The sequence below is a fragment of the Candidatus Angelobacter sp. genome (assembly GCA_035607015.1).
In the GTDB taxonomy this organism is placed as follows: domain Bacteria; phylum Verrucomicrobiota; class Verrucomicrobiia; order Limisphaerales; family AV2; genus AV2.
Map to the genome: position 1 here is coordinate 1 of DATNDF010000497.1, position 44,557 is coordinate 44,557.

General features: G+C 56.0%; 31 protein-coding genes. 26 read left to right on the forward strand and 5 right to left on the reverse strand.

Going from position 1 to position 44,557, the window contains the following annotated elements; genetic code table 11:
- Positions 1–166 precede the first annotated feature (166 nt).
- From VN887_19870 to VN887_19900, 7 genes are all read left to right on the forward strand, one after another.
- Positions 167–394, forward strand: coding sequence for a helix-turn-helix transcriptional regulator (locus VN887_19870; GenBank protein HXT42276.1), 228 nt, complete (start codon positions 167–169; stop codon positions 392–394).
- A gap of 119 nt (positions 395–513) precedes the next feature.
- Positions 514–1,398 (forward strand): hypothetical protein, encoded by an 885-nt coding sequence (locus tag VN887_19875; protein HXT42277.1) that lies wholly within the window; start codon positions 514–516, stop codon positions 1,396–1,398.
- Positions 1,341–1,883 carry a MauE/DoxX family redox-associated membrane protein gene (locus VN887_19880; protein ID HXT42278.1) on the forward strand — a complete coding sequence of 181 codons (543 nt, stop codon included), beginning with the start codon at positions 1,341–1,343 and terminating at the stop codon, positions 1,881–1,883. Before VN887_19875 ends, VN887_19880 begins: the two co-directional genes overlap by 58 nt.
- Entirely contained in the window at positions 1,880–2,743 is an 864-nt protein-coding gene (locus VN887_19885; protein ID HXT42279.1) for a type II secretion system protein, read from the forward strand. Before VN887_19880 ends, VN887_19885 begins: the two co-directional genes overlap by 4 nt.
- Before the next feature lie 563 nt (positions 2,744–3,306).
- Positions 3,307–4,338: a glycosyltransferase gene (locus VN887_19890; protein ID HXT42280.1), complete on the forward strand. Its 1,032-nt coding sequence runs from the start codon at positions 3,307–3,309 to the stop codon at positions 4,336–4,338.
- Between the two features lie 63 nt (positions 4,339–4,401).
- Positions 4,402–5,172, forward strand: coding sequence for a hypothetical protein (locus VN887_19895; protein HXT42281.1), 771 nt, complete (start codon positions 4,402–4,404; stop codon positions 5,170–5,172).
- A 176-nt stretch (positions 5,173–5,348) separates the two neighbouring features.
- Positions 5,349–6,224 carry an FKBP-type peptidyl-prolyl cis-trans isomerase gene (locus VN887_19900; protein ID HXT42282.1) on the forward strand — a complete coding sequence of 292 codons (876 nt, stop codon included), beginning with the start codon at positions 5,349–5,351 and terminating at the stop codon, positions 6,222–6,224.
- An 89-nt stretch (positions 6,225–6,313) separates the two neighbouring features.
- On the opposite strand, the gene VN887_19905 is transcribed toward VN887_19900, so the two are convergent.
- From VN887_19905 to VN887_19925, 5 genes are all read right to left on the reverse strand, one after another.
- Positions 6,314–10,021, reverse strand: coding sequence for a c-type cytochrome domain-containing protein (locus VN887_19905; protein HXT42283.1), 3,708 nt, complete (start codon positions 10,019–10,021; stop codon positions 6,314–6,316).
- The gene (locus VN887_19910; GenBank protein ID HXT42284.1) at positions 10,018–10,797 is read right to left on the reverse strand and encodes a PIG-L deacetylase family protein; all 780 of its coding nucleotides are present in this window, start codon (positions 10,795–10,797) and stop codon (positions 10,018–10,020) included. Before VN887_19910 ends, VN887_19905 begins: the two co-directional genes overlap by 4 nt.
- Positions 10,798–10,833: 36 nt before the next feature.
- Positions 10,834–11,289: a hypothetical protein gene (locus VN887_19915; GenBank protein ID HXT42285.1), complete on the reverse strand. Its 456-nt coding sequence runs from the start codon at positions 11,287–11,289 to the stop codon at positions 10,834–10,836.
- Positions 11,290–11,299: 10 nt separating this feature from the next.
- The gene (locus tag VN887_19920) at positions 11,300–13,522 is read right to left on the reverse strand and encodes a DUF1549 domain-containing protein (GenBank protein HXT42286.1); all 2,223 of its coding nucleotides are present in this window, start codon (positions 13,520–13,522) and stop codon (positions 11,300–11,302) included.
- A gap of 80 nt (positions 13,523–13,602) precedes the next feature.
- Positions 13,603–14,979, reverse strand: a complete 1,377-nt coding sequence (locus tag VN887_19925; GenBank protein HXT42287.1) for a DUF1501 domain-containing protein — start codon at positions 14,977–14,979, stop codon at positions 13,603–13,605.
- A 299-nt stretch (positions 14,980–15,278) separates the two neighbouring features.
- On the opposite strand from VN887_19925, the gene VN887_19930 reads away from it, so the two are divergent.
- The 19 genes from VN887_19930 to VN887_20020 form a co-directional block, all read left to right on the forward strand.
- Positions 15,279–15,944 carry a polysaccharide biosynthesis/export family protein gene (locus tag VN887_19930; GenBank protein ID HXT42288.1) on the forward strand — a complete coding sequence of 222 codons (666 nt, stop codon included), beginning with the start codon at positions 15,279–15,281 and terminating at the stop codon, positions 15,942–15,944.
- A gap of 446 nt (positions 15,945–16,390) precedes the next feature.
- A complete protein-coding gene (locus VN887_19935; protein ID HXT42289.1) occupies positions 16,391–17,107 on the forward strand; it encodes a sugar transferase in 717 nt (238 codons plus the stop codon).
- Between the two features lies 1 nt (position 17,108).
- The gene (locus VN887_19940) at positions 17,109–18,203 is read left to right on the forward strand and encodes a Gfo/Idh/MocA family oxidoreductase (protein ID HXT42290.1); all 1,095 of its coding nucleotides are present in this window, start codon (positions 17,109–17,111) and stop codon (positions 18,201–18,203) included.
- The gene (locus VN887_19945) at positions 18,200–18,709 is read left to right on the forward strand and encodes an acyltransferase (GenBank protein ID HXT42291.1); all 510 of its coding nucleotides are present in this window, start codon (positions 18,200–18,202) and stop codon (positions 18,707–18,709) included. The genes VN887_19940 and VN887_19945 overlap by 4 nt, the downstream gene beginning before the upstream one ends.
- A gap of 1 nt (position 18,710) precedes the next feature.
- On the forward strand, positions 18,711–19,844 hold the full coding sequence (locus tag VN887_19950) for a DegT/DnrJ/EryC1/StrS family aminotransferase (protein HXT42292.1): 1,134 nt from the start codon (positions 18,711–18,713) through the stop codon (positions 19,842–19,844).
- A 318-nt stretch (positions 19,845–20,162) separates the two neighbouring features.
- Positions 20,163–22,457: a hypothetical protein gene (locus tag VN887_19955; GenBank protein HXT42293.1), complete on the forward strand. Its 2,295-nt coding sequence runs from the start codon at positions 20,163–20,165 to the stop codon at positions 22,455–22,457.
- A gap of 489 nt (positions 22,458–22,946) precedes the next feature.
- Positions 22,947–24,077, forward strand: a complete 1,131-nt coding sequence (locus VN887_19960; protein ID HXT42294.1) for a DUF354 domain-containing protein — start codon at positions 22,947–22,949, stop codon at positions 24,075–24,077.
- A gap of 33 nt (positions 24,078–24,110) precedes the next feature.
- Positions 24,111–25,250 (forward strand): UDP-N-acetylglucosamine 2-epimerase (non-hydrolyzing), encoded by a 1,140-nt coding sequence (gene wecB, locus VN887_19965; protein HXT42295.1) that lies wholly within the window; start codon positions 24,111–24,113, stop codon positions 25,248–25,250.
- 180 nt (positions 25,251–25,430) lie between these two features.
- Positions 25,431–26,309, forward strand: a complete 879-nt coding sequence (locus VN887_19970) for a glycosyltransferase (GenBank protein ID HXT42296.1) — start codon at positions 25,431–25,433, stop codon at positions 26,307–26,309.
- A gap of 60 nt (positions 26,310–26,369) precedes the next feature.
- On the forward strand, positions 26,370–28,256 hold the full coding sequence (gene asnB, locus VN887_19975; protein HXT42297.1) for an asparagine synthase (glutamine-hydrolyzing): 1,887 nt from the start codon (positions 26,370–26,372) through the stop codon (positions 28,254–28,256).
- A gap of 95 nt (positions 28,257–28,351) precedes the next feature.
- Positions 28,352–29,671 carry an O-antigen ligase family protein gene (locus VN887_19980; GenBank protein ID HXT42298.1) on the forward strand — a complete coding sequence of 440 codons (1,320 nt, stop codon included), beginning with the start codon at positions 28,352–28,354 and terminating at the stop codon, positions 29,669–29,671.
- Complete coding sequence (locus VN887_19985; protein ID HXT42299.1) at positions 29,643–30,581, forward strand: glycosyltransferase family 2 protein; 939 nt, start codon at positions 29,643–29,645, stop codon at positions 30,579–30,581. The genes VN887_19980 and VN887_19985 overlap by 29 nt, the downstream gene beginning before the upstream one ends.
- Before the next feature lie 74 nt (positions 30,582–30,655).
- On the forward strand, positions 30,656–32,260 hold the full coding sequence (locus VN887_19990) for a hypothetical protein (protein ID HXT42300.1): 1,605 nt from the start codon (positions 30,656–30,658) through the stop codon (positions 32,258–32,260).
- A gap of 315 nt (positions 32,261–32,575) precedes the next feature.
- Positions 32,576–34,978, forward strand: coding sequence for a hypothetical protein (locus tag VN887_19995; GenBank protein ID HXT42301.1), 2,403 nt, complete (start codon positions 32,576–32,578; stop codon positions 34,976–34,978).
- 726 nt (positions 34,979–35,704) lie between these two features.
- Positions 35,705–37,138: a class I SAM-dependent methyltransferase gene (locus VN887_20000; protein HXT42302.1), complete on the forward strand. Its 1,434-nt coding sequence runs from the start codon at positions 35,705–35,707 to the stop codon at positions 37,136–37,138.
- Between the two features lie 102 nt (positions 37,139–37,240).
- On the forward strand, positions 37,241–37,816 hold the full coding sequence (locus VN887_20005) for an acyltransferase (GenBank protein HXT42303.1): 576 nt from the start codon (positions 37,241–37,243) through the stop codon (positions 37,814–37,816).
- Positions 37,817–37,879: 63 nt separating this feature from the next.
- Positions 37,880–39,400, forward strand: a complete 1,521-nt coding sequence (locus tag VN887_20010) for an O-antigen translocase (GenBank protein ID HXT42304.1) — start codon at positions 37,880–37,882, stop codon at positions 39,398–39,400.
- Between the two features lie 61 nt (positions 39,401–39,461).
- Complete coding sequence (locus tag VN887_20015) at positions 39,462–40,688, forward strand: glycosyltransferase family 4 protein (GenBank protein ID HXT42305.1); 1,227 nt, start codon at positions 39,462–39,464, stop codon at positions 40,686–40,688.
- A 539-nt stretch (positions 40,689–41,227) separates the two neighbouring features.
- Positions 41,228–44,557: Ig-like domain-containing protein (locus VN887_20020; protein ID HXT42306.1), on the forward strand; the 3,330-nt coding region annotated here is incomplete at its 3' end.

Below are 44,557 nucleotides of genomic sequence, written 5' to 3' on the forward strand. Positions count from 1 at the left end.
GGGGGGGGGGGCGTTTACTTTTGCCGAGGGTCAGGTTGTGGGGCCGCGTTTATGAGAAGCCGCGAGACAGGCTTCATGCTTGCGGGGAGTCGTGTCCGTTCCAAAACGACCGACGACGCGGTTTATCCTGACTCGAAGAGTAAACGCGGCATTCATGGAGGTCGCGATGAATTCATCGAATGAGCCGGACCGGAAATTAACCAGGCGGGAGACGGAGATTCTGGAGCTTCTGGCCGCGGGCCTTCCCGCCAAGGAACTGGCGGATAAACTCGGAATCGCGGTGAGTACGGCCAACCGGCATTTGCATCATATCTATCACAAGCTCCACGCCAAAAACCGGGTTGATGCCGCCCGCTTTTACGACCAGTGGATTCGCCCCCGGCGTGAAAACTGAAGTGGCCCGGTCCGGAGAAAGGCTGCTGGCCGTCCGCAGATTGGAAAACCGGCGTACCTACTTTTTGGTACTTTGCACGGCGACATTTTCTGTTAGCATGCTCGCTTAGGAAAAAGGCCATGAATTGGAAAAGATCGTTTCTGTTCATGTCGTCCAGTGAACGTCTGGCAGCCGTATTCGTGTTGATTCAGCGCGTTTTGCGGAGACTGCGTTGCCACATGCTGGTTCTCGGCTTGGGCGTTGGGATAACGCTTACCGTGCGTGCGGTGCTTAGGGAGCAGTATTCGCAAGAGAGACGCCAAATTGAAGCTCAAGCGCGGGAAAATCGAGTCCGACAAGTGGCCGCCGTGTGGAATGCCTTTCAATATACCGACATCTCGACGAAAGACCTCTCGGAAAATGTTCTTGCCAAACCCGCCTTGCAAGGGCTGCTGCTCACACGGATACAAAGGGAGCGACTGAGAATTCGTTTGCCCGACATTCTTAGCTACCTCGGAAATCCCACTTGCGATGCATATATGCGTCTGAAAACAAATGAACTGCATTACAAATTCGTCCTGACTACCGATACCGAGCAGTTCTTACAGAATGGTAATCCGCCAGTAGCTTCGGAAGCGGAGACTGTCACGCGGGCCTTATGGCATAAAGTGACGAACCCGCACGGTGATGCCGGTCCCGGGCTTACGGGGATTTGTTTGGAGCGTATTCGAGCTGCGGTTACTCACACGAACTCACCCGGCTCCTTCTTCAGCGGCGCGGTGGCGCAGGGCTTCACGATGGCAAAGGCGGCGATTGATCCGGGCTTTCGATATGGTATGCAGACCACTGGCGGAGGGAGCAGCGACGAGGGTCCATTCTTACTTCTGAGTTTTTTTGCTCACGCGAATGCGTCAACTAATGCGGCTCCGGTTTATCTGAGTTTGTACTGGTCTGATGAGGACCAGCAGTGGGCACCTTCACGGTTATTCACGGATGTGCTGCTGAACATCAACCTGCTATTCTAACCATGTGCCGTCCGTTTTACCGCCACGGTCCCCTGCTTTTGGGTGCCTTGTTTATTCTGGCAGCCATTAGCAAGCTGCTGCATCCGGGTCCGGCCACGGTGGCGCTGGAATCACTCCGCGTGCCGACCATCTGGGCTAAAGCCATCGTCGCTACGGTAACGTCCTTGGAACTCTACTTGGGAGCTGTTTTGATGCTTAAAGTGGATTTAAGGTATGCGCTGATCTTCTCCACCTTCGTCTTGTTCGTCTTCACTGCTTACCTGTTTTATCTCTCGACGTTGGCCCATCCACCCTCATGCGGGTGCTTGGGCCTGATGGGGATTTTCCAGAACAGCCGACAAGAGGCGCTCCTCGGACTTGCGCGAAACTGCGCCCTATTATGGGCTATCAAGTGGACCTACGACCGACATTTCCCGAACGGTGCGAGTTCCAGCGGAACGCATACAGATACGGACAGGGTTCAGAGTCTAATCGCGAGTCCATGAGAATATCGACGAACATTCTTGCGGGCAACCGGCAGCGCGGCTTCACCCTCATCGAACTGCTCGTGGTCATCGGGATGATTGCGATCCTCGCGGCGCTGCTGTTGCCGGCGTTGTCGCGGGCCAAGGAAAACGCTCGGCGCATTGCCTGCGTCAGCAACGAACGCCAGATTACTCTGAGCTATCGCTTGGCGCTGGACGAAGAACTCAACGAGGATCGGCTGGGTAAACATTCCGTGGGCGAATGGTGGCAGCGCACGGTTGGCTATCAGGCCCAAGGCTGGATTTGTCCCGACGCGCCTTTGCCAAGCCCCAACCGGTTAAAGGCGGACGGAGACGACGGCTCGGTCAACACCGCTTGGTATGGACACGGGGGATGGCAGACTGGCTTCGTCGGTTTCAAGGATTTCACCGATCCCGACCCCAAGGAGTTACGGGCCGGGAGCTATGCGTTGAACTTCTGGATCCAGTTGTCTCCACCACTCTGGACTCAGGATGTCTATCGTTATCCTGAGTATTTCGTAACCGAAGTAAACATTACCCAGCCAGCGCTGGTGCCGACACTTTCGGATGGCATCACCATTGACACGACTCCCATGGCGACAGACCGCCCACCGCTGAGGCCGAGCGGGGTCAATGCCCAGGATGGTCACACGGGACAAGGAATGCATAATATTCTCATCGCCCGGCATGGAAGTCACCCGACCAAGTTGACGGGTGTCTGGCCGCCAACGCAACGTCTGCCGGGTGCGATCAACGTGTCATTTTTCGACGGTCACGTGGAAATGGTTCCCTTGGAGAATCTGTGGCAACTCTACTGGCACAAGGGTTACGTACCGCCGACGAAACGGCCTGGATCATAATAGACAATGAATCCCACATTTCATAGCCCGATTCGAGAGCGTGCGACCACTCCCCTTGGAGACCGGCCGAGCGGCGCTTGAGGAGTTCGGGCATGAAGAAGAGAAAGAAAAGCCATGAACAAACTCAAAAAGCTGTTTAGTCCAAGCAATCTTTCGGCAACTATAGCCACAGGAATGTTGTTGTGTGGAACTATGAAGGTTCTGGCGGACTATGAAGTAAGCGCGTGTGTAGTACCTGGCACCCCTTACCAGTGCCCGACATGTACCCCTTCCTGCCACACACGAATTGCCGAATACGACTTCTATTGGTGCTGCAGCTCTGGGGACCAATGCGGTAGCTATGACGGAGGGTGCGGCGCCCAATGGGGCTGTGGGACGTGTTTACATCAGGATTAAGTAGCTAAATGTCTTCGGTGGCTAGTCCTCGTTCGGAATGATGCTTGTGAGGCAATAGCCCTCAGACGCTCGGCTGTAAAACTGCGCGGGTGCCAATTTTACAGCCGGGCGCAGGACTGTGCTTGACACATGCGCACGTCGGCGGGTCAGTTGGTTAGATATTAAATATGGTGGGTGACGGATCCGGGAATTTACCATGCCTGTATCTGTTTGGCGTACCGGGCAGAATTGGCGGCGCTGCCACTAAGATCGCCCATTTGATCAAGCTCCTGCAACAAGACTTCAACATTACTCTTGTCCTTCCGAATATCGCTTGGTGCAAAGATAAAGATGTCAAGCAACTGACAGAGCCGCACGGTGTTCACTGTTTTCTGCTGAAAAATCTGTCGAAAACACTCGAAGGCGTTGCGCTGGCAATGTGCGAGAAGGAGTTTTTTTCTTCCGGCACCGCAAGCGAAGCAAAGGCGCGCGGACTGAAGCTTGTATGGTCGAACGAAATGATGTGGGCGTTCAAAGGCGAAGCGGAAGCGGTGAAGGAAGGTTTGATTGACCGCGTGCTGTTCGTCTCGGAATTTCAGGCGAACGTTTTTGCTGACATGTATCGCGACGTGCCTTCGTTCATGAGCGGCAACTACATTGATCCCGACGATTACGCCTGGCGTGAAAGGTGCAATTCGTCCTTCACTTTAGGCAGGCTGTCGCGAGCCGACCCCAAGAAGTATCCGCTCGATTTTCCGGTGTTCTACGAAGAACTCGGACTCAAGGAGGCGCGCTATCGCGTGATGGCGTGGAGCCAGGATTTGCAGAAGCAATATCGCTGGCATCGGTTCGGCCCGGAGTGGGAACTGCTTCCGGTGAACAAGGAGTCCGCGCTCAAGTTTCTGTACAGCCTCGACGTGTTTCTTTACCCGCTCGGCCATCGCATCAAGGAATCGTGGGGCCGGTCAGTTGTCGAGGCGATGTTGACCGGCTGTGTACCGGTGGTTCCCGCCGGGCATCAGTTCCACAAATTGATGGTGCATGGTGAAAGCGGGTTCATCTGCGGAGAATATGCCGAGTTCAAAGCGACGGCGCGTGAGCTTTGCGAGAATTATCCGTTGCGGATGAAACTGAGCCGCCAATGCTCGGAATATGCGCGCGAGCACTTGTGCAATCCGGACGAGCATCGGCGAAGGTGGGTTGAGGCTTTGAGTTTTTGAATCACGCTCCCTTTTCCATAACCCGGCGCGCAAGGGCATGCGGCCTGGATTGGTGGTGTCAGCATGAGACCAAAATACTGCTATTGGTCGGTCTGCGACGGCGTTTACGGCGCGATGATGGAACGCTGCGTGCGCACGGCGCGGCAGGCGGGCGTCTTCAGAGAGTTTCATGTCCTGACCGACAGGCCGCTCGAAGGGTGCGGGTGCTACGACGCCTTCCAGTTCGAGAAGGAGCACGGGCTGTTCAAATTGCATTACCTCAAGGTGGGCATGGACCGCTTGAACTTTGAGTATTTCATCTGGCTTGATGCGGACACGGTGTTCGTCCGGAACCCCGTTGACGTGCTCGGCCCGCTGGGCAAGTCGCCCATTCATGTGCCGCTGGAATTGAACCTTTCACGTTTGAACGAGGATCGCGTCTGGAAAGGAGCATCCACGCATCGGTTGCGTGAGTTGATGTGTGAGCAGGGAATTGTCAATCAGGCTTATCTATTCTCAAGCGCATTCTGGATTGTGCATCACGACGCCATTGATGCGGTTTACGATCTGGCGCTGGGTTTTTGGCACAAGGCGAAAGAGGCAGGGCTGATGGCCGATGTATCCGCCGCGTTGGGCTACGCGATGCAGATTCTGTGCGCTGATCCCGAAGCGCACTTGCTCGCCAAACATCCTGACGTCTGGGCGGGTGACGACGGGGGAGTTTTTCGAGAAACCCCGCGCGATGTAACGGCGTGGAAGTGGCAGCATCCGCTCGGCGGCGCGGCCGTCGAAGTCCGTCCTGCGATCATTCACTTGCCGCACAGCAAGGGTCTTTTATCGGCTCCCCAGGACTGAGCGAGCTGGTTGTTTTGGTTCAGAGTCTTCGTTCACGGCGGATTCGCCTCGCCCGCATCAGACCTGTCTCCATTTTGTCCGGCCTGTGTTCGGGGTTGTCGCCGGCACGGTGCGCACAATTCCATTGAAAATCCGGCGGCTTGCCCTGAATATTCGCCGTGATGAAAGACACAAACATGAACAGAAGATTGATAACATTTTTGGCGTTCGGACTCCTTGTCAACGTCGTTCGCGCGGCTGACGACAAACCTGCCCTAAAAGTCGGCAAGGAAAGGAACAGCTACGCCATCGGAGCGAACCTGGGCAACAGTTTGAAACGGCAGGAGATCAACGTGGATCTGGAGCTGTTGATCAAAGGACTGCGAGAGGCCTTTGACGGCCATTCGGGGCTTTCCGACGAAGAGCTGAAGCAGTGTATGATGGCGCTGAACCAGGAAATCCGCGCCCACCAGCAGGAAAAAAGAAAGGAGCTGGGGGAAAAAAATAAACAGGAAGGCGAAAAATTCCTCGCAGAGAACAAGACGAAACCGGGCGTGATCACGTTGCCCGACGGTCTTCAATACAAGGTCCTGACCGAAGGCAAGGGCGAATCGCCCAAATCCAATGACGTGGTGACCGCCAATTATCGCGGCTCGTTTCTCGACGGAACCGAGTTCGACAGTTCCTACAAGCACGGCAAGCCGTACACGACGCCGGCCAATCGCGTCATCAAAGGGTGGTCCGAAGCCCTGCAACTGATGAATCCCGGCGCCAAATGGCAGTTGTTCATCCCGTCCGACCTCGCCTACGGCGAGCGCGGATACGGTCCGCAGATCGGTCCCAACGCCACCCTGGTGTTCGAAGTCGAATTGATATCGTTCACCCAGCCGGCTCCCCCGGCCACCCCTCCCACCGCGGCGACGCCCGTGCCAGCGCAGCAGGTGACCAGCGATATCATCAAGGTGCCGTCAAAGGAAGAACTGGAGAAGGGCGCCAAAATCGAAGTGATCAAGGCGGCTGACCTGGAAAAGCTTCAAAAGGAGCAGCAGCAAAAACAGGCGGAAAAAAAATAAACCCTGCGATCCATTTTGTCAGGCGGCCGCGGCAAATTCAGCGCGGCCGCTTTTCTTTTCCCCTCTGCGCGACGCACGAAGCCCGCGGATCATTTGCCGTTCCCCGCCAGCTTCGCGGGTTGCTGCCGGACACGGAGCAGGACGGGCGGTGAAGTCTGGCGCCCGGCCTGGTTCTCGATGGCATAACAGAGACGATCCTGCTCCGGCACCCATTTCGCGGCGGTCAGGACAATTTCCCGCTCGCTTTCGCCCTTTGGGATCAGGACACCGTTCAGGCCGATGTTATCAACGATGACCCCGTGCGGCAGGTCTTCGACGGTGAACGTCACGAGATCATCATAGCCGTTGCGCCTGATCTTCAACCGGGCGCGGGCGGACTCGCCGGGAGCGATGGTGATTTCCATCGGCGTTGCGGATGGCGGATCGGGTTCGGGCGTTGTCGCCTGGATCCGCGAATCAGGCTCGAACGAAACGTAGAGTTTCGGTTTCTCACCCAGCGTGATTCTGCCGAGATTGTTCACTTCCCTGGTTACAATCCGGCCGCTGATCGTCGCGGTCGCGATCACACGGGACGCTGCCGCGTTTGTCCCGTCCGGTTTCGTTGCATTGGCCGCGGCGTTGAGCGTGCCTTTCGCCTCGTTGTGTCCGGCCTGAATCAGCAGCGGCGTTGAAACCGAAAAGCCGGCCGGAAGGTTGGTGATTTCGAGCCTGATGTCGCCATCGAACCCGTCAACGCGCTCGGCCGTCACGGAGAATTCCCTGCCGCTGCCCGCGCTCACGGTGGGATTCGCGCCGTTCAGTGTCAGTTTGAAGTCGGGTTTCGGTTCGCGAATTATGAGACGATAGACGTATCGGTCGCCGGAGTAACCGCGTGAATCGCGGACTCGAATGAGATAAACTCCATCCGTCGGTGCCGCGAAGAACAGCCTCGAGTCCGCCCCCAGCTTCCGTTCGCCGTCGTCGTCGTTGGCGTAGTTGACATGGAAGACGGGCAGGCCGCTTGCCGGCAGCTTTGTGCCGGGCGGGCGGGCTTCGACAATGTAGCCCTGTTCGTCCAGCGCATGGGCCGTCGCGGTCGTATCGAAATACGCCCGGCGCTTGCCGTTCGACGCATAAAAAAGCATGTCCGAGTCGGGACCCTGCGGCATCCGGAAAACCCGGATGACATCGCCCTTGAGATAAACGAACTGGTTCAGCTCCATCTCCTCCCAGTTGTCGAGTCTCATTCCCGAATTGTTGGAATCAACCCCGCGAAAATTGATGGCCGTGTCGCGCATCGCCTGCAGGACCATCCGCTCAACCGGGCGGCCGTCGGCGTGCAATACTTCGATCTTCGTATCCACCGGCGAACCGCGTTGCGCCGCCTGAGTCTCGATGATCCATTGCTGGCCGGCCTTTGCTTCGAACCGAAAAAGGTCCGTGTCGCTGCCTCCTTTCGGCGTCCAGATGCGTCCATTGACTGCGCCCGGAGCGGTGATTTTCGTTGCTTGTTCAGGCGAATCATTCGGTTCGACCTCTGTCAGTTCTGTTCCGTCGCCGACGATCAGCTTGAACACGCGCCGGCTGCGGAATTTTTCCAGATCAACCGGCACATCCATTTCACCCGGAACGCCGGCCTTGATCCTGACCGTTCGCTCCGCCGACAGATTGTAGCCGACCAGTTCCAAATCCGACTCTGCGTTCGCCGGAATACTGAGTGGATAACAGCCGGTCACGTAGGCGAACCCGCCGATTGACAGCCGGTAAAAATGCTCCGGCGAACCCGCGGGCATTTGTTCGCTCACCTGCACACGGTATTCGCCGTCCGATTCGAACGCGTAAGCCAATAGCGGGTCAGCGCTGCCATCGAAACCACCGTTGCTCGCCAGCACCTTGCCCGACGCGTCGAGCAACGTCAGGATCGTGTCGGCCTTCGAGCCGATGCTCTTCGCCGCGACATCGAACACGATGGTCTGGCCCGCTTTCGCCGCAAATCCGATTTCGTCCGAGTCACCGGGCTTTTCGTGCGCGCCCCAGAAAGTCGATGGCAAAGATTCCGCCTGATTCGTTCCGGTCAACTCGATCTGCGGAAGGTCATCCACATACAGCTTGATCCGGCCGCTTTCGTCGCTGCCGCTGACGACCGACAGCTCATAAGCGCCGCGCGCCAGATCGCCGGCCGCGGCCACCTTGATCCACGCGGCGTCGTTCGCGCCCGCGTCACCGGCCAGTTCCGCCTTCAGCTTCGGTTCGTGAGATTTCACGCCGGTCACGCCGGCAAGGTTTTTCCCGACGAGCCGGACTTTGACTTCCTTGCCGCGCTGGATGCCGCGCGGCTCGGCGCGCGTCAACTCGGGTTTCGGTGCGGACACGACTTTGCCATTGGCCGCGTCGTAAAACTGAAGCGACCCGTCCATGCGCCCGACGGCGACCGCTTGGTTGTCGAGCACGAACACGACCGCGGACGCCCAATCGGGCTGCTTCTCGAGGGAGAGTTTTTCCTTCCACTCGGCCGCGTCCCAGATTTTCACCGTGCGATCGTCGGCGGATGACGCGAGCGATTTTCCGTCGGAGGAAAACGCGAGATTGAGGATGGTGCCTTCGTGGGCGAAGCGCGATTCGAGGATCGGGTTGGTCGTTTCCGCGGCGGTCTCGCTGATCTGCCAGACGCGGATTCGGTTGTCCACGCCGCCAGCCACGAGCCGCTTGCCATCGGGGCTGAACGCGACCGTGTATTGTTCCTTCACGGGCTGCGAAAGCGTGTCGCGCCGTTCGCCGCTCGTCACGTCCCACAGTTTGATCGTGCGATCCGCGCTGGCGCTGGCGAGAATTTTCCCGTCGGGCCGGAACGCGAGGCCGAACACCGCGCCGTTGTGGCCGGAGAGAGTCTTGATTTCCTCGCCGGTGGCGACGTTCCACAACTTGATCTTCTGATCGTAACCGCCGGTCGCCAACGTCCGGCCGTCAGGTGAAACGGCGACGGAATAAACCGCGTCCCTGTGTCCTTCGAAGACGTAAAACAAATGATCATCAGCCAGGTCCCACTGCCGGACTTCGCCGAGCCAGCCGGCCTCGCCGCCGCCCGCGAATAGAAACCTGCCGTCGGGTGAGAACGCGATGGCATTGACGTTGCCGCGGTGCCCTTCGAGCGCCTGCACGACGGCGTGCGTCTCGGCGGAGCGCAGTTCGACCTCGCCGTAACGCGCGGCGGCGACCAGTTTGCGGGCGGGCGAATAGGCGATGGCGTTGACCGGATTGCGCGGCGGAACTTTGGGTTCGATTCTCGGCACGACCAGTTCCTTCGGTTTGAATTCGGCCGGCGGTTTGGCGCCGGCGTCAATCCACGCGCGGATGAGCGCGATCTCCTCGGGCTTGAGTTTCTCGCGTTTTTTCCCCGGCGGCATGATCAGTTTCTTGCCGTCCTTTTCGACGCGGCCCTCGATCATGCGCACGAGCAGGCTTTCGTCGCTTTTTCCCGGCACAATCACCGCGCCGCCCTCGCCTCCCTTCATCAGCAGTTCGTGCGTCTCCATGATCAGCTTCGCCTCCGGCTCGGTCGAGCCGTGGCAATCGAGACAGTGCTGCGTGAAGATGGCTTCGACCGCGGAATAATCCACAGGCTCCGCGACAAGCAACCTTGCGGTAATCGAGGTGAAGCAAACGCAGGCACCCGCCAGAAGCGACAGAACCCTCGCCGGGCTCGCGTGTTGAAGCGGGCTGAATCCCGCGCTCTGCGGCGCGGCGCTTACGCCGCTCGGCGCGCGGCGGTGATGCGCAAGCGACGGGCGTGGTCCGCAACATTCCACGGGTGGCATCATACTCCGGGCAACCGGGTGCTCTTGTTGTCGCGGTTCAAATGAGAGAACGCCTCGGCGGCGGCGACGCCGGCTTCGCGCCCGCGCCATTGGGCGATGAATTCGTGGTGCTGTTTCCAGATGCCCTGGCCGTCCTGGCTCGCGTGCGCGAACAGCGCGGACTTTTTCTTTTCGAGCACTGGCGTGATGTCCACGTAGGTGTTGGGCGCGAAGCCCTGGGTCTGGCTGCCGCTGTTCACCTCGAAGAAATAAAGATGCGGTTTTCGAGGCAGCGCCATGCACGCGCGGATCGCGCACATGCTGGCAACCTGATGGTCCATGTGCGTGTCCACCGGCCAATGCGTGAAAACCAGGTCCGGCGCTTCAGCAGCGAGAAGCTTTTGAAGTTCGTCCACGCGCGTTCGCGTGAAGTCCGCCGTGCCATCAATCTGGCCGGCAAAAACCGCTTTGGCGCCGATGATTTTGCAGGCCGCTTCGCATTCGGCTGTCCGGATTTTTGCGGCTTCGTCCAGCGACTTGCCCTGAATCCCGCGCTCGCCGCGCGTGAGGTAAATGACGGAGACGGCGTGGCCCTGTTCCGAGTAACGCGCCAACGTCCCGGCGCAACCCGATTCGGGATCGTCCGGATGCCCGCCGACACAAACGACCTTGAGCTTGCGCGCCACGCCTGAATCAAATTCGGCTGCGCCGAGTGGAAGCGCGGCGGCCAGCAATGTCGGCGTGGCGAGAACCACTGACTGTTTTACAAAATCGCGCCGAGGGAAAACTGGAATGTTCATCGAGGCCATTCAGGAAAATGCGCCAATTGATACAAATCAAGTTACAGGTTCATAGCGGATAACTTTTCCCAGCCATTCCGGCATCCCGGTCGTCCTAGGGAGTTTTACAACCCCGTAGCTGGTTTTAAGCGGCTTCACGGGGTCAAAGAAATGTAGAAAAAAGACCATGCGCAAAAAATTTCCTGCAGGACGGACGTACTCCGAAATAATTGAAGTGCCATCGGCTGACAGATACCTTTCTTCATAGGCGGCTTGATCGGAATCGGGTTGTTCGAAGTCGCCGACGGAGTAGTTCTCATCCGCATTTTCGATTGTCAGCTCAATGAGCACAGCCGAGGACAACTCTTTGAACACTACTGGCTCCGCTCTGCGTCGAGCTTGAGCACTGTATGAATCAATCGGATACTTCAAGTCTAAAGCTTCTTTCACCAGCGCGGGATCGACGTTCAGCTTATAAATCCCGACCACATGAACTTTGGGCTGTGAGTTCATCTTCAAATCTTCAATGATTAAACAAAAACTCTTTGCTGCTGAGCAGCGCCCAATACATGTCCTCGACCAGCGGACGTTGTTCGGAATTCTTCGCATCCGCGAGGGTCTTCAGTATTGCCGCCTTCTCCTCTTTCGTCGGGTAACGCGACAGGACGCCGAGGTAGGCTTCTTCGATCAGTTTCTCCGATGACGATTTTTCGCCCAGTTCTTTCGCGATCGCGTTGTCCTTCGCCATCAGTTTCTCGTTGATTGAGTCGCCGTTGGCGATGTGCAGCACCTGCGCGACGTTCGGTTCGGCGGTGCGTTCGCAGGCGCACGTCTTCTCGCGATCAGGACGGCCGAACGTCTTCAGGAAGTAGGAAGCGATCTTCGTGTCCGGAAGCTGGATGGCGCGCAAGCCGACCGGATACTTCTCGCCGAGGCCGCGGTTCTCGTTGCGCAGGTCGGTGCGAAACTCGGTCGGCACGCCGGTCACCTGCGAATAGGCGTCGAGCAACACCTCGGCCATGAGGCGGCGCGGGTAATAGCGCGAGTAGAAGCGGGTGTCGGCCTTGTTCTCGGGCAACGATTCGCTGCTGCGTTGATACGTTTCCGATTGAAGGATCGCGCGCATCAGCGCCTTGAGGTCGAACTTCCCGTCGGCGAGATAATTCGCGGCGGCAGTCAGTAGTTTTTCATTGCTGGCCGGGTTGGTCACGCGCAGGTCGTCCACGGGATCAATCACACCGACGCCGAAAAAGTTCGCCCAGATCCGGTTCGCGATCGAGCGGGCGAAGTAAGGATTGTCCCGCGAAGTGAGCCAGTCGGCGAGCGCTTCACGGCGGTCGCGCGGATCGTCGAGTGGCAGCGGCTTGCCGTCGAGCGGCGTGGGCGGCTGCGCCTTGCCGGTGAGGGGTTGCACGATGTCGCCGTGGTCCGCGACGAAGATGATTTCGTCGTCGTCCTTGCCGGTCTTGGCGCGGACGCGGGCGAACAGGTTGGCGAAGCGGTAATATTGTTCGTTGGTCCACTTCTCCATCGGATGATTGTGGCACTTCGCGCAGGCGACGGACATGCCGAGGAACGCCTGAGTGGTCGTCTCAGCCATGGAGCGCGGGTCCTCGTGAAGCACGAAGAAATTGCCGGCGCCGTTTTCGAGCGTGCTGCCCTGGGCGGTGACGATCCTGCGGACAAACACGTCCCACGGCGTGTTGGCGGCGACGTTGTTTCGGATGAACCGGTAGTAACTCCACATCGCCGCCGGCTTCAGGCGTTTGCTGGAGACCAGCAGCAGATCGGACCATTTGTAGGTCCAGTAATCGACGAACTCGGGCCGCTGAAGCAACGAGTCGATGAGCCGGTCGCGTTTGTCTTTCGATTTCCCGTCGAGAAACGCGCGGACTTCCTCCGCAGTCGGCAGCGTTCCAATCGTGTCGAGGAACGCGCGGCGGATGAACTCCGCGTCGTTGCAACGGGGCGACGGCGGCAGGTTCAATTCGCGCAACTTCTCCAGCGCGAGATCATCAATGAAGTTGCGCTTCGGCGCTTTGGTGAAGATGGACGGTGAAACTTTGTTCGTGAACGACACGGTGACGGTGGCGACGGCGATGCGGCTGAGATACCACGCGGTGATGGCGCCTTCGCCGTTGCCGACGACGGTGACCTTGCCGTCTTCGCCGACGTTGGAGACCGTTTCGTTCGCCGAGGTGTATTTGGCCCAGCGCGTCACGTCTTCCGAATGGCCATCGCTGAAATAGGCCAGCACGGTCAGTTGTTGCGTCGCGCCGTTTTTCAGGGTCGTGTGGTCCGGCCGGACTTCGATGCGCTGGATGCGCGGGTCGTCAGGTTTGGGGCCGGGGGCGCCGGCGGCGATCCATTGAGAAAGGATTTTGTATTCGAGCGAGTTCACCTCGAAGCGTTGTCCGCCTTTGTGCGGCACAGTTCGGGTGGGTTTGATCAACATCAGACTGCGGCCGGGATCGGACGGGACAATGCGGCGTCCGCGCGCGTTGCGGGTAAGCGCGAGGTAATCGCCTTCGTCATCGAAGCCGCGCAGGGACAGTTTGAAGCCGTTCTGTCCGGCGGCCGCGCCGTGGCAGGCGCCGGAACTGCAGCCGAATTTGGCGAGCACGGGCTGGACATGGTTGCGGAAGGTGATGTTGGTGAGCGCGACCGAGTCGGCGTCGGCTGCCTTTGCGGAAAGAGCCAGGAGAAGGCCGCCCGCGAAACACGCGAAGTAACGCGAAAGACTCATAAGGCAACGGGCGGCGAGGGGCCGTCGTCTGCTGCGCCCGAGGCGCAAGCGCTGCCGGTTTTCAACTTCATGATTCCAGCTCAAAACAACTCCCGGATCGGCTGAGTGCCGTAGTTGACGAGCGGGAACGGCCGTCCGCTGGGACCAGGCAGTTCGGTAATCAGGTCGAGGCCAAGGCTCTGAAAGATCGTGGCCACGATTTCCGATGGGTTAACCGGGCGTTCGGCCGGATACGCGCCGATCTCGTCGCTCTTGCCCACGACGCGCCCACCCTTCACGCCGCCGCCCGCGAAGTAAACCGTCCAGCATTGCGGCCAGTGATCGCGTCCGCCGGCCGGGTTGACCTTTGGCGTGCGGCCGAATTCGGCGAGGTTGCACACCAGCGTGTTGTCCAGCATGCCGCGCTGGAACAGGTCTTCGAGCAGCCCGCTGTAGCCCTGGTCATACATCGGCGCGACGATGTCCCGCATGCCCTGAATGGACGTGAACGGTTTCGAGCCGTGAATGTCCCAGGTGATCTCGTCGAACACGGTGATGAACGTGTTGATGGTGACGAAACGCACGCCGGCTTCGACCAATCGCCGCGCGAGCAGGCAACATTGGCCAAAGCGCGTCATGCCGTAGCGTTCGCGAACCTTTTGCGGTTCCTTCGTCAGGTCAAATGCCTCGCGCGCTTTTTCGCTGGTCATCAGGCGATAGGCGGCGTCGAAACTTGAATCCATCAACTGCGCGCTCGGGCTGGCTTCGAAATCCTTGACCGTCCCATCCACGACGTCGCGCAACTGTTTCCGTCGCTGGAGCCGCGCCTCGCCGATTTCCTTCGGCGGCAGAAGATCCGGCACTTTGAAATCCGGTTTCGACGGATCGGCGTTCAACACGAACGGATCGTAAGCCTTGCCGAGGAACCCGGCATCCTGGCCGTGCGGCATGTTGCCGCCGGTCGGCCCCATGACCTCGGGCAGAATGACGTTGGCCGGAAGCTCGTTGCGCCGGCCTTTGAGAAACTCGAGCGCGCAACCGGCGTGCGGCGTGTTGACGCCCCCGGTGAACAGACGGCCGGTCTGCATCATCTGGTGACCAGTGTCGTGGACCGCAGCCGCGGTATGGTAACAGGTGCGGACGAGAGAGAATTTGTCAGCCAGTTTCGCGTGAAGCGGAAAGATTTCGGAAATCTGGATGTCGGGATTGTTGGTCTTGATCGGCTTGAACGGCCCGCGGATTTCGCGCGGCGCATCCGGCTTCAGGTCGAAGGTGTCGAGCTGGCTCGGCGCGCCGAGGTTGAAGATCATGATCACGGACTTTTCGTCGTTGCCGCTCTTGACGGCGCCGATTGCCTTCAGAGCCGCCCAGTTCGACAACGTGAACCCGATGGCTCCGAGCGCGCCGACCTGGAGGAAGTCGCGGCGCGTGATGCCGTCGCAGGTGGTGATGGAGCCTTTACCCGTAACTTTCAGCATAAGGTGACACTGGGCAGTTGATTGAAGAACCTAGTCTTCAGATGCTCCACGGACAATAGAGAAAATTGCCAAAGAATATGTAGAATTTTGCAGAAATGATCTGGACTGGGCGTAGGATTGGATCAGCCGTTCGGCGACTTGAAAATGCCCGAGCGAATCCCGTCCCGCACTCAGACGAGTTGAATTGAGGCAACCTGGCGTCAGTGAATAAAATGTTGATGAAGCCCGTGGGTTGCGTATTCTCGTCGCACAAAGCCGTGCAGCGAGCATCTGGTGGAGCTCAGGCGCCCGTGACGAAAATGAAAACCCAGGCAATGAACAAAACGTTTGTGGAGGACCGTTTGGAAAGAAGTGCGTGGCCCGATTGGCTAAGGCGGCTGACCAAGTTTCCCGTTCTTTTCTGTGCCCTTGCCCTTCCCTTATTCGGCTGCAAGACCGAGACCCCGCTCACGGGAAAGGAAATGACGCCTTACGGGACGGTCAAGCTCAGGGAAGGCGACACTGTCGTTATTTCTTTCCCTGGCTCGCCGACTCTTAACGCGACCCAGCAAATTCGTCCCGACGGCAAGATCGCCTTGCAGTTGGTAGGGGAGGTCACGGCAGCGGGAAAAACCCCCGCGGAGTTAGAGAAGGAGCTGCTCAGTGTGTACGATGCACAACTCGTACTGAAACAGGTTTCAGTTGCTTTGCAGTCGGCGGCATACCCGGTTTTTGTAACTGGTTCAGTGGTTCACCCCGGCCGGATCATGCCGGACAGACCGATCTCGGATCTTGAGGCGATCATGGAAGCTGGAGGGTTCGATCCCGCAAAGGCGAACATGACGAGTGTGGTCATCCTTCGGCGCGAAGAAGGCCAACTAAAGCACTACGTCAGAAATCTAAAAAGAGTGCTGGAGGGAAAGAGCGGGAAGCTATTTTACCTCAGACCATCTGACATTATTTACGTGCCGGAAAGGGCGTTTTAGGGCTTAGAGCATTCGAGCGTTGCTCGATTGGACAAGGCTGGCTGAGCAAAACCCGGCAATTCAAATCGGGTCGATCTGCACGGAAAGCTAGTTGGGGTGTCGTACCACCGTTAGCCGGTCCTATAACTCAAGCACACATTCCCTACCTTTGTAGCTTCTGCGAGTCTTCAGGAATGGTTCGATTTTGGCCGAATCAAACGTTACAACTCGAAGCAAACACGAAAGTTACGACGACCTTCAGTCAAGGAGAATGGGCTCCGCGACTTTGAAGTGCAGGTGCATTGCAGAATCAATTCAAACCATGCTGCTCCGGCCAATCGCGTGAGTTGGTACGAGCGTTTATGATTGATTACAAGAGAGTTAGAAAATCAGGAGAGCAGTGGTACAAAAGGAGCTAAATGGGGCGACGTGGCGTCGCATTACACCGACTTCGAGCATAATAACTTGTGAAAGACGTTCTACAAATTGTTTGGGGAGAGGCGAAGGCGGCGGAACATTCGTGCGGCACGCCGGGCTGGAAGCGATGCCTCGACATAGCGTGCATCGCCCTTGCGCTTCCGGCGCTGGCACCGCTCATTCTGATCATCTCGCTTTGGATTCGATTGTCGTCCTCCGGCCCCGTTTTGTTCCGGCAGGAACGTGTCGGATACCGAGGACGCCGCTTCACTTGCTTGAAGTTTCGGTCCATGAAGGTCAATGCGGACAATCGTGTTCACAAGGAGTACCTCAGGGGACTCATCAATTCAGACGTTCCGATGACTAAGATGGATGCCAGGGGCGACTCTCGATTGATTTCCATGGGCGCATTCCTTCGTTCCACCGGGTTGGACGAACTTCCACAACTTATCAACATCCTGCGTGGCGAGATGAGCATCGTGGGTCCGCGGCCCTGCATCCCTTACGAAAGTGACAACTATCTTCCCTGGCAGAAAGAGAGATTTGAGACCCTGCCAGGACTTACCGGTCTCTGGCAAGTCAGTGGAAAGAACAAGACCACTTTCAACGAGATGGTCAATCTCGATATTGCCTACGTGCGGAACAAGTCGCTGTGGCTCGATATTCAAATCATCCTGAAGACGGTTCCGGCCCTCATTTCACAGGTCCGTGAAACTCAGGCGAGTCGGAGAACGCAGTCGGCAGACAAAGTCGTGCTCTCGGCATAATATGAAAAATCAGATCAGCGTCGGAGTTGTTGGCTGCGGGTATTGGGGGCCGAACCTTGTCCGAAATTTTCGGCAGTTGCCGGAGTGCAACCTCAAGTTGATGTGCGATACCAGCGAGCAGCGTCTGGCGCATCTCAGATCGCTGTATCCCGAGGTTGAGGGGCATAAAGACTACGGCCACCTGTTGAATGGCGCCGGGCTTGACGCGGTGATTATCGCAACGCCGGTCCGGTTTCACTACTCGATGGCGAAGGCGAGCCTCCTCGCGGGCAAACACACTTTCATAGAAAAGCCGATGGCGTCATCCGCGGAGGAATGCGAAGAACTTGTTCATATTGCCCAGGAGAAGGGGCTCGTTCTGATGATAGGCCACACCTTTCTGTATTCGCCAGCCGTCAGAAAGATCAAAGAGATCGTTGATCGTGGCGACATTGGCGACATCCGTTATATCAGTTCGCGCCGCCTGAACCTGGGCCTTTTTCAAAAGGACATCAATGTTGCCTGGGACCTCGCTCCGCACGACATCTCGATCATCCTTCACATCCTCGACGAAGTTCCGGTCAGCGTAAATTGCCGCGGCGAAGCCCATGTCACGCCAGGCATCGAAGATGTGACCAACATTCATCTGACATTCCGCAAGCACCGCTCGGCACTGGTGCAGAGCAGCTGGCTCGATCCCAGGAAGGTACGGGAAATGACCATCGTCGGCTCGAAACGCATGATCGTTTACGACGATGTTGCGCCGCTGGAAAAAATAAAAATCTTCGACGCACGGGTGGAAGTACCGCCGCATTATGACAGCTTCGCGGAGTTTCAGTATTCATATCATTACGGCGACATGTATGTGCCGTATCTCAAACAGGAAGAACCGCTCAAAGTGGAATGCCAGCACTTTCTCGACTGTATTCGGAACGGTAAAACTCCGCTGACCAATGGCCAGAGAGGTCTGGAGTTGGTGCGAATACTTGAAGCGGCCTCTGCATCTTTGAAACAAAACGGCGCCGCGATCGACATCTCCACGAGCCAAGACGCCGCTTTCCCAATGGGTGTCTCTAAGGCGCGAGCGGTGCGTGAACCGGCCTTGGTTTGCGCATGAGAAGATCGAAGCCACCCGCGCGACGACTCTACCAACAGATTGCGCCGGACGTAAGACTGGGCCGGGGAGTTCGAATCTTTGGTTTCGTCAATCTTTACGGATGTGAAATTGGCGATGACGTAAAGATTGGCACATTCGTGGAGATTCAAAAGGGCGTCAAAATCGGGAATCGCTGCAAGATTTCCAGCCATACTTTCGTTTGCGAAGGCGTGACATTGGAAGATGAAGTTTTTGTGGGACACAACGTTACTTTCATTAACGATCGTTACCCCCGCGCGACGACGAGGGATGGGCAACTGCAGACTGAAGCGGACTGGAACTGCGCGCCGACGCTCGTGAAAAGGGGCGCATCAATCGGTTCCAGCGCGACGCTTCTTTGCGGGATAACCGTGGGAGAACGCGCGATCGTTGGTGCCGGCAGTGTGGTCACGAAGGATGTGCCGGCACACAGCGTGGTCGTTGGCAATCCTGCGAGGGTGTTGAAGGTGCTTTCGATCAACAAATGATATGCAGGTGCCATTTTTAGACCTAAAGGCTCACCACGATCCTCTGAAAGAGGAGTTGGTGGCCGTCATACGAGAGGTGATCGATAGTACGGCGTTTGCGGGAGGTCCGTTCGTAGCTGCGTTTGAGAAGGACTTCGCTGAGTTTTGCGGGTCTTCGTACGCGGTCGGAGTGGGAAACGGGACGGACGCGCTTTGGTTGACCCTGCTTGGGCTCGGCATCGGAGCAGGTGACGAGGTGATCACTGCACCGATGACCTTTATGGCCACGGCCGAGGCGATCAGCTATTGCGGAGCAAAGCCGGTGTTTGTCGACATTGACGAACGGACCTATACATTGGATCCCCGTCTGCTCGAGCGAGCCATTAGTCCAAGGACAAAGGCAATCATTCCGGTTCACCTCTTCGGTCAGACGGCGGACCTGGATCCGATTCTGGAGATCGCCCGGCGCCACAAGTTGCATGTAATTGAAGATGCATGTCAGGCACACGGTGCCGAATACAACCACCGAAAAGCCGGATCGATTGGGATTGCCGGCTGCTTCAGTTTTTACCCCGGAAAAAATCTGGGCGCGCTTGGAGAAGCTGGCGCGGTCGTTACGGACAACGAGGAACTCAGGAACACGCTTCAAACGCTGCGTGATCATGGGCAGGCGAAGAAATACCACCACACCATGGTAGGTTGGAATGCGCGAATGGATGGTATTCAGGGTGCCGCGCTTCGAGTGAAATTGAGGCACTTGGATCGAGCGAACGAAGCCAGACGTGCAAACGCAGCGCTCTATAAAGAGCAATTGGCGGGTGTAGGCGAACTGATTCTCCCTGGAGAGGCTGTCTCTTCCCGCCACGTTTACCACCTCTATGTCGTACGAACGCAGAACCGCGACAAGGTGCTGCAAACGATGGCGGAGAGGGGAGTTGCGTGCGGAATCCATTATCCTATTCCGGTGCATCTCCAGGAGGCGTACCGGTTTCTGGGGTGCCGCAAGGGTTCATTTCCGGTCGCCGAGCGCTGCGCGGACGAATTCCTATCCATACCGATGTACCCCGAATTGACGGCGGAGCAAATTGGGGTGGTTGTTCGTGAACTAAAGGACGTGCTGTGTGTTCCCTGGAGGAGCCATGCGCCTGTTACGTAAGGAGTGCCTGATCCTTTCGAGCCCCACAAAGCGCTCCCGGGGTTCGACCTCAAACCCAAATTCGTGGGATCCTAAACTGCGAGAACCAAGGGCGAAAATCTACCGAAGCTCCACCCTGACTTCCGAACCATCGGACCATCTGTCGTCTGGCGAGTTGGGCTTGAATATGGCGCACAAGGTTTTGCGCTGGATTGAGGGCGGTATTTTGGCCGATTTTTCGTTTACCCCCATCTTGTCGTCCCTTATGATGGCCAAGCTAATGCACAGCCTCCAGTCCCGAAGCGCAATGAATCTCTGATTGCAGTTACTAACTGACGAATGCCAATCCGGATGAACACAGAGGGAACAATGATGGATGACGAATCCGCAGAAACACGGCCCTCCGGTTTCAGCCTTAAGGACGTTTACTATGTGTTTTTCAGGCACAAAACGATGGTCCTGGTCGGTTTATTCCTCGGGATCGCCAGCTCGGTGGCGGTGTATTTTTACAAGCCCCCCAAATATCAATCCATCGCTGTTCTGTTCGTGCGTTACGTGGTCGAACAGGGCAGCAAGACGTTGGACCCGGCGGCGAACGATTCTCAGATCAAATCGCCTGATTCGGGTGGCGGCGGGATCATAGGCACGGAACGAGTGATTCTTGCCAGTTTTGACTCGGCGAAAGAGGTCGCCGCGATCATCGGGCCCGAGAAGATACTGGCAAAGGTTGGGGGTGGAACCAATCAACTTCAAGCCGCCGGCGTCATCACGGGAGACCTGGCCACGGAAGCGATGGGAAACGACATGATCAAAGTTACTTTTGAGCATCCCGATCCCGCATTGGTCCAACCTGTCCTTCGACAGTTGATTACGAATTATTTTTACCGTCATTACGAATTTCACCAACCGGGTGGTTTTGATGAAGTTCTCGAAAAAAGGGCCGAGGAACTCAGCGTCAGTCTAAAGCAGACCGAAGACAAGCTGACCAAACTCAAAAGAGACGCGGGCGTGAGCTCACTTGAAGAGACAAAAAAGGCGTACAGCGACCAGATTTCGAAGGTTCGCGCAGACCTGAGTGCCGCCCAGGCCGAACTGGCCGGAGAGAAGGCCGCGCTGTCGGAGCCGGTCGATTCACCGCGGGAGAATACCAACACGACGGTGATTGAACCGAAAGTTCCTTCCGACAAAGTGGACGAGTATCGAAACCTGTCCGCGCGGCTGGATTCGCTCCATAAACAGGAAAATGAGTATCTGGTTCATTATCCAGAGGGGAGCGTTTTTGTAATAAGTGTCCGCGAACGCATTGCGGACCTCGAAAAACTGAGGAGAAAACTCGAAGAGAATTACCCGTCGCTGGCAAAAAGCAGCGTGCTTGCTGCGGGCGCAAGCGGATCGTCAAGCTCGAGCAGTCATGTTGATCCATCCTTGGAACCGGGCCGGAGAGTAGCGGGGCTTGAGGCGAAGGTCAGCGAGTTAAAAAAACAACTCGATGATCTTCACGCCGAAGCCACCAAGGTCGATGAGGCCGAACCTGAAATAGTCCGACTTCAAAGAGAGAGGGATCTGCTCGATAAGAACTATAATTATTGCAAGACCAGCTTGGAACAGTCCAAGGCAAACCAGGCCCTCGGAGCCGGAAAGCTCTCAAACATCGGCCTTGTACAGGAGCCATCGCCACCAGCGAAGGATTACAAGAAGACGCTGAAAAGGATGGGAATAGCGTTCGCGTTCTGGTTTTTTGGCGGCGTCGGGCTCGCCTTTCTCATCGAGTTGGTCCTTGACCATTCGGTCCGACGTTCGGAGGAGATACCGACGAAGCTGCGCCTGCCACTTTTCCTTACGATTCCTCTTTTGAACCACCAGCGCCAAGCAGTCCGGCTTGGTCGGACCGAAGGTGCCAGCGCAGGACCGGAAGGTGGTGGGCCGGGCAGTGAAGGGGCTTCGGTGGTGGACACACGGAGTGTTGACAGGCCCGTTCCCACGACAGCTTCACCTCCTGAGGCTCACAATGGGTTGCGCGCCTATTACGACGCTCTGCGCAATCGCCTAATCACATATTTCGAAATGAACAACATGACCCACCGGCCGAAGATGATCGCGATTACCAGTTGTTCGAAAGGGGCCGGTGTTACCTCCACGGCGTCCGGACTTGCGGCGACCCTCTCGGAAACAGGGGACGGTAACGTCCTTTTGGTGGATATGAACTCTGGCCAGGGCGCGGCCCATCCGTTTTATCGAGGGAAACCAGCCTGTGGCCTCGCCGATGTTTTGGAGGCTGGGAAGCGATCTTCCGCATCGGCAGGTGCGGGTAATCTCTATCTGGCGTCCGTCGGTGGTGCGAAAGAAACGCTCCCTTGTTCTTTACCCGAACGGTTCACCGATTTGGTGCCAAAATTAAAAATGAGCGACTACGACTATATCATCTTTGATATGCCGGCGGTCAGTCAGACAAGTGTCACATCGATGGTGGCTACGTACATGGATTTGGTACTGCTCTTGATCGAGTCGGAAAAAACGAATCGCGCCCTGGTCGAGCAGGCGGGCTCGTTGCTTGCCGAATCGAAAGTGAATGTCAAAGCAGTTTTGAACAAGTATCGGCGCTATGTCCCTGACAGTCTTCAACCGGAACTGTGAATATCCATCGCTGTTCGCTGCCCTTCTTTCGTTGCAGGCGCTCGGACGCTGAGGCTTTGTCCCGTCCTTTAATTCGCTTTATTGTCGGCGTTTTCGATTGGGTGCCGTACCGCAGTCTTGTTCGGGTGAAGCAGAAACATTTTCTCCAATCGATGTCCGGGAGTGGCCCCTCTCTTGGGAATTCGCTCATCGACTTTTGCCCGGGGCGAGCCGGTTCTGTCGCTGTTTTCCGGCCCCGCTTGGGTCTGATTGCAGAATCGATCCGGATTTCAGTTCAATCAGGGATAGGTTTGAACTGATGCGTTGGTGCGGTTCGATTGGCGGACGTTGACTTGTATCCGCGCGCGGAGTTTATGGACTGCACTCGGGGCGTGGTGCGCTGTCAGCCGAGGGGTGCGCGAATTGACGGGGACGAAGTGTGCCCGTCGCCGAAGAGCGGTTATGCGTAAGGATCAAACTCGTTGTGCGGAGGAACCGATCCGTTCCCAGTTGCGTCGGCACGGCCCGCCGGGGCCCACCCCTCGCGTTAAAATATGGATCGACCTCGACAACACTCCTCATGTGCCCTTTTTCATTCCACTGGCACGTGAACTCGATCGGCGGGGCCACGGGACGGTACTAACTGCGCGAGACGCGTTTCAAGTATGTGAACTCGCCGATCTGAGAGGTCTCAAGTATTCAAAAGTCGGCCGGCACTACGGGAAGAATGCAATCCTGAAAGTATTGGGACTGTTCTGGAGAGCGGCACAACTGATCCCCTTTGTTTTGCGCGAGCGTCCGCAACTGGCTCTCTCTCACGGGGCGCGCTCCCAAATCGTGCTGGGAAATTTACTCCGGATTCCCACCATCCTTGTCATCGACTATGAGCACGCGAGAACGCTTCCGCTCGCAGGGCCGCGCTGGGAGATCGTACCCGACTCGCTGTCCGTCGAAGGATTTCGATGCAAGTCTGAACGCGTGCGCAAGTATCGGGGGATCAAAGAGGACGTATACGCGCCTGATTTCAAGCCGGACCCGGCTCTGTTGGAAGAACTCGGACTGCGCAGTTCCGACCTGGTCGTGACCGTCAGGCCCCCGGCGAGCGAGGCGCATTATCACAACCCGGAAAGTGAGTTGCTTCTGACCGAGTTGATGGCGCGGATCTGCCAGACCCGGGACGCCCGGGCCGTGCTCCTGCCGCGCAACCGCGAGCAGGAACTGAAACTTCGCGCCGAGCACTCCGACTGGTTTGTCGCCGGTCGGACCATCGTTCCCGCCCGTGCCATCGACGGGCTGAATCTTCTCTGGTTCTCTGATCTGGTCGTCAGTGGCGGTGGAACGATGAATCGCGAGGCGGCGGCGTTGGGGGTGCCGGTTTACAGTATTTTTCGTGGCAAGCTAGGCGCTGTGGATCGTCAACTGGAACAAGAGGGGCGGCTGAAGCTGATTAGCAGTGTTGAGGACGTTCAAACCCGGATCCAATTACGGCATCGCGATAAAACGGCTCCACCTAAAAACCGTCCGCGCCAGGCGCTGCAGGACATTGTGAACCATATCGAGGACATTATTCGAGTCGAGTATCTGCCCGTTGGGTCGGGCTCCGATAACCAGGTCGCGGACGATGCCCGGTTCAAAGATTAATCGGCCAATAGCGGCATCGGGCATCCACGCAAAATGCCGGCGCATTCACAACTGATGCAATGTCTGAAAATAATCGTCGTTGCAGGAGCGCGGCCGAATTTCATGAAGGTCGCTCCGATCATGAAGGCGGTTGAGGAGCACAACGCGAGGTGTGGCGAGGTCCGGCCGCGGATTGATGCCCGCTTGCTACACACGGGGCAACACTACGACAAAGCGATGTCGGAGGTCTTTTTTCGCGAGCTCGGGATCCGGCCACCCGATATAAACCTCGGCGTGGGCTCAGGCTCGCACGCCATCCAGACAGCGAACGTGATGGCAAAATTTGAACCGGTCTGCGAGCGAGAACGGCCGGACTGGGTCGTCGTGGTTGGGGATGTAAACTCAACCATGGCCTGTACTTTGGTTTGCTCAAAAATGGGGGTCAAGGTCGCGCATGTGGAGGCAGGCTTGCGGAGTTTTGATCGCACCATGCCTGAAGAGGTGAATCGCATCGTCACCGATGCTTTGGCAGATCTGCTCCTGACACCGTCGGCGGACGCTGACGATAACCTGAAACGAGAAGGCATTCCCGACTCGAAAATACGGCTTGTTGGCAACGTGATGATTGATGCGTTGATGGCAAACCTGAATCAGGCCCGCGTGAACCACCTCGTGGAAGATCTCGGTCTGCGGGAAAAGCTCTTCGTCTACGTCACGCTGCACCGACCATCGAACGTGGACGAACGGGAGAGCCTGGCCGCGATCATCACAGAGTTGAAACGGCTGGCCAGTCAGCTGCCGGTCGTCTTTCCCATGCACCCTCGGACACTAAAAATGTGCCGGCAATTCGGGATCACGATTGATGACGCCGAGGGTTTGAAGATATTAGAACCGATCGGCTACCACGATTCGTTGTGCCTTACGGAAAAAGCCCGGTTTGTGCTAACGGATTCAGGCGGGCTTCAGGAGGAGAGCACTTATTTCAGAACTCCATGCCTGACCCTCCGCCCGAATACAGAACGACCGGTCACGATAACCGTCGGAAGCAACCACTTGACGTCGTTGAAAACGTTGCGGTCTGATATCGAAACCATTCTCGGCAGCAGAACGTCCTTGGGCGCGGTCCCGGATTTATGGGACGGGCGGACTGCCGGCCGAATTGTGCACGCGCTGGTCGAGTATGCCGGCCGTTAAGCGTTGCTTTGCTCCGGATTGCGTCGGGGGCGATGCTCCCGTGAGACCGTGTTGCCGGCTAACTCCGAACTCCTTGAAGCGAGGTTCGGTGAGTTCAGAACCAAAGCCCCTCGGTGGCGATGGTGACCGGCTAATTAAGAGAATTGCAACCCGGTGAAATGCCCGTAAGAGAGGCCCCACATGAGCGCAGAGGTGAACTACATTGTTGTTAGTCCGGTCCGCAACGAGGCGGAGCACATTTCTCTTACCATAAATTCGATGGTAGCACAAACGATCCTCCCCACGCGCTGGATTATTGTGAATGATGGATCGACTGACGCGACTGGTCCGATCACAGAGGCTGCCGCGAGAGCGCACTCTTGGATCAAGGTTTTGAATCGCCCTGATCGGGGGTTCCGAAAGGCAGGTGGCGGGGTCGTTGACGCCTTTTATGATGGGTATCGACCCGTTGAACGAGAATCCTGGGACTATTTGGTAAAGCTGGATGGTGATCTTTCATTTGAGCGCGACTACTTCGAGAGGTGTTTCAGGCATTTTGATGACGACCCGCGGCTGGGAATCGCCGGGGGCACCATCTGCCGCGCCGTTCAGGATGGTGTTGAGGTTGAATCCCGGATCGATCCGAAATTTCATGTGCGGGGCGCGACGAAAATCTATCGAAGCAGATGCTGGTCGGATATCGGTGGCTTGATTCACGCGCCGGGTTGGGACACGCTGGATGAAGTAAAAGCGAACATGCTTGGCTGGGCGACGCGCACCTTTTCTGACATAAACGTGGTTCACCTTCGCCCGACCGGCGCCGCTTATGGGGCGTGGAACGACATGGCAAAAGGGGGAATGGCCAACTATATCGCTGGTTATCATCCTTTATTCATGTTTTTGAAATGCATGAGACGGATGGTGGAAAAGCCATACTTCATCGGGGGTTGCGCGCTTTTGTTTGGGTTCATCAGGGGATACTTGAAACGAGTTCCGCAAGTGGATGACAAGGAATTGATCAGCTACTTTCGCCGACAGCAAATGAACCGTCTTCTCTTTCGAAAGAGTCTTTGGGGGTGAGCCATCGGTTGTCTGGCCTTCGTCCGGAAACAGTTCACTCCGAAGACAACACCGAAACATATGTGCGGCATTTGTGGAAAATTACAGTTCGATACCGGGGCAAAGGTGGAACCCGCGTTGCTTCGCAGCATGATGGAATCGATAGCTCACCGCGGTCCGGATGGCAGTGGCAAGTACACTTCTGGCCCCGTGGGTTTGGGCCACACGCGGCTCGCGATCATTGATCTGAATACCGGAGATCAACCGATTTCGAACGAGGATAAAACGATTTGGGTTGTGTATAACGGTGAAATTTACAATTTCCAGCAACTACGCGACGAACTCCTGAAAAAAGGGCACGAATTTCGAACCACGACCGATACGGAAGTCATCGTGCATCTTTACGAAGAGTACGGAGTCGAAAGCCTTTCCCGGCTCCGCGGGATGTTTGCGTTTGCGCTTTGGGATGAAAAACAGCAGTTGTTATTACTGGCACGGGATCGGATTGGAATCAAACCCCTTTATTATGCGCACACCGGCAAAGCCATCGTCTTTGCGTCGGAAATCAAGGCGATCCTTGCCGATCCAAGCGTGAGTTGCCAGGTGGACCCTCAATCTGTCGACAAGTTCCTGACCCATCTCTGCCTGCCGGGGAAAGACACACTGTGGAAAGGAATCCGAAAGCTGGAACCGGGTTGTTACCTCGTTGCAAAGGGAGACAAATCCAAGGTGGAACGGTACTGGGATCTGCGTTTTGAACTGGATGATAAATGGCGGACGATGGATCAGGCCTGTGACGCCCTTTACAACCTGGTCAAGAGCACGGTCAGGGATCACATGATCAGCGATGTGCCGGTCGGTTTCCTGCTTAGTGGTGGAGTGGATTCGACGGTTGTGCTCAGTTGCGCGGCAACCGAGACGAGCAAAAGGATTAGCACGTTCACCGTTGGATTTGCTGATGCGGGCTTTGCGGACGAGCGGCCTTATGCGAAGCTCGCCGCTAACCGTTTCGGGACGGATCACCACGAGATCACGATTACTCCCCGGGAGTTTTGGGATTTCCTGCCAACGTTGGTTCGTCAGATGGAAGAGCCCGTGTGTGATCCCCCCGCGGTGTCGCTCCACTACGTTTCGAAACTTGCACGCCGTCATGTAAAGGTATTGCTCTCCGGCGAAGGAGGCGACGAAGCTTTCGGTGGATATCATAGCTACCGAAACTTTCTGCTGCTGGAGAAGTTGAAAGCGGCGGCAGGACCATTCAAGGGAGGACTGTCGAGGGCCTTTCAGGTTGCAGGGCGAGTTCCTCTTTTCAGCAAAATCGGGCAGTTTGCTCCATACATCGACACGCCGCCGGCGGAATACTATTACAGCCGGGCGGCCTCACCCTTCAGCTATTTTAACCGCAATAAAGGCAGGCTCTACACTCCAGGATTTTACGATCAAGTCGATTACAAACGATCAACAGAGGTGATTGACGATCTTTTTCAACGTGTTCATGACCGGCCTTTGCTGGATCAAATGCAATACATGGATATTAAAACATCGCTTCCCGACGATCTTCTCGTAAAGGCGGACAAGATGACCATGGGGAATTCGCTGGAGCTTCGAGTTCCATTTCTCGACCATAAGGTGCTGGAGTTTGCCGCGAGTCTTCCGTCGGACTATCGGGTGAAAGGCGCAACGACCAAACGCATTCTGAAGGCCGCGTTTCGGAAGCGGATTCCGAAGGAAATAATTAAACGCAAGAAGGCGGGGTTCCCCATACCGATCGAGCGGTGGATTCAGAAAGATTTGAGGGAAGAGGTTCGTCAGATTCTGCTCAGCAAGCGATGCGTTGACCGCGGGTATTTCCGGAAAGAAAGTGTTGAAGCGCTTCTGGATTCCGGAGATCGCGGACAACCCGTGGCAAAGGAGGTTTTCTCGTTGTTAACTCTTGAATTGTTGCAGACACAGTTTATTGACCACTAACCGGTTTTCCGCAGCGCTCCGCTCCATTCCGACGTGGGAACGATGTCTCTTCCGTTCATGCGCAATTCTAAGCCCGATGGCTTGACCGCCCAATCATGACCATTCTCGGTTTTCTGTTCGCGGTTGTCAGTTCAGTCTTGCTGTTTGTTCTGCCAAGGTGTTGGGCTTCGCTTCCTTTTTTGCTGGGGGCCGCCTATATGACGCATGCCCAGGAAATAGCGATTGGCCCGCTACATTTCCCTGTAATCCGCATTTTAATTGCAGTGGGATTTGCGCGGGTGATGTCAAAAGGTGAGCGCATCACAGGCGGACTGAAAGCTCTGGACTGGATGATGATCGCCTGGGCCGTTTGGACCGTTCTCTGCAGCGTGTTCCACACCGAGGGCGCTTTGGTCCTGCGTTTAGGAATGGTTTACAATGCGCTGGGTATTTACTTTTTGTTTCGGATCTTCATCCGAGAAGGTGGCGACGTGCTGAACGTGTTCAAACTCGTCAGTATTCTTTTCGTGCCACTCGGGATAGCCATGGTATTAGAAAAGCTGACCGGGAGGAACGCGTTTGCTTTGCTGGGAGGCGTTCCTGCACAAGCTGCGATTCGTCATGGGCATTTTCGAGCACAAGGCCCGTTTGGCCATCCTATACTTGCGGGAACTGTGGGTGCGGTATGCCTGCCCATGGCCATTTTCCTGTGGCGAACCCACCGGAAACTTGCTCTGACGGGAATAGCGGCTACGTGTGGCATCGTTTTCGGCAGCGGTTCCAGCGGACCGATCATGACCATTATATCCATCGTGGGCGCGTTGCTGCTGTGGAAAAGACGCCGGTATTTGCCGGCGATCCGTTGGATGGCTCTGGTTTTGGTCATTGCTCTTAATTTCATCATGAAGGATCCTGTATACTATCTGCTCGCGCGAATCGACATTACCGGAGGCAGTACCGGATGGCACCGTGCAGCCTTGATTGAAGCTGCGATCAAACATTTTGGGGACTGGTGGCTGGGAGGCACAGATTACACGCGGGACTGGATGCCTACGGGAGTCACTTGGAGCGGTAACCACACGGACATTACAAACCACTACATTCAGATGGGGGTGACTGGGGGAATGCCGTTAATGCTGCTTTTCATCGGAGTTCTGCTCGTTGGATTCTCCACGATTGGAAAGGCGTTGCGGGCGAGCAGAAAGGCACCAGTCGAACACCGGTTCCTGCTTTGGACGTTGGGTTCGATTCTATTCGGCCATTTGACGACCTTTTTCTCGGTGACTTATTTTGATCAATCAGTGGTTTTTCTCTACTTCCTGCTGGCGAGCATAAGTTCACTCGGGCCCGCGAAGCCGATTCCGGCACTCGTCCCGGCTCGAAATACAACCCGGACATCGCCGGATTATGCACCACATCTCAGTCATCATCGTTAGCTGGAATGCCCGCGAACACTTGCGGAATTGTCTGAGGTCGATCCGCAAAACCGGTGATCCGCTCGTGCGGGAGGTCATCGTGGTTGACAACGCCTCGACCGATGGTTCCCCGGAGATGGTGGAAGAGCAATTCCCGGATGCGACGTTGATCAAAGCGGAGAAGAATCTGGGGTTTGCCAGAGCCAATAATCTGGGCATTCAGCGTGCATCCGGTTCGTTGCTGGCCTTGGTCAACTCCGATGTGATAGTTCATCGCGATTGCTTTGAGCGACTCACCCGTTTTCTTGAGAGCCATCCGGACGTGGGGTTGGTCGGACCCCGGGTTGTCGGCGGCGATGGCAGGCTGCAACTGACATGTGGTCGACTGCCGACCGTTTGGAACACCGCCTGCCGATTTCTTGCGCTCGACAGGATACTGGCCCGGTGGTCGTGGTTTTCGGGTTTCGAAATGCGGCATTTTGACCATAACAGTTGTGCTGAAGTCGAGGTTCTGAGCGGCTGCTTTTGGCTCGCTCGCCGTGACGCAGTGAAAATCGTGGGGGGACTGGACGAAGGGTTTTTCTTTTACGCCGAGGATTTGGACTGGTGCAAACGATTTCGAAGCGCCGGATGGAAGATAATGTTTGTCGCAGAGGCGAGCGCCACACATTTTGGTGGTGGTAGTTCCTCAAACTCACCCTCCCGCTTCAACATCGAAATGATGCGCGGCAACCTGATTTATTGGAGGAAACATCACGGCGTGATCGGTCGGTCGCTTTATTTCCTCCTTTCCATGATGCGGCATTCTGTTCGGCTTGTGGCGCACGGTTTATTGAGATTCGTGCTGCGGGACAGCCGCGGCGAAAGCGCCCTCAAACTAAAAGAGGATCTGATCTGTTTGCGATGGCTGCTGACTGGAAAAGGTACTTGATGAGGCGGCGGTCTATCTCCATTCGAATCTCCCGCTTTCGGGCCTTCCTCTGATGTGGTTGCCGCTTGTGTTGCATGTCACATCTGTTCCAAGTCGACATTCGCCGTGGGAGTCCCGACATTGTGATGTCGGAGGTGCTTTCCACTCTTGAAGGACTTCTGCCCGTAAAATTCACCTTGGCGGGCCAACGTCGGCTCGAGGGAGTCGGAGAAATGATAGTCGGGGAACGCGCAGGCGGGACCTCGTGCGATGGCTCTGGCGTGGCTTCTAGCCTCAGCGTGCCGCCTAACGAGAACTCGGCACAGGCGTCGGTGTTGAAAGACGTGACTGTTGTTTTCGCGGACGATCCTCAGGTTCCGTTTCCCTTCCGAGGCAAATCGTTGCGTAATAGAATTGGTTGTGCGGTCAACGCCCTGAAGGTGATCGGAGGTGAAAAAGTTTTGGCCTCTGGCGAGGCCGGACCGCTGTGGACCCTGTCTACTATGGGGGACGCAAAACATTTTCGCTCCGCCTTCCCGTTGCCCCGTTTCGGCCCGGAAGGCGGACTCAAGGACGTCCTCAACGAGGAGCGTTTTGTAGAAATTCTCCCTTTGCTTCACTGGTTGCGTGATCTATGTGCGCCTGCCAGCTATGCATCTCCGCCTTTGAGGGCATGCTTCATGTTCGACGATCCCAATTTGCACTGGCAACGCTATGGTTATGTCGATTTCAAGCAAATCGCAACAAATGCCGCCAAAGAGAATTACCACGTTTCGTTCGCCACGATTCCTCTGGACTGCTGGTTTACTCACATGCGGACCGCCGCACTGTTCCGAACGAGTTCAAAGTACCTGTCGTTGGCAATTCATGGGAACAACCACACTCGCAAAGAGCTTGCTCGGAATTACACCAAACCCGAACGGTTATGCCTGCTCAATCAGGCAGTCCGCCGAATTGAACGTCTCGAGCGGTCAACCGCGTTGAAGGTCTGTAGGGTTATGGTACCGCCGCACGGAGCGTGCTCGGAGGAAATGTTGGGTGAACTGCCTGCGTGCGGCTTCGAGGCGGCCTGCCTTTCGCATGGTTCCTTACGAGCGCACAATGCGACCAAAGCGTGGACAAAGGATGTCGGCTATCTGCCAGCAGAACAGGTTCAGAATTGCCCGGTCTTGCCACGTTGGGGGCTCAGTGGCAATACGACCAACGCCATTCTCCTGGCTGCATTTCTTGGGCAACCGCTCGTGTTGAGAGGACATCAGCGAGACCTGAAGAACGGAATCGAGTTGCTTGATCAACACGCTGGGTACATTAACAGCCTAGGGTCTGTTCTGTGGTCCAACATGACCGGCGTTAGCCGAAGCAATTATCTTTGGCGAATGGATGGAGAGACATGCAGACTAAAACCATTGAGCCGCAACGTGGAATTCCATCTGCCGAGCGGCGCATCTCAATTGATCGTTGAGAGCCCCTTCGATGGTTTGACCGAACCGTGGCATATCGTGGATGGTGGAAGCAAAGCCGAGTTGACAGTCCTTTCTGGCCAGGGTGTTGCGTTGCCGAAGATGGTCAACAGAACGATTTCGGTCCGAATGCTTTCCTCGCAACCCGATCGGATTGGAGGAAGTTTGAACCCCTTAGTAATTCCTTTTTTTCGCAGGTTACTCACGGAGGGTCGGGATCGCTTCCTTTCCTTCAACTGAGTAAATTTACATCGATGCCTGCGATTGCCGCCCGTCCGAGTATGGCCGTCTGGTCAGTTTCTGGCCTCTCACTGTGGGTCCGCTGTCTCGCCGCGGGACACCGTAACAGCTAATGGCATCGGATAACCGAGGAATCCTGCAACCGTATCAAGGGCTTGGATTTGAACTCGCTGCTTGTTCGTCTGTGCCTTGTGCTTCTGTTCCCTTTGGTTCATTAAGCTAGGGTGGGCGCTGGTCGGCCTGTTTGGCATATGAATTGCGAAGAAAGTGTCGTCGAAGGAACACGTGCTACGTAGAGCCGCGACGAAAACTAATATGATCAAAAAATTCGCAACTGCATTCGCTTCATTATTTTTCCTGACCGGCGCACAGGCGGCCAACTGGTACGTGCGGCCAACTGCGTCGGGCTCGAACAGCGGCACGGACTGGAACAATGCGTGGACGATTTCCAGCATAGCTTGGGGAAACGTCAAGCCAGGGGACACCGTCTGGCTGGCCGGGGGGAATTACTCCAGTTCGTTAAAGCCGGGAGCCAGCGGAGTTGCGGGAAACTTGATTTACATAAAACGAGTCCTGGCTACGGACAACGTCCCGGTAGGAGCGGTTGGCTGGAACAGTTCATTCGACTCTCAAGTAACCTTGGCCCCGTCCAGCGGCGATGTGCTGTATTACGACGCTCCCAATATCGGCAGCTATATGTACATTGACGGACGGGTTGATAGCGGGATCAAACTTCAAAAAGCCAATACCGGAGGCGAGATTTATCCCGGCTGCATTCATTTTGCCGACGGATCGTCAGGCCAGCATGACATAACGTTCTCAAACGTTGACTTGGCCGGACCATTCGGCTCAGCCAGCAGCGGTTCGCCCAACTCTTATTTTCAGGCCTTTTCCATCCGTTCGTGGAGTGGCTCAGCTTTTAATCAAATCGGTCCTAACATACTCGTGACACATTGCCGGTTGCACGGCTCGGTCAACCTCGCGATTCTGGTAAACGCTACCGGCGTCACGTTCGATTCGTGCAAATGGTACGACAACTTGGTGGGCAACTCGAATTTTCACCAAAATATGTGCGAATTCCTTTCCTCCGGTAACATCACGTGGAAGAACTGCGAGTTCTATAATTGGGCCGTCGAAGGCATCATGCCTTACGGCAACGCGACCGGTCCGATCTACATTTACGGCTGCGTCTTTCACGATGGAGTTTCGGTTGCTCGTGTTCTCGAACCGTTCTCCTCGTATCAGTTGTTCTTTTGCAATAATACCATCTACAACGTGCCATTAGGGGTGTATTCGAGCAGCGGTGGCGGCTCATGGAGCGCAGGAAGCCAGGCGAGGAACAACATTTATTGGAACGTCTCTTTGGGCGGACTCGTTCCTCCGGACAGTGATTACGAGTTTTCCAGCGGAAGCGTCAGCGGTGCTCATTCGATCGGCAGTGGTTCAAATCCGTTCGTGAACCTCGCGGGTGCGGATTTTCATCTTACGTCAACCATTGGCGCCAAATATCCACGAGACAAAGGCGTGGCAATGGCCTCGACTTACAACACTGATAAGGATGGGAACATCCGTGGTACCGACGGTGCATGGGACGTTGGAGCCTACGAGTACTCCGTTGGCGGCCCAAGCACCAACGCGGCGATTTTGGTCAGTCCCCCCAGCCAGAATTTTGGCACCGTCTTGGTCGGCACAACCAACAGTCTGACCTTTTCTGTGCAGAACGTGGGTGGCGCGACATTGACGGGGACGGCCAGCGTGCCCGCTCCGTTCAGCATTGTTTCCGGTGGAACTTACAGTCTGGCTGCTAACCAGAGTCAAAATGTAACCGTCCGCTTTGTTCCTCTGACGGCCGGCCTCGCAAGCAGTGTTGTTACTTTCACCGGTGGCGGCGGCGCGACTGCGGCGGTCGCCGCGACCGTCACCCTTCCAGCCCCAACGGTCTCTGCGATTACCCAGAGCAGCGCGGACGTGGATCCCGGCAGGGCAGGCCTCCAAATCTTCGCCGGCTCGGTGGTTCAGTATTCTGGTTCCGCTTCCGATCCCAGCGGTCTCCCGTTAACATGGCAATGGATCTACACGGTCAACGGTGGGCCCGAGGTCGTTTTGCAGAGCGGTGCGGGCACGGTGCCCGGCGTTTCCTTCAACTATGTGGCGGGCACTGCCGGGAACACATACGTGTGGAAACTACGCGTCAGCAATGGAACCGTTACCGCGGAGTCAGCTTTGACGGTCGGTGTGGAGGCTTCACCCCCGCCCGCAGGCACACTCACTTTTGCGGGGGGATCGGGTGTTCTGACTGCTCCTTTTGTCGTGGCGAGCGGCTATGTTTCCCAACCGGTCGAGACCGGTGTCACGAACGGCGGCCAGGCGGTTTATAGTTTCACAACTACCAACTCGGGCGATTACGTTATCCAGGTGTTGGTGAATGCAGCCAATGACGGAGCAAACTCTTTTTACGTTAATATTGACGGTCAGCCGCAGGATCCTGATATGATTTGTGACCTCCCGCTCACCACCGGCTTTGAGCAGCGAATTGTTAGTTGGCGCGGAAACGGCACGTTTGACAACGACCAATTCATCCCGAAGGTCTTCACCCTGGCCCCGGGGCCGCATCAACTTGTCGTCGTCGGGCGGGAAGCGAATGTGCAATTGCAGAGCCTGTCGGTTTTACTATTGCCGACGACTCCACGAAATGTGCATGTGGTGGCGAGCCCCTGATTCGCTTCCGACCTCATCGCGCTGAACAGCATGCGACGGACGCTCCTCTCCTGAGCCACCCGAGGTTCTTACGACCAAGACCCGCAGGAATGTCGGCAAGTGGTGAGGCGCATCCTTCGGATTCTCCAACAAGTCTCTCATAAACAATGTGATCCTGCATTTGGCGAGACTGTGGTGTTTGACAAGGACGCGCGTACTTTGGGGTTGGCGGTTCCACTCGCTTGGCGCACGTTCTGTTGTCAGAAAATGCAGAATTGTTGTCAATCCCAAGGCGATCAGCATTGGCCACCATACGACGCTTTCGGATGACTGGTGTCTGGCTGATCTCAAACCATCACGACCCTCGACCGAGGCAAAGATAAAAATCGGCTCCTATTGCACTATTCTCCATGATTTCCAGTGCAATGCGGCGGCTTCGGTCGAAATTCAGGATTACGTGTTGATTGCTCCAAGGGTTTTCATAACCGACTCCGATCATGTCGTTGGCGAGAAGGCGGAACGAACAACGCGTTGTGGCGAATTTCGCACCCTGCCGGTGTTGATCGAACATGATTGCTGGCTGGGTGTCAACGCCGTCGTTCTGAAAGGCGTTAAAATTGGTCACCACTCGGTTATCGGCGCGAATGCAGTCGTAACCCGTGACGTACCCCCGTACAGCACGGTGGTTGGCGTCCCGGGCAAGGTGGTTGGACAAAAACACCCTCGCCCGGCTTCCTGATCCATCACATGCACAGCGCAGATCAATTGCCCGCCTCCAACCGGCTTCGATTGCTGGTTGCCATCGCGAGTTACGGGCAGAAGAATATTCCGTTCCTCAAGAAGATAATTCAAAACTACAAGAGCATGGCGATGGATGTTGACATCGTGGTGCTCTCCGAGGCGCCTAAAGATGTCGGAGCCGGGGTCGAAATTGTGGTTGGATTGCCCGACAAGAATCCGTGGTCCCTTCCCTTTGCTCACAAAGCGGAGATGGCACGGAACGCAGAGAAATACGATCTGTTTGTGTACACAGAGGATGACATTGAAGTTGCCGAGGCCAACATCCAGGCTTTTTTACGCCTCACTGCTTCGCTGCAATCAGAGGAGATCGCCGGCTATCTTCGATACGAGATCGGGCCGGGTGCCACGAAGCTATTGACGGACGTGCATGGAGCCTTTCACTGGAAGCCGGAATCGGTTAAGCGTCGCGGCCCCCACATCGTGGCCGAGTTTACCAACGAGCACGCAGGGTTCTACATACTAACGCAATCACAGTTGAAACGCGCGATTGCATCCGGAGGCTTCCTCAAGGCTCCCTACGAAGGAAGATACGGCCTGCCGGAAACTGCCGCGACAGACCCATATACGAGGTGTGGATTTCGTAAGGTCGTTTGTATCTCAATGCTTGATGATTTTCTTATTCGCCACATGTCCAATCTGTACGTCGAACGTCATGGCGTTTCGCTCGACGCGTTCAGACAGCAGGTTCAAACGCTTACGGACATTTGTGACGGCAGGCACGTGGCGGAAACTCTTTGTGGGGTTGAGTCAAAACTGCTGCACGGAAGCTGGTCCAAGAGTTATTACGAGCAACCCGACGAAGAGCTAATTGAAATGATACCCAGCGAGACCGAGACGATCCTTTCGATCGGTTGCGGTTGCGGTGCCACTGAAGCAGCGGTCCAAAAACGAGGAGCCAAAGTCACGGTTTTGCCGCTCGATTCAGTCGTCGGCGCCTCGGCCGAGCGGTTGGGGATGGAAGTAATCTACGGGACGCTGGAAAACTGTCTCAGGGATTTGCGTGGCCGGCAGTTCCACTGCGTCCTGATAACAAATTTGCTTCACTTGATGCGGGATCCGGGAAGCGCACTGCGGGATTTTGCGCGTTTCGTTCTGAAGGGCGGCACACTCGTGGCAGGCGGTCCGAATTTTAGCCGGGTTTCAATCTCCATCAGGCGGATCTGCGGTGACCTCGAAATCGGCAGGCTCACAAGTTTTGAGCAAAGCGGCATCAGCGTTTGTGGCCCCGGAACGCTTTCGAGATGCATCAGAAAAGAAGGAATGCGCGTCACCGCGGTTCGCTGGCTCAACCACGCAACCGGCAGTCGGAAATTGGACCGGTACCGTGTGCGTTTCGGACGTCTGACCGCGAAGGACTGGATTTTCCAGGCGCGAAGATAATTGGTTTTGTGCGGGTATAAGGGAAACGGGTGATTCCGGTGGCGCCGTCTCCACGTTTGCATGTTTATGGCACCCTGAACTCATGCATCGGATTTTGAATTTATGAAGTCGCGACTCATCAATCTCTATCAACGTGCAAGAATCCTGAAGTACCGGTTTCTGTCACAATGTAAAAATGTACAGGGCACGCCGACAATCTATCAACCGGTCCAGTTCATGGGACAAGGCACGATCAAGTTTCACGGCAGGGTCAATCTCGGTGTCTATCCCTCGGCGTATTACTTCAGCGGATACATTTACATCGAGGCGCGCAGTCCGTCTTCCGTCATCGAAATCGAGGATGGGGCGTGGATCAACAACAACTCGTTTCTCGTTAGTGATGGCCCGGGTATTTTTATCGGGAAAAAAACGATGTTGGGCACGCACTGTGAAGTCGTTGATTCGGATTTTCATGACACCCATCCCGACCGGAGAATGAGTGGCGTTCCGAAAACAGGGCGTGTTGTCATTGGTGAGAACGTTCTTATCGGTTCAAACGTCAAGATCTTAAAAGGGGTCCGGATCGGCAGGAACTCGATCATCGCGAACGGGTCTGTTGTTACACGATCATTTCCGGAGAACATGGTCATCTTCGGCAACCCGGCGAAAGGCGGCTTTGGCCTGACACCCGGCGACTAAGTGATACGATCTCAACAATCGGGTTGCATCGAACCGGTTGAACCTACCGGGCACAAGAGCCAAGTGACCGACCCAGAAAAAAAATCCTACGGCCAGATACTGAAATCCTCCGCACTGATCGGCAGCTCTTCGATGTTGAACATCGGGCTGGGAATCGTTCGGACGAAGGCGATGGCGGTTCTGTTGGGGCCAGCGGGAGTTGGCCTGCTGGGCCTTTATGGATCAATCGCCGACCTCACGCGCAGCATCGCCGGGATCGGTATCAACAGCAGTGGCGTCCGGCAGATTGCGGAAGCGGTCGGATCGGGTGACACCCTGCGCATCGCTCGAACGGTGACGGCGTTGCGCCGGGTGGCACTTTGCACGGGTGCGTTGGGGTCTCTCCTGCTTTGTGTCTTCAGCAAACCCGTGTCGCGGCTGACGTTTGGGGACACCGAACATGCGGGGTCCGTGGCATTACTGGCCGCCGCGGTTTTTTTTGGCGACATCTCCGCCGCGCAGGGAGCGCTCGTTCAAGGAATGCGCCGTGTTGCTGATCTTGCCCGGATGAGCGTGCTGGGCGCCCTTTATGGAACAATTTTCAGCATTCCAATCGTTTACATTTATGGCGAGCGAGGAGTCGTGCCGTCCCTCGTGTGCGTCGCCGCAATGGGTATCGCAACGTCGTGGTGGTACGCTCGTAAAATCAAAGTCGAGCGGATTGCCCGGAGCGTGCGGGAGGACGCCCACGAAGTGTCCGCCCTTTTGAAACTTGGAGTGGTCTTTATGGCGAGCGGGCTGATGACGATGGGCATGGCCTATCTGGCCCGCACGATCATACTCCGAAAGGTTGGTGTCGAGGCGGCGGGTTTTTATCAGGCTGCGTGGGCGTTGAGCGGCATCTATGTGGGGTTCATCCTGCAAGCGATGGGTGCGGATTTCTATCCGCGCCTCACAGCGGCTGCCAGCGACAACGTTCAATGCAACCGCCTTGTGAACGAACAAGCGGAAGTGAGCCTTTTGATGGCAGGGCCCGGCGTTCTGGCGACCCTCTCGTTTGCGCCGCTGGTCATCCAGCTTTTCTACTCGGCAAAATTCCAACCCGCCGTGGAGATCCTTCGTTGGAATTGTCTGGGAATGCTTCTACAAGTTGTCTCATGGCCGATGGGGTTTATCGTCCTGGCGAAGGGCGCACGGAACATCTTTTTCTGGGCTGAACTTGCCAGCAGCGTGGCTTATATCGTCATGGTTTGGGGAGGTGTTTTGCGGTTTGGTTTGCCGGGCGCGGGTATGGCGTTCTTTGGCTTATATGCGATCCACTGGGTCGGGATCTACATGATTGTCAGTCGGCTGAGCGGATTCCGCTGGTCAGCGTCGAATCGGCGGCTGGCATCGGTATTTTTGCCCCTGGTGGCCGGACTCTTTGCAGGCTGGTACTTTCTGCCTCGCGTTGCGACCGTCGCTTTGGGAGGGGCCGCCACACTGCTCAGCGGGATTTATTCGATCAAGAGAGTTTGCGAGTTGGTGCCTCTGGGCAGACTCCCGAGACCTGTTCGGAGCCTGTTGCGACTCTTGAAATTGACTCCGCCGGACATGATCGCATGACAACAGAACGGTGGCGACCGAACATTCTAACAGCGGCAGTATCTCGCTTGTTTGAGTCCGAATGAATTTTTTGCTCATCTACCCCAGTCCCGGGGTTTTGGGAGGAATTGAAACTCTAATCGCCCGATTGTCGCGGTGGCTGATCGGGAACGGGCATCGAGTGACCTTGCTCGCCGAAAAAGGCGGACAGTGGACAACGATTCTTCCAGAAGAGGTGCGCTGCGTCGTTCTCGAGAGGCGATTCCGCGAGCTTCACTACTATTTTCATGCGAAACGGGTATTGAAAGATTTCATCATCGGTCCACCTGACGTGATAAAGAGTTTCGATATTCCATCCTCGTGGATCGCGTGCCAGTTGGCGACGTTGGCGGGAAACAATTGCAAGGTTCTCGCGGGAATCTACAACCCTTGTGTTTTCAAGTGGTACTATTCGACGAAATCGCTGCCATTCTGGGATGACAAGGTTTTCTGCGTAAAGAATTTTTTGGAAAACATTCCTGCGAACGCACGCATTTTCTGCTCTGTGGATCAAATTGAAGAACTGGAAGAAGTCCACCATCACAAAGGAGTCTTGTGGCCGCTTCCCATCGATTCCGTGGAATTTGATCCGGCTGTGCGAAGGCCCAGGCCCGGTAAAATCGTTTCGATCGGCCGTCTGTCGCCGATGAAAGAGTACAACCTTTCGATGATCGACGTCGTAAGCAGTTTGATCCAAAGAGGGCACAACGTCAGATGGTCTGTTTACGGCGACGGCGAATATGCGTCGGCGATGAGGGCCCGAATCAAAGAGCGGAAGCTTGAGAGTGTGATCTCAATGGAAGGAACGATACCCTATCGGCTGTTATGGAAGGCTCTGGAAGACGCTTATGTATTCGTTGGTACTGGGACCTCGAGTTTGGAAGCCGCGCTTTTCAGAGTTCCGAGCGTGATTCCGGTAGCCTACGATCAGGACGGGCTAAGTTATGGTCCAATATATCGGCTTCCGCCGGGCAGTATCGGGCCGTCAAAGAATCGTCCGGAGTTTTCGAAAACGGCGGATGAAATCGAACGTATCCTCAAGCTGAGTCCCACTGAATATCGCACGGAGAGCGAGTTGGTTTTCCAGTATGTGCAGGACCACGTAATGGCGCGATCAATGGGGCGGTTTATGGAACTGGTGACACAGTGTGGTAGTGTAACGCCATCACGCTCCCTTTATCTGGCGAACTACATATCCTGGTTTTTGCGAAAAGCGATCAAGAGGCGGTCGAACGCCGGAGGCAATCACCACCCGGAAGAGCCAGTGTAAAAAGGAGATTTCCGTTCCCAAGCGATTCCATCCGAAATGCCCCCTTCTCAAAGCCGAATCGTTCGGTTTTGCAATGAATTCGCCTTTTTGAAGTGCAATCGCATTGCATAATCAATCCAATCGGAACCGAAAGGTTGGTCTTTGCAAACAGGATCACTGTTTGTCGTTGGAAATCAATTGATGTTGCTATTTCCACTACCGGGTACGGAAGGAGCTAAACACGGTTTCTGAGTTCTTGTGATTCAACTCGAAGAATCTATGCACCAGATACTGTTTTCAGCCCCTTTGAGCGGAGACACCAGTGCGAAAGCATGGGTAAGGAGAATCATGTGTCCTGCACACTTGGAATATAACGGTCGCTCTCGCTCGGTTTGTTTCGATGAATACGTCAATTCGGAACCCTTGCTGAGTTCGGTCATCCTACGACTGGTGCTCTCACTGGCTACTGAAGCGGGATACGGTTGGTGGTGGACGCAAGCCTATTTGAGCTCCACGCGATAATCCCTCCCGTGCGATCTTCTCGAAAAACATCCTGGGTCGTGGCCGTTTGCTTTGTGCTGCGCGTAATACACTCGGTGCATGGTCAGATGACGCAGCCGCTCGTGGCAATTCACGATTCTGAATTGACGCGTAATCTCGAGACGATGGTTGCCGCACCGCCAACTCCGACGGGTCCCTTTACAACTGGTTTTGAATGGTGGCTGACGGATTGGCATTACTTCGTCATGCCTGAATCCGTCAAGGAAGCCCTTCGATCGGACGGGACCGCCTTCACGGTTGTGAGCGACGCCAATATCAGCGCCGGCCTCTTGTTAACCAACGGACAACCAAAATATCCCATTGTCATCAGTCTTGCATCGGAGGCAATCAGCGATGACGAGATCGCGCAGTTTACCAACTATGTCGCGGCCGGAGGCACGTTGTTCATCGGCTCGTCTGCCTTCACTCGTAACACCAACGGGACAACTCGCGGTGATTTTGCATTCTCCAATGAGATGGGAATTCACATGGTGAACGCGAGTCTGCAGAATTGGGCGAACAACTCCACGTTTACAAAGACCGTTGATCACCGGATTGTCTCGCACATTCCTGGCGGTGGTTTAACCTGGCAGATGCCGCGGTTTTCCGAGGAAGTCCCTACCGGTATATCACCGGATCACTCCCTGCCGAACGTGCATGGAATCTGGCAGGTTCAGCCGACTACGAACGCCGTGGTACTCGCGCAGGGAGACCTTTTCCCCTATCTGTTGGTAAGACAATATGGGAAGGGCAATTTCGTTTATGATGCCGCAATGCAACCCCTGCTCGGGCACAGTTCGTGGGCACCTGGAATGTACGCTTATGTAATTTTCCGCAGGGCCATTGAGTGGGCATTCGAGTCATCCAAACTTCCCGTTCCCAAAGTCAGCCCGTGGCCTTACCCGTACGACGCCGCGCTGAACGTTCGCCATGACTTTGAGAACACGCCCAGTTTGATCAATTCGATTGAGGCGTCGGCTCAATTTGAGGCGTCGCTTGGGGTGAAAGGGGATTATTTTTTCTGCACAGGCACTCTTCGACAGGAAATGACGAATTCGCCGGCGACGATCGCAAGCCTTCAGCGCGCCGTAACGAACTACGGCGCAACGATAGGCCCGCACAACGGAGGCTTGAAGAACCCAAATAACCCGTCGCTGGTTCTTAGTAATTATGATTATTGGCACTGGGGTCCGGATGAGGCCTACGACTCCACCAACACTCTACCACCAGGTTACACAAACTGGCAGCATTACGCTGCCACGTCCGTGAGCAACGCGTTTTCGGATGTTGACGGATGGCTGTTCGGCATAACGAATGGTGGCGGAATAAGACATACTGTGGCGCCAAATTTCAATGCCACGCGTGAAGCTTCCTATCAAATCGAGGAGGCATTGGGCGTCCGAACAACGGGCGAGCAGAAACTTGGTCCGTTTCCCAGCTGGGTGCTTTCGACCTCGCTCAGCACGGCCGGCAAGCGTTATCCATTCATCAGTCTGCCGGTGAGCGACTGGTACTTGTGCTATCAGACTTCGCCGCCGTTCTGGGTCTCACAGTCCATGGAAACTATATTTGGTCATACGCCGGGAACTGTCCGGGAACTGGTGGACTTCTATTACGATCTGGGCGGGTTGATCAACGCATACTCACACAACACTTCCCTGGGGGGAGGGACTGCGGACAACAACCCACGCGAGTATGTTACGTATGCAGTAACAAAACCGCGAATTTGGCTCGCGAATGCCTCGAGCGTTTACTCGTGGTGGGTGGCCAGGACAAATGCGCAAATCACACCGGTTTTCACAACCAACGGCAATCAATCGATAATCACTCTCGCCTTAGCCGGTGTGACCGATGCCAACTCCGCGGTCGAAGTGCTGTTGCCGCATCCGTCAGTCTCAGGGCTGCAGGTCTTCACGAATGGCATTTTAGCATCCGGGAGTAGCTATCGGACGAACGGCCAGGTGGTCAAGATCCTTGCGGGGCCTTCAGTGTTGACCGCTGAAGTTCGCTACACTCTCAATCCGAAAGCTGTGGGTGACGTTTATAGTGTGCCAGCGGCGACGAACCTGATTGTGGCCGCGCCGGGCGTGCTCACAAACGATGAGGTGGGTGTCGGAACGAATCTGACCGCGGCGCTCGTGAGCGGTGCATCCCATGGAACGCTGACCCTGAACACGAACGGCGGTTTTACATATTCACCGAATGCCAACTTTACCGGGACGGATAGTTTCACCTATCAGGCGAATGACGGGGTCGCAACCTCGGATGTGGCCACGGCGACCATCACTGTGACTCCTGCTGGTGAGGTCTTTTTCGACGACTTTACCCGGGCAGCAAACGCGGAACCGTTGGCGCCATGGATTCCCGCCCTGGGCGACTGGACCATCACCAACGGAATACTGCGAGGGGCGAGTTCCGGTGTGGGAGAATACGCCGATGCATACGTGGCAGGAAACTGGAGCGATTTCAGTCTGGAAACCCAGGTCCAGTTGCCTGCGGGGGCGCACAACGGCGGTTTGACCGGACGATTGAATCCCCTGAACGGAGCAAGATACGGAGCGGTGATTTATCCGGAAGGAGTGGCTGGTCCATCCGGAATGGTGGCGCTGGTGAAGTTTTCCACGTGGAGGAGCATCCAGCAGATGCAAATCGCGGAGGCTCCAACAGTAGTCGGCACCGGGGTTCACACCTTAAAGATGAGGTTTCGAGGAAACAGGATCCGCGTGTATTACGACAATACCCAGGTTATCGACGTTACTGATAACAATTTTGGGGGGCAGCCCGCCTTCACGAGCGGGGCTATCGGCGCCCACCTTTATACAAGAACCGACCAGGTGACGTTCGTCGATACCTTCGATCAACTGAGTGTTAGTCCCATACCGCCGACGCCGTTGGCAGCCGACGACAGCTACACCTTCGCCGAGAACAAGACCTCGGTGGTGTCCGCTCCCGGGGTGTTGAGCAATGATGAATTAGGTCTGGGAACGAACCTGAGGGCCGAGCTCGCCAGCTCGCCGACACACGGCACACTAACCCTCAACACAAACGGCGGCTTCAGTTACACGCCGACTGCCAGCTATGTTGGAACGGACAGCTTCACGTATCGGGCCCTTGACAGTATTAGCAATTCCGATCCGGCGACCGTGATCATCACGGTGACGACCAATCATCCTCCGGTCGCGAATGACGACAGCTATAGTTTTGTCGCGAACACGGTGTTGACGGTGACTTCGGCCGCGGGGGTTTTGATCAATGACACCGACTCTGACGGAGACAGTCTGACGGCGACGCAGGTCACCGGTCCCACACACGGATCGTTGACGCTTAACGCGAACGGCAGTTTCACCTAC

Excerpts from the sequence above, each read along its gene's own strand:
- VN887_19910 (HXT42284.1), bottom strand. The coding sequence starts at position 10,797 with ATGAACATTCCAGTTTTCCCTCGGCGCGATTTTGTAAAACAGTCAGTG.
- asnB (HXT42297.1), top strand. The coding sequence starts at position 26,370 with ATGTGCGGCATTTGTGGAAAATTACAGTTCGATACCGGGGCAAAGGTG.
- VN887_19875 (HXT42277.1), top strand. The coding sequence starts at position 514 with ATGAATTGGAAAAGATCGTTTCTGTTCATGTCGTCCAGTGAACGTCTG.
- VN887_19920 (HXT42286.1), bottom strand. The coding sequence starts at position 13,522 with ATGAGTCTTTCGCGTTACTTCGCGTGTTTCGCGGGCGGCCTTCTCCTG.
- VN887_19955 (HXT42293.1), top strand. The coding sequence starts at position 20,163 with ATGCCAATCCGGATGAACACAGAGGGAACAATGATGGATGACGAATCC.
- VN887_19870 (HXT42276.1), top strand. The coding sequence starts at position 167 with ATGAATTCATCGAATGAGCCGGACCGGAAATTAACCAGGCGGGAGACG.
- VN887_19890 (HXT42280.1), top strand. The coding sequence starts at position 3,307 with ATGGTGGGTGACGGATCCGGGAATTTACCATGCCTGTATCTGTTTGGC.
- wecB (HXT42295.1), top strand. The coding sequence starts at position 24,111 with ATGCCGGCGCATTCACAACTGATGCAATGTCTGAAAATAATCGTCGTT.
- VN887_19915 (HXT42285.1), bottom strand. The coding sequence starts at position 11,289 with ATGAACTCACAGCCCAAAGTTCATGTGGTCGGGATTTATAAGCTGAAC.
- VN887_20005 (HXT42303.1), top strand. The coding sequence starts at position 37,241 with ATGAAGTCGCGACTCATCAATCTCTATCAACGTGCAAGAATCCTGAAG.
- VN887_19885 (HXT42279.1), top strand. The coding sequence starts at position 1,880 with ATGAGAATATCGACGAACATTCTTGCGGGCAACCGGCAGCGCGGCTTC.
- VN887_19895 (HXT42281.1), top strand. The coding sequence starts at position 4,402 with ATGAGACCAAAATACTGCTATTGGTCGGTCTGCGACGGCGTTTACGGC.
- VN887_19985 (HXT42299.1), top strand. The coding sequence starts at position 29,643 with ATGCACCACATCTCAGTCATCATCGTTAGCTGGAATGCCCGCGAACAC.
- VN887_19925 (HXT42287.1), bottom strand. The coding sequence starts at position 14,979 with ATGCTGAAAGTTACGGGTAAAGGCTCCATCACCACCTGCGACGGCATC.
- VN887_19990 (HXT42300.1), top strand. The coding sequence starts at position 30,656 with ATGTCACATCTGTTCCAAGTCGACATTCGCCGTGGGAGTCCCGACATT.
- VN887_19905 (HXT42283.1), bottom strand. The coding sequence starts at position 10,021 with ATGATGCCACCCGTGGAATGTTGCGGACCACGCCCGTCGCTTGCGCAT.
- VN887_19900 (HXT42282.1), top strand. The coding sequence starts at position 5,349 with ATGAACAGAAGATTGATAACATTTTTGGCGTTCGGACTCCTTGTCAAC.
- VN887_19995 (HXT42301.1), top strand. The coding sequence starts at position 32,576 with ATGATCAAAAAATTCGCAACTGCATTCGCTTCATTATTTTTCCTGACC.
- VN887_19980 (HXT42298.1), top strand. The coding sequence starts at position 28,352 with ATGACCATTCTCGGTTTTCTGTTCGCGGTTGTCAGTTCAGTCTTGCTG.
- VN887_19950 (HXT42292.1), top strand. The coding sequence starts at position 18,711 with ATGCAGGTGCCATTTTTAGACCTAAAGGCTCACCACGATCCTCTGAAA.
- VN887_19930 (HXT42288.1), top strand. The coding sequence starts at position 15,279 with ATGAAAACCCAGGCAATGAACAAAACGTTTGTGGAGGACCGTTTGGAA.
- VN887_19945 (HXT42291.1), top strand. The coding sequence starts at position 18,200 with ATGAGAAGATCGAAGCCACCCGCGCGACGACTCTACCAACAGATTGCG.
- VN887_19940 (HXT42290.1), top strand. The coding sequence starts at position 17,109 with ATGAAAAATCAGATCAGCGTCGGAGTTGTTGGCTGCGGGTATTGGGGG.
- VN887_19970 (HXT42296.1), top strand. The coding sequence starts at position 25,431 with ATGAGCGCAGAGGTGAACTACATTGTTGTTAGTCCGGTCCGCAACGAG.
- VN887_20000 (HXT42302.1), top strand. The coding sequence starts at position 35,705 with ATGCACAGCGCAGATCAATTGCCCGCCTCCAACCGGCTTCGATTGCTG.
- VN887_20015 (HXT42305.1), top strand. The coding sequence starts at position 39,462 with ATGAATTTTTTGCTCATCTACCCCAGTCCCGGGGTTTTGGGAGGAATT.